The organism is Thalassospira sp. MCCC 1A01428, assembly GCF_002115825.1.
GTDB lineage: Bacteria > Pseudomonadota > Alphaproteobacteria > Rhodospirillales > Thalassospiraceae > Thalassospira.
This window is the reverse complement of the sequence record NZ_JFJZ01000033.1, coordinates 1-53,238: the sequence shown is the minus strand read 5'-3', so window position 1 is coordinate 53,238 and position 53,238 is coordinate 1. Positions and strand designations below refer to the sequence as shown.

Annotated in this window: 38 protein-coding genes; 26 read left to right on the top strand and 12 right to left on the bottom strand. The window is 53.2% G+C overall.

Going from position 1 to position 53,238, the window contains the following annotated elements:
• The first annotated feature begins 272 nt into the window (after nt 1-272).
• The 6 genes from THS27_RS19700 to THS27_RS19675 all read left to right on the top strand — a co-directional run bounded on the left by THS27_RS19700 (nt 273) and on the right by THS27_RS19675 (nt 9,409).
• A complete protein-coding gene (locus THS27_RS19700) occupies nt 273-1,268 on the top strand; it encodes a hypothetical protein (RefSeq protein WP_085593772.1) in 996 nt (331 codons plus the stop codon).
• 177 nt (nt 1,269-1,445) lie between these two features.
• Nucleotides 1,446-3,773, top strand: coding sequence for an FdhF/YdeP family oxidoreductase (locus THS27_RS19695; RefSeq protein WP_085593778.1), 2,328 nt, complete (start codon nt 1,446-1,448; stop codon nt 3,771-3,773).
• 52 nt (nt 3,774-3,825) lie between these two features.
• Nucleotides 3,826-4,806, top strand: coding sequence for an SDR family oxidoreductase (locus THS27_RS19690; protein ID WP_085593771.1), 981 nt, complete (start codon nt 3,826-3,828; stop codon nt 4,804-4,806).
• 107 nt (nt 4,807-4,913) lie between these two features.
• Nucleotides 4,914-5,648, top strand: a complete 735-nt coding sequence (locus THS27_RS19685) for a DUF4396 domain-containing protein (RefSeq protein ID WP_085593770.1) — start codon at nt 4,914-4,916, stop codon at nt 5,646-5,648.
• A gap of 157 nt (nt 5,649-5,805) precedes the next feature.
• Complete coding sequence (locus THS27_RS19680; RefSeq protein ID WP_246833041.1) at nt 5,806-7,362, top strand: sigma-54 dependent transcriptional regulator; 1,557 nt, start codon at nt 5,806-5,808, stop codon at nt 7,360-7,362.
• Entirely contained in the window at nt 7,355-9,409 is a 2,055-nt protein-coding gene (locus tag THS27_RS19675; protein ID WP_085593769.1) for a cache domain-containing protein, read from the top strand. The genes THS27_RS19680 and THS27_RS19675 overlap by 8 nt, the downstream gene beginning before the upstream one ends.
• A 112-nt stretch (nt 9,410-9,521) precedes the next feature.
• Here THS27_RS19675 and THS27_RS19670 read toward each other — a convergent pair whose 3' ends face one another.
• On the bottom strand, nt 9,522-9,860 hold the full coding sequence (locus THS27_RS19670) for a hypothetical protein (protein WP_139835674.1): 339 nt from the start codon (nt 9,858-9,860) through the stop codon (nt 9,522-9,524).
• A gap of 449 nt (nt 9,861-10,309) precedes the next feature.
• Here THS27_RS19670 and THS27_RS19665 point away from each other — a divergent pair, with 449 nt between their 5' ends.
• From THS27_RS19665 to pelG, 15 genes are all read left to right on the top strand, one after another.
• Nucleotides 10,310-12,058, top strand: coding sequence for an OFA family MFS transporter (locus THS27_RS19665; protein ID WP_085593767.1), 1,749 nt, complete (start codon nt 10,310-10,312; stop codon nt 12,056-12,058).
• A 185-nt stretch (nt 12,059-12,243) separates the two neighbouring features.
• On the top strand, nt 12,244-13,143 hold the full coding sequence (locus THS27_RS19660; protein ID WP_085593766.1) for a LysR family transcriptional regulator: 900 nt from the start codon (nt 12,244-12,246) through the stop codon (nt 13,141-13,143).
• Between the two features lie 127 nt (nt 13,144-13,270).
• Nucleotides 13,271-13,723: a formate dehydrogenase subunit gamma gene (locus tag THS27_RS19655; RefSeq protein WP_085593776.1), complete on the top strand. Its 453-nt coding sequence runs from the start codon at nt 13,271-13,273 to the stop codon at nt 13,721-13,723.
• Entirely contained in the window at nt 13,720-15,276 is a 1,557-nt protein-coding gene (locus THS27_RS19650; RefSeq protein ID WP_085593765.1) for an NADH-quinone oxidoreductase subunit NuoF, read from the top strand. The genes THS27_RS19655 and THS27_RS19650 overlap by 4 nt, the downstream gene beginning before the upstream one ends.
• Nucleotides 15,277-15,280: 4 nt before the next feature.
• A complete protein-coding gene (gene fdhF / locus THS27_RS19645) occupies nt 15,281-18,160 on the top strand; it encodes a formate dehydrogenase subunit alpha (protein WP_085593764.1) in 2,880 nt (959 codons plus the stop codon).
• A gap of 212 nt (nt 18,161-18,372) precedes the next feature.
• Entirely contained in the window at nt 18,373-18,597 is a 225-nt protein-coding gene (locus THS27_RS19640) for a formate dehydrogenase subunit delta (RefSeq protein WP_085593763.1), read from the top strand.
• A gap of 207 nt (nt 18,598-18,804) precedes the next feature.
• Nucleotides 18,805-19,614, top strand: coding sequence for a formate dehydrogenase accessory sulfurtransferase FdhD (gene fdhD / locus THS27_RS19635; protein WP_246833040.1), 810 nt, complete (start codon nt 18,805-18,807; stop codon nt 19,612-19,614).
• Between the two features lie 533 nt (nt 19,615-20,147).
• Entirely contained in the window at nt 20,148-22,388 is a 2,241-nt protein-coding gene (locus THS27_RS19630) for a hypothetical protein (RefSeq protein ID WP_139835673.1), read from the top strand.
• Nucleotides 22,389-22,399: 11 nt separating this feature from the next.
• The gene (locus THS27_RS19625; RefSeq protein ID WP_085593760.1) at nt 22,400-26,368 is read left to right on the top strand and encodes a hypothetical protein; all 3,969 of its coding nucleotides are present in this window, start codon (nt 22,400-22,402) and stop codon (nt 26,366-26,368) included.
• A gap of 59 nt (nt 26,369-26,427) precedes the next feature.
• A complete protein-coding gene (locus THS27_RS19620) occupies nt 26,428-28,029 on the top strand; it encodes a tetratricopeptide repeat protein (RefSeq protein WP_085593759.1) in 1,602 nt (533 codons plus the stop codon).
• A gap of 19 nt (nt 28,030-28,048) precedes the next feature.
• Nucleotides 28,049-28,657 (top strand): GNA1162 family protein, encoded by a 609-nt coding sequence (locus tag THS27_RS19615; protein WP_168184952.1) that lies wholly within the window; start codon nt 28,049-28,051, stop codon nt 28,655-28,657.
• Nucleotides 28,658-28,684: 27 nt separating this feature from the next.
• A complete protein-coding gene (locus THS27_RS19610; RefSeq protein WP_085593757.1) occupies nt 28,685-30,106 on the top strand; it encodes a hypothetical protein in 1,422 nt (473 codons plus the stop codon).
• Complete coding sequence (locus tag THS27_RS19605; RefSeq protein WP_085593756.1) at nt 30,103-31,218, top strand: lipopolysaccharide assembly protein LapB; 1,116 nt, start codon at nt 30,103-30,105, stop codon at nt 31,216-31,218. The genes THS27_RS19610 and THS27_RS19605 overlap by 4 nt, the downstream gene beginning before the upstream one ends.
• Entirely contained in the window at nt 31,215-32,738 is a 1,524-nt protein-coding gene (pelF, locus tag THS27_RS19600; protein ID WP_085593755.1) for a GT4 family glycosyltransferase PelF, read from the top strand. The genes THS27_RS19605 and pelF overlap by 4 nt, the downstream gene beginning before the upstream one ends.
• Nucleotides 32,738-34,114 carry an exopolysaccharide Pel transporter PelG gene (pelG, locus tag THS27_RS19595; RefSeq protein WP_085593754.1) on the top strand — a complete coding sequence of 459 codons (1,377 nt, stop codon included), beginning with the start codon at nt 32,738-32,740 and terminating at the stop codon, nt 34,112-34,114. Before pelF ends, pelG begins: the two co-directional genes overlap by 1 nt.
• A 148-nt stretch (nt 34,115-34,262) precedes the next feature.
• On the opposite strand, the gene THS27_RS19590 is transcribed toward pelG, so the two are convergent.
• The 4 genes from THS27_RS19590 to THS27_RS19575 form a co-directional block, all read right to left on the bottom strand.
• The gene (locus THS27_RS19590; protein WP_139835671.1) at nt 34,263-35,270 is read right to left on the bottom strand and encodes an endo alpha-1,4 polygalactosaminidase; all 1,008 of its coding nucleotides are present in this window, start codon (nt 35,268-35,270) and stop codon (nt 34,263-34,265) included.
• A 14-nt stretch (nt 35,271-35,284) separates the two neighbouring features.
• A complete protein-coding gene (locus THS27_RS19585) occupies nt 35,285-35,659 on the bottom strand; it encodes a response regulator (protein WP_085593753.1) in 375 nt (124 codons plus the stop codon).
• Nucleotides 35,660-35,796: 137 nt separating this feature from the next.
• Nucleotides 35,797-36,702 carry a diguanylate cyclase gene (locus THS27_RS19580; RefSeq protein WP_085593752.1) on the bottom strand — a complete coding sequence of 302 codons (906 nt, stop codon included), beginning with the start codon at nt 36,700-36,702 and terminating at the stop codon, nt 35,797-35,799.
• A 9-nt stretch (nt 36,703-36,711) separates the two neighbouring features.
• Nucleotides 36,712-39,972, bottom strand: coding sequence for a response regulator (locus THS27_RS19575; RefSeq protein ID WP_085593751.1), 3,261 nt, complete (start codon nt 39,970-39,972; stop codon nt 36,712-36,714).
• A gap of 257 nt (nt 39,973-40,229) precedes the next feature.
• On the opposite strand from THS27_RS19575, the gene THS27_RS19570 reads away from it, so the two are divergent.
• On the top strand, nt 40,230-41,180 hold the full coding sequence (locus THS27_RS19570; RefSeq protein ID WP_085593750.1) for an NAD-dependent epimerase/dehydratase family protein: 951 nt from the start codon (nt 40,230-40,232) through the stop codon (nt 41,178-41,180).
• Nucleotides 41,181-41,332: 152 nt separating this feature from the next.
• Entirely contained in the window at nt 41,333-42,073 is a 741-nt protein-coding gene (locus THS27_RS19565; RefSeq protein WP_168184951.1) for a molybdenum cofactor guanylyltransferase, read from the top strand.
• Between the two features lie 25 nt (nt 42,074-42,098).
• Here the strand turns inward: THS27_RS19565 and THS27_RS19560 are convergent, their stop codons facing one another.
• From THS27_RS19560 to THS27_RS19540, 5 genes are all read right to left on the bottom strand, one after another.
• Nucleotides 42,099-42,620 carry a DUF2478 domain-containing protein gene (locus THS27_RS19560; RefSeq protein ID WP_085593748.1) on the bottom strand — a complete coding sequence of 174 codons (522 nt, stop codon included), beginning with the start codon at nt 42,618-42,620 and terminating at the stop codon, nt 42,099-42,101.
• A 145-nt stretch (nt 42,621-42,765) separates the two neighbouring features.
• Entirely contained in the window at nt 42,766-43,929 is a 1,164-nt protein-coding gene (locus THS27_RS19555) for an AI-2E family transporter (protein ID WP_085593774.1), read from the bottom strand.
• Between the two features lie 270 nt (nt 43,930-44,199).
• Nucleotides 44,200-44,922, bottom strand: a complete 723-nt coding sequence (gene phbB, locus THS27_RS19550; RefSeq protein WP_085593747.1) for an acetoacetyl-CoA reductase — start codon at nt 44,920-44,922, stop codon at nt 44,200-44,202.
• 227 nt (nt 44,923-45,149) lie between these two features.
• Complete coding sequence (locus THS27_RS19545; protein WP_085593746.1) at nt 45,150-46,322, bottom strand: acetyl-CoA C-acetyltransferase; 1,173 nt, start codon at nt 46,320-46,322, stop codon at nt 45,150-45,152.
• A gap of 186 nt (nt 46,323-46,508) precedes the next feature.
• A complete protein-coding gene (locus tag THS27_RS19540; protein WP_210402951.1) occupies nt 46,509-46,970 on the bottom strand; it encodes an Lrp/AsnC family transcriptional regulator in 462 nt (153 codons plus the stop codon).
• Between the two features lie 165 nt (nt 46,971-47,135).
• Here THS27_RS19540 and THS27_RS19535 point away from each other — a divergent pair, with 165 nt between their 5' ends.
• On the top strand, nt 47,136-48,170 hold the full coding sequence (locus THS27_RS19535) for a nucleoside recognition domain-containing protein (protein ID WP_246833039.1): 1,035 nt from the start codon (nt 47,136-47,138) through the stop codon (nt 48,168-48,170).
• Between the two features lie 107 nt (nt 48,171-48,277).
• Here THS27_RS19535 and THS27_RS19530 read toward each other — a convergent pair whose 3' ends face one another.
• Together THS27_RS19530 and THS27_RS27475 are read right to left on the bottom strand one after the other, a co-directional pair.
• On the bottom strand, nt 48,278-49,441 hold the full coding sequence (locus tag THS27_RS19530; protein ID WP_246833038.1) for an alpha/beta fold hydrolase: 1,164 nt from the start codon (nt 49,439-49,441) through the stop codon (nt 48,278-48,280).
• Nucleotides 49,371-50,450 (bottom strand): hypothetical protein, encoded by a 1,080-nt coding sequence (locus THS27_RS27475; RefSeq protein ID WP_246833037.1) that lies wholly within the window; start codon nt 50,448-50,450, stop codon nt 49,371-49,373. Before THS27_RS27475 ends, THS27_RS19530 begins: the two co-directional genes overlap by 71 nt.
• Nucleotides 50,451-50,764: 314 nt before the next feature.
• Here THS27_RS27475 and phaR point away from each other — a divergent pair, with 314 nt between their 5' ends.
• A complete protein-coding gene (phaR, locus tag THS27_RS19525) occupies nt 50,765-51,394 on the top strand; it encodes a polyhydroxyalkanoate synthesis repressor PhaR (RefSeq protein WP_085593743.1) in 630 nt (209 codons plus the stop codon).
• Nucleotides 51,395-52,350: 956 nt separating this feature from the next.
• Nucleotides 52,351-52,746: a helix-turn-helix domain-containing protein gene (locus THS27_RS19510; protein ID WP_085593740.1), complete on the top strand. Its 396-nt coding sequence runs from the start codon at nt 52,351-52,353 to the stop codon at nt 52,744-52,746.
• Nucleotides 52,747-53,238: the final 492 nt, after the last annotated feature.

Sequence of the window (53,238 nt, the reverse complement as noted above, 5' to 3'; positions counted from 1 at the left end):
AATGACGTTTGTGACGTTTTTATTGAAAATCGTTTTAAAACAAACACTTAAATATTGAGCAATTTTCCCCCGAAAGGTCATGCCCGGCAAAAGGGAGAATGATTGCAGACCTTTGGCAACCATGAGGTTCGGACTCCTGCCTGAAAGTGATTCTTACAGCCTATTGAGATTGACGCCTGTGGGGCTTTGGGCAAAGCTGAGCGGATTATTATCAGCAAAAGCACGTTTCAATGCCGATACCGGCATCGTCAAAAACACCACAGGATTGCCTTATGTCCCAACATTCGTCTCGAGATGCTGCCCGTTTGCGTGAGAGCGTCGCCAAACAGGAAAAATGGCATATTGCCAATGCGTTTACCGATCTGGATGTTTTTGCCACCGGGGCTGCCATACATAATGTGCGCTTTCACCTGGCCGATGGCCAAACAGTAACACCGCTGGCAGAAGCATCATGGCATGAGACGGCGATCGGCGATGTGCCTGCCCATATCCAGAATATCGGAGGGGAGTGGCCCTGTGTACCTTTCGGCAGCACCGCCAATGACAGCCATCATCACGGATATGGCAGCGACAATATATGGCATCTGGAAGAACGCACCGATACCAGCTTGCGGCTTGGCATTGATTACCCGGCGGGGCATGTCGTCAAAAAACTGGTTCGCACCCTCCGCCTGCGACCAGACAGCCCGGCAATCGAATGTGGTCTTACTATATATGTCAATCAAGACTGTACCCTGCCGGTCGGGCTACACCCGATTTTCCGCCTGCCGCAGGAAGAAGATGCCTTTGAAATAACCCCCGGTGACTATGGCCATGCCATGACGGCACCATTGGATATTGCCCCGGTCGCAAGCCAGCTTGGCGCGCATGAGCGCGTTGGCGCAACAGGACAGGTTTTGCGCAAGGATGGACAGCACATCAATATCTGGCAGCAAACGGCACAATTAGGCGAAGAAATTGTCTCGATCTTTGACAGCCGGGGAAATATGGCTCTGACTTACAAACAGGAAGGGTTTCGCGCCTGTTTAAGCTGGAACCCGACTGATTTTCCAAATTGCCTGATCTGGGTCGCGAATCCCGGCCTTGGTGCCATCAGCCCGGCGCCACATTTCCAGGGCATCGGGATTGAACCGGTAAATTCCTATTTCGATCGTAATGATCTGTCCCCGTCCGGAATGCCTAAAAGCGGTGTTGCGTTACAAGCGGCACATCCATGGTCCTGCCATTATCGGTTGTCATGCCAAAGCCTTAATAACGACGGGGCCTAAAACACACACCGACCAAACCCGAGCTTTTAAAACCGTATCGACCCACCACCCGTTGGCAGACACGGCCGGTTTTAGGAACATGAACCGGCTGTGATCGTTAACATCAGGGAATGCGTCCTGCATTCGGCCCTTTGGCGCCTGCCAACCGGCTGTGTTTTACGATGTCGGGTGATGATCATGAAACGTTCCGAACTGGACCCAGAAGATATTGTTATCAAGGAATATGACAGCCCTACAGGGGGCTGGGGTTCCTTGAAATCGCTGATAAAAAAGGCCGAGGAAAACGGACTTTTGGCATCCGACATATGGTCGCTGCTGGGCGAGCAAAACAAACCTGACGGGTTTATGTGTGTTTCGTGTTCATGGGCCAAACCCCGCGAACCCGGTACGTTCGAATTTTGCGAAAACGGGGCCAAGGCAACGATTTGGGAGCATGACCCGCATCGTGCTGATAGCAATTTTTTCGCGCGCCATACCGTCACCGAGCTTTTGGAATGGAACGACCACGACCTGGAAAAAGCAGGGCGGTTAAGCACGCCCCTGAAATACAACGCCGAAAGCGACAAATACGAACCGATAGAATGGAATGTTGCCTTTCGCGAAATCGCCGCCGAACTCAACCAGTTGAACCCGGATGATGTTATTTTTTATGCCTCGGGCCGCGCTTCGCTGGAGGCATCGCATATGTATCAGTTATTTGCTCGTATTTACGGGTCCAATAACCTGCCCGATTCATCCAACATGTGCCATGAATCCACATCCGTAGGCCTGCCCAAATCCATTGGATCGCCTGTGGGGACGGTACAACTGGAAGATTTTGCCAAATGCGACATGATCTTTTTTATTGGTCATAATGTTGGCGTGAACGCCCCACGCATGTTGCACCCGTTGCAAGAAGCGCGAAAACGCGGTGTTCCGCTGGTGACGTTTAACCCGCTGCCCGAACGCGGCCTGGTGCGGTTTAAAAACCCGCAATCCCCCACCGAGATGTTATCGCCCGGTCCGGGCACCGAAATGTCGAGCGACTTTTTACAGGTAAAATCCGGCGGGGATTTGTCTGTTTTAACCGGTATTTGCAAACATTTGCTGGTGCTGGAGGGCGAAGCCAGAAAAACTGGCAAACCTGCGGTGCTGGACCACGATTTTATTACGCAGCATACCAGCGGCTTTGAAGAATTTTGCGCCTTCCTGCGTGCTGCAAACTGGGATGAAATTGTTACACGGTCCGGCATTGAACGGGCCGAAATTGAACGTATTGCCGCCCTTTATGCCAGCAAGGAACGGGTCATTGCCAATTATGGCATGGGATTGACCCAACACCGGGAGGGTGTGGAAAACGTGCAGATGCTGTGCAACATGTTGTTGATGCGCGGCAATATTGGCAAGGAAGGTGCGGGTATTTCGCCGGTACGCGGGCATAGCAACGTACAAGGGCAGCGCACGGTTGGCATTTCGGAGAAACCCGAACTGGTGCCGCTGGACAAGCTGGCCGAATTTTACCGCTTTGAGCCACCGCGCCACAAAGGCAAGGATACCGTTGAAGCCTGCGAAGGGATGTTAAACGGGACGGTTAAGGGGTTTATCGGCCTGGGTGGCAATTTTTCCCGCGCTGTTCCCGACACAGCCCTGGTGGAAAAAGCCTGGCGGCGCATGGATTTGCATGTGCAAATTGCAACCAAACTAAACCGCAATCATTTGCTGACAACACGGGCCACCTATTTACTGCCCTGTCTGGGGCGGAGCGAACGCGACACCCAGGTAACAGGTGACCAGTGGGTATCGATGGAAGATTCGACAGCCAATATTCACGGATCCTTTGGCAACCGCGCCCCGGCAAGTGACAAATTACTATCAGAGCCCGCAATTATTGCCCAATTGGCAATCGCGACCTGCAAAGACAAAGCCGATGTACCCTGGCAGGAGTGGATAGATGATTATGCCAAAATTCGCGATGCAATCGAACGCGCCTATCCCGATGATTTTAAGGATTTCAACCAGCGCTTTACCCATCCGGGCGGGTTTCATCGCAATATTGTCGCCTGCAAACGCGAATGGAAAACGGATAATGGCAAAGCCAATTTCATCACCCCGCAAAACCTTGATACTGACCCGGACATACACGCCAACGGCATTGATGTTCTAACTTTGCTGACAATTCGGTCCAATGATCAGTTCAATACCACCGTTTATGGGTACGATGACCGGTTACGTGGCATTCACGGCACCCGCATGGTGATTTTGCTAAACCCGAAAGACATTGAAAGACTGGCATTAACCGACGGCGAAATGGTTAATCTGACGGGTGCAACATCCGACGGGGTTGAGCGCCGGGTTGATGGCCTGCGCGTTGTACCCTATTCGATCCCGGAGGGAAATTGCGCCGGATATTACCCGGAACTAAACCCGTTAATGCCGTTATTTCACCGGTCACGTACGGCCCATGTTCCAGCAGCAAAATCCATTCCCGTACGCATTGAAAAAACGTTGCAACAGAACCGGCATTAGAAAATTCCCCCTGACTGCCCCCATTTCGCCATAACGTAGGAAGGAGCATACCATGCGCCCCGATGACAAACGCGAAGCCGCAATTACCAACACCGTACAACGACAACAACAGATACAGGATGAAGTGGCAAAGGCCGATGCAGCCGCGCCTGAACGCAACAATAATGCGATGCAGGCCGGGGCACGTGATTATCCCGTACCGCCATTTGAAAAAACCCATCAGAACAAACCCGGCAATGAAGCCAGTTTATCGCCCGAGACAATGTATGATGCGCCATTTTACAAGGGATCAGGTAAGCTGGCGGGTAAAGTTGCCCTTATTACAGGGGGTGATTCCGGCATTGGCCGTTCGGTTGCGATATTAATGGCCCGCGAAGGGGCCGATATTGCAATTTCGTATCTTGATGAAGACCGTGATGCCAGGACCACCCGGGATGCCGTAATTAAAGAAGGGCAAAAATGCCTTTTGCTGCGCGGTGATGTCCGCGAAACCGATTTCTGCAACGAGGCCGTTGAAACAACCGTTTCAGAACTGGGCGGACTTGATGTTCTGGTCAATAACGCCGCTTTTCAGGTTCATACCCGCGAAATTGAGGATTTAAGCGACCTTCATTTTGATGAAACCATCAGAACCAATTTACATGGCTATTTTCAAATGGCGCGTGCCGCGATACCGCACATGAAAAACGGGTCAGCAATCGTCAATACGGGGTCCACGACCGGGATTTCCGGGAATTGGCAATTATTGGACTATTCCATGAGCAAGGGCGGCATTCACGCCTTTACCCGTGCATTGGGGTCTAACCTGATAGATCGGGGTATTCGCGTAAATGCCGTTGCGCCTGGCCCGGTATGGTCGCCCCTTAACCCGTCTGATCGCCCGGCCGGGGAAGTCGAAACATTTGGCGCCAACACGCCGATGAAACGTCCTGCCCAGCCCGAAGAACTGGCACCGGCCTATGTCTTTTTGGCATCCTCGCACTGCTCAAGCTATATCACTGGCGAAATACTGCCCGTTATTGGCGGCTATTAAAGCCCTGCAAGATAACAGGGGCGGGCATTAACAGCCCGCCACGTCACATATACAGCCAACGGCAAGACCCTGACTGACAAAGAACCCGAAAAAACAAGGAGTCCGTTATGATTCCCGACTGGCTGCATGCCATTGCCATCATTTCGCTGTTGATGGGGCTGGTAAGTGCCATTGTCATTATAATCGCCGAAATGCGCGACCCGCAGCACATGTGGATCATGAATGTGGTGTGGCCGCTATTTGCGCTATTTGCATCGGTTGCGGCCTTGTGGCTGTATTTTCATTATGGGGTACTGGCATCGCACGGATCAATGATGCCCGCGATGAAAAACAACAAAACCCCGCCCAATAAACGCTTTACCCCGTTTGGTATTATGGTGGCCAAAGGAACCGCGCATTGTGGCAGTGGTTGTGCCCTGGGCGATATCATTGCCGAATGGCTGGTATTTTTTGTGCCTGCCATCGCCGTGTGGCTGGGATATCCTTCGTTCTTTTCGGAAAAAATGTATGCCACCTGGATACTGGATTTTATTCTGGCGTTCGGTTTTGGTGTGGTTTTTCAGTATTTCACCATCAAACCGATGCGTGATCTTAGCTTTGGGCAGGGCATTTATCAGGCAATCAAGGCCGATACCCTGTCGTTGATATCTTGGCAGGTGGGCATGTATGGCTTTATGGCAATTGCCCATTTCCTGATATTCAAGGACATGCTGGGAGCAGAGCTTGAGGTCGCATCGGTTGAATTCTGGTTCATGATGCAAATCGCCATGTGGTGTGGCTTTGCAACATCCTATCCCGTTAATACCTGGCTGATCAAAAGCGGCGTGAAAGAAAAGATGTAATTGCCGCAGCCACCTGCCCCGGATTTCGGCGCCAAACCCGTCTGACAGGCCCGTTGCCCCAAAGGGCGAAACAGGCCTGTCCTTTTGCCTGTTTTGCTTTTCCCCGCCGACTGATCTAATCTGCAAAAAAACAAGATAAAATCGGCGGAGGAACATTATGAGATCGACCGCACAAAATGCGCCGGGGAAACCCGCGCATGTTTATACACCGCTGCCCCCGGCAAACCGCAATGCGGATGCCGAAAATGCGTCGCGTGCCGATATTTCGCCAATGGATAAAAGTCCCACGCCCGCCCACGCGGCCCCCACGCCTGACACACTGGAAGATACACCGCGCAAGGATACCAGCGAAAACGGGCCGGGGCCGGAATTTGGCCCGTGGCTGGCGCAGGCATCGATCCTGATTGTCGATGACGAACCGGGCATGCGCAATTTTCTTGCCCGCACCCTTGGCCCACGTTGCAAACGGCTGGAGGAAGCCGCCGATAGCAGCGAGGCATCGCGCAAGCTTGATGAACATCATTTTGATGTCGTGATCCTTGATAACATCATGCCGGGTAAAAGCGGTGTCGAATGGCTTATGGAACAACGCGAAATCGGTTTTTTTGCCGACGCCATATTAATGACCGCCTATGCCGACCTTGATACCGCAATCAAGGCATTGCGGGCGGGAGCGGTTGATTTTGTATTAAAGCCCTTTCGATCCAACCAGATATTAAACGCCGTTGCCCGCTGCCTTGACCGGATGCGCCTGCGCCGGGAAAACTATGTGTTGCGCCATGAATTAAGATCGACATCCGACCATGTATTGCTGCGCGACAAGCTGATTGGCTATTCCCCCGAAATTCAGGATATTCGCGATACCATCGCCCGTGTTGCCCCGCTGCCGACATCCATTTTGATTTCGGGTGAAAGCGGAACGGGCAAGGAAGTCACGGCACGATCCATCCACGCCCTGTCAGACCGGGCCGACAAACCGTTTGTGCCGGTGAATTGCGCTGCCATCCCGACCGATATGATCGAGGCGGAACTGTTTGGCCATTTAAAAGGTGCCTTTACCGGTGCCAATCATGCCCGCGACGGCCTGTTTTTACATGCCCAGGGCGGCACCCTGTTTTTGGATGAAATTGGCGAATTACCGCTGGCAACCCAAAGCAAGCTTTTGCGCGCCATTGAAGACCGGCGCATTCGTCCCGTCGGGTCCGAACGCGAGGCGCCGGTTGATTTACGCTTTATCTTCGCCACCAATGCCGATCTGGAGGCCGAGGTTGAAGCCGGGAATTTCCGCGCAGATTTATTCTACCGGATTAACGTGATGCAAATGCACATGCCCCCCTTGCGCGATCGCGGCGATGATGTGCTGGAACTGGCCGGTTTGTTTATGAACAAACTGGGCAAGCAACTGGGTATGCCGCCCGTAACAATGGACGGAGCCGTTCGGGCCGGATTAACCCGCTATAACTGGCCGGGAAATGTGCGTGAATTACGCAATTTAATTGAACGGTCGCTTATTTTGGGGCGTTTCCCCCCTGAATTTCGGAACGATGACGCCCGTTTTTCCGATAGCAGCGAAACCGAAACGCTGGACGAACTTGAACGTCGCCACATTATGACCATGCTGCATAAAACCGGGGGTAATCGCAACGAAGCCGCACGCAGACTGGGCATTTCACGCAAAACCATCGACCGCAAATGTGCGGCATGGAATGACTAGGCCGCCGTCACCGCAAGCAACCATTGAACCGGGCGGGCGATCTGTCCGATTTCGATTGCTGGCCATTGCCTTGTTACCAACACTGGTGATTTTGCCACTGATGCTGGGTTTTATGATGGCCCGGTGGAATGGCAAATTTGATGCCCTGTTGACATCAAAGGTGCATGGCGACCTTACCATCGCCCATCAGTATTTCAGCCATATTCTGGAAAATACCGGCAAACAGATCGAGGCATTGGGCCAATCGGTTTCGTTTCGCGACGCCCTGCGCGACAACAACCTTAACCAGAACCTGGATCAGGACCAGAACCTTGCTGCCCTGCTTGACCGGCAACGTCAGAAAATGGGACTGGATTTTTTATATCTGATCACCAGTCGCGCGCATGTTACCAGTGCATCACCTGCCACGGCCACCGCCAACCCGATAATCAGCCAAAACTGGCCGGTTATTCAGACAGCCCTTCAGGGTGGATCATCCACCGCCGTTGATATTTTTAAAAATAGCGACCTTGCGGCAATTTCACCCGCCATGGCGCGCCGCGCCCGCCTTGACCTGATCGATACGCCAAATGCCATGCCGACCGACCAAAACATTGAAAGCCGGGGCATGGTGGTGCATTCCGCCAGCCATGTGGCACTGCCCGACGGCAGCACAGGGGCATTGGTTGGCGGCATTTTGCTGAACCAGAACCTTGTCTTCATCGATACCATCAATGACCTGGTGTATCGCGCCAGCAGCCTGCCCGAAGGCAGCCAGGGGACAGCCACCCTGTTTTTGGATGATGTGCGCATATCAACCAATGTACGCCTGTTTGAAAACCGCCGTGCCCTGGGCACGCGGGTGTCGGGTGCCGTGCGATCTGCGGTTTTAGGCGATGGCAAGGTGTGGCTGGATCGGGCGTTCGTGGTCAATGACTGGTACATTTCGGCCTATGAACCGATCACGGACAGTTTTGGCAAACGGGTGGGCATGCTTTATGTCGGCTTTTTGGAAAAACCCTTTACCCAAACCAAATATGAAAGCCTGATTTTAATATTTGGTGCCTTTCTGGTGGTTGCCACCATTACCATCCCGGTGTTTTTGCGCTGGGCACGTGGCATTTTTAAGCCACTGGAGCGCATGACCCGTACCATTGCCCGGGTTGAAAATGGCGATTTGGGTGCACGTACCAACCTGCCTGCCGCCCGCGACGAAATATCCCATGTTGCCATGCATCTGGATGATTTACTCGATCAGGTACAGCAACGCGACCGACAACTGCGCCACTGGAATGACGAACTTAACACCCGTGTTGATGAGCGTACGGCAGAACTGCAAAAGGCCAACCAGCAGCTTGAAGCGGCGACCAAACAACTGATCATGTCGGAAAAACTGGCCGCGATTGGCGAAATTACTGCCGGAGTTGCCCATGAAATCAATAACCCGGTCGCGGTGTTGCAGGGAAATTTTGATGTGATGTGCAACCTTTTGGGCGACAACGCCAATATTGCCCGCACCGAAATTCGCCTGATCGACGAACAGGTCAGCCGCATCAACCAGATCATGACCAAACTGCTGCAATTTGCCAAACCCGAGGAATATGCCGGTTTTGTTGAACGCCACGATGCGGGTGAAGTCATCAATGACTGCTTGCCCCTGGTGCAACATCTGTTAAACCGCGCCGCCATCAACGTAACGCTGACCCATACCTCGACCCGTTTCATCGTAATGAACCGCACCGAATTGCAACAGGTGCTGGTCAACCTGATTGTTAATGCCCTGCATGCCATGCCCGATGGCGGCACCTTGACCCTGATGGATCAGGACATGGCCCGCGACGGGGAACCAGGCATTTTAATTACCGTTGCCGACACCGGCATTGGCATGCCCGCCGATGTCCTGACGCGTATTTTTGATCCGTTTTTTACCACCAAACGCCGCGAAGGCACGGGCCTTGGCCTGTCGATCAGCAAAACCCTGATTGACCGGCAAGGCGGCAGCTTTGATGTAAGCAGCGAGCCTGGAGAAGGTACAACCTTCCTGATCTGGCTGCCTGAAGCCAGCTAAACCGTAAACACCAACCACGATGTGTTGACCAAAACCGGCTAACTTGATCGCGCAAACAGCTTCAGCGGAGCTACCGCCATATGCCTAATAGCTGTTTCATGATGGTTTGATATTATTGCTGATCGCACAGGAACGGTAAAAACGACCCTGTTGCCCCTTCATTGATCATTAAAATCGACATGCGATTGGCATAGTCCAGTTCGGCCGGGCTAGTCGGGCAAACATGAATGCGCGCGACACAGCCCGACTGGATAAACCGGTTTTGACGGGTCAAAAAATCCTGTCCCAAACCGGATCCCTCACCCCCATTTTCAATACTGAAATTTGTAAACAGGCGACATTTCTTTTCGGTCCAGCTTGCCGCGGCACTTTGCCCTGCCTGCGCCATTTGCACATAGGAAACCACAAGCACCACACCGGCAAAAACCTGCATAATATTTAAAATACGCATTTTCCAAATCACCTGCTTATCCGTTGGCAAACCATAACTTCGGACAGAAATAAGCCCGTTAACGGTTACATTTTGATCAATAAAAATGGATAAAGACCTGCTTTCGGGCTTCATTATGGCAATTAAGCTAACACAGCCACACACAAAGCTTTAACACCCGGGCAAGCCCGGTATATGCACCCAAAATGCTGCGCAGCATTGGCAACCAATCTCGCCTCGCGTGTTGGACAAAATGTCCCTATCAGCGGTGATATTTCAAAAATAGTTGGACAATTTGTCCGCCTCCCAATCGGTCGATAGATGAAAACAATCAGAAACCTTCCAATAACCCCGCCAAAACCCTGCCATTGAAAGAAATGGCACGGGTTTTGCGGTGATGTTTGCTCCGGTCAACCACGGACGGACCGATCAAGGGTCTGAAAAAACAGAATACCGGGAGGAAAATCTGAATGTTTGATAGCCTGAAAAAGGAACATATCGTCGCGCATGACGATTTCAACCGCTGGAAGGTTCCGCCAGCATCCATCGCCATTCATTTATGCATTGGCTCCGTTTACGCCTGGAGCATTTTTAACCCGCCCCTGATCAAGGAATTTGGCGTGGTTGCGGCCTCGTCGGGGGACTGGGGCCTTAAATCTGTAGTCTGGATTTTCTCTGTCGCCATCGTCTTTTTGGGTCTTGCCGCCGCCTTTGGTGGCAAATGGCTGGAAGAAGTCGGCCCGCGCATGGTGGGTGTGGTTGCCGCATTTTGCTGGGGTGGCGGTTTCATCATTGGTGGTTTCGGCATTATGACCCACCAGTTATGGCTGGTTTATCTAGGCTATGGTGCCATTGGTGGCTGCGGCCTTGGTCTGGGTTATGTATCGCCCGTATCAACCCTGATCCGATGGTTTCCCGACCGGCGCGGCATGGCAACCGGCATGGCCATTATGGGCTTTGGCGGCGGCGCCATGATTGCAACGCCGATCAAGGAATCGTTGCTGGCATTTTTCTATAAGGCCCCGGATTACCTGGGTGCCGAAGGTGCCATCAACATGGTCACCGAAGGCGGCAAACGCATGGCCGAAGTTGGCGGCCAGATGGTGGAAGTGGTTGTTGCCGGTGCGGCACAGGTGGCATCTGCCCCGGTTCCGCTGCAAGAAGGTGTTTATGTGGTTGGCACGGGTAACACCGGTGCGGCTTCCACCTTCTTTACCCTTGGCGTTGCCTATTTCATTGTCATGATCATTGCATCCTTTTCCTATCGCGTACCGCGCGAAGGGTGGCTGCCAGCCGGCTGGACCCCGCCGACCGAAGATGCCGCATCCAAGCGTATGATCACGCATAAAAACGTCCATATTGACCAGGCATTGAAAACCCCGCAGTTTTACCTGCTATGGATCGTTCTGTGCTTTAACGTGACCGCTGGCATCGGGGTGATTGGCGTTGCCAAAACCATGATGTCGGAAATTTTCGGGTCGACCCTGCCTTTGGTCGTCAATTCGGCCTTTGCCGCAACCTATGTGTTTATGATTTCGGTCTTTAACATGTGCGGGCGGTTTTTCTGGGCCTCGATCTCGGATTATATCGGGCGCAAAAACACCTATTTCTGCTTCTTCATCCTTGGCATCATTCTGTATCTGTCGATCCCGTTTGCCGCCGAGCAGGTCAGCGTCAACCCGGCCATTACCTGGCTTGTGATGTTCTATGCCGCAACCATGATTATCTTCACCATGTATGGCGGCGGCTTTGCCACCGTACCGGCATATCTGGCTGATATTTTCGGCACCAAATATGTCGGTGGTATTCATGGCCGGTTGCTTACCGCATGGAGCACGGCTGGCGTCCTTGGCCCGCTTGCCATTACGCAGTTACGTCAGGCATCGGTAACCAATTCCATTACCGATCTGGCCAGCAAAATTGACCCGGCTGCTTTCCAGCAAAAATTCGGGGCCGGCATTGAACAGATCGACCAGCTGGTAGCGGCGAAAACCGTAACCATCGCCCGGTTGATGGAAATTGCCCCTGCCGGCACGATTGACCCGACATCAAGCCTTTATAACACCACCATGTATGCCATGGCGGGCTTGCTGGTCATTGGCCTGATCGCCAATGCGCTGGTCAAACCGATCCATGACAAACATTACATGGAAACAGCAGGCAATAACGATTTTGACGCCGAAGATGCCAGAACGGCAGCCGAAGCCTCGAAAGCCTGAACCATCAGGGATTGTGGTGCCCCAAAAAGGGGTGCCACAGTTCGTTAATGCGGGTATTTTCACAATAATACCCACATAACGAAAAAGGTTTTGTTGCAGGTATCCGCCCCAAATCGGTTAACCTGCCTGCAACAAAACCACCTTAAACGGACCGGGATGCATAGTATGACCGGTACGGGGCAACAATGATCGACAAACTTGAGATGTTTATGGTGCTGGCCCGCGAGCAGCATTTTGGTCATGCCGCCGAAGCCTGTGGCGTAACCCAGCCCACCCTTTCCAGTGCCATCCGGCAACTGGAAGACCAGTTGGGTGTGATGCTGGTACGGCGCGGATCGCGGTTTCAGGGGCTGACCCTGGAAGGCGAACGGGTACTGGACTGGGCCCGGCATATTGTTGGCAGTGCACGTTCCATGCGCGATGAAATGCGTGCCATGCGCTTGGGCCTGACCGGCAAGGTCAAAATTGCCGTCATCCCTACCGCCCTTGCCATGGTGCAGGAACTGACGACACCGTTTCGCGAAAAGCACCCCGATATTACCTTTTCGGTGCTTTCACGCACATCGGGCGAAATCCGCGCTTTGCTGGAAAACCTGGAAGTCGATGCCGGGATTACATACCTGGACAATGAACCGTTGGGCCGGGTGACAAAGGTGCCGCTTTATGACGAACGCTATTTACTGGTGACGTCCATCCATGCGGACCACTGCCAAAATGAAAGCATTACCTGGCACGAAGCCAGCAAACTGCCGCTATGCCTGCTGACGCCGGACATGCAAAATCGCCGTATCATCGATAATCATTTGGCCGAAGCCGGTGTTGACGCCAACCCGACACTGGTATCGGATTCGATGATTGCGCTGTTTTCCCATGTGCAAACCGGGAACTGGGCCAGCATTATGCCTGAAAAAATGATTCAGACCTTTGGCCTGCCCGACCGCATTCGGGCTGTCCCAATCACCAATCCCGATGCCCGCCATCAGGTCGGCCTGATTACCGCAAGTCGCGAACCGCAAACCCCCATTATTGCCGCGCTGTTAAAGGAGGCAACCCGAATTGCCGCAGCGCAGCAATCTGATCGATAAGGTTTTGCTATCGCGTAACGGGAACGCTCTATTGAACGCAGTGACGGTTTTGCCGACACTGATAAAAATAAACAAAGACTGCTTTGTGAGAGAGGCTGCATTGTCTTTATCTGTTACGACCGAGGAAATGTCCGTTCGGGTCGGTGCCATCGTTGATGCGCGTGCCGAGCTGGAAGGCCCGTTATTGCCAATTTTGCATGATGTGCAAAAGGAATTTGGCTTTGTCCCGCAACCCGCCCTGCAAATTATTGCCAGCCGCCTGAATTTAAGCCGTGCCGAAGTCCATGGTGTTGCCAGCTTTTACCATGATTTCCGGGAAGAACATCCGGGTCGCCACGTTCTTAAAATATGCCGGGCAGAAGCCTGCCAGTCGATGGGGGCTGACCGCGTCGCAAACCATGCAAAGCGCACCCTGAATGTGGACTGGCACGAAACCACCGCCGATGACGCCATTACGTTAGAACCGGTTTATTGCCTGGGCCTGTGCGCCTGTGCGCCTGCCGCCCTGATGGATGACAAACTGGTGGGCCGTGTCGACGAAGACCGCCTTGATACCCTGATCGGGGAGGCACGCTCATGACCATTAAAATTTACGTCCCGCTGGATTCCGGGTCCATCGCGCTTGGCGCAGATGACGTTGCCATCGCCGTTTCAAACGAAATTGGTGCGCGCAACCTGGATGCCAAACTGGTTCGCAACGGATCACGCGGCATGTACTGGCTGGAACCGATGGTCGAGGTGGAAACCCCCAACGGGCGCTTTGCCTATGGCCCGGTCACACCCAAAGATGTTGCCAGCCTGTTTGATGCCGATTTCATCGCAGGCAGCGACCATCCGCTTGCCCTTGGCCCGACCGAGGATATTCCGTTCCTGAAAAAACAGACCCGACTGACCTTTGCCCGCTGCGGTATTATCGACCCGCTCTCGATAGAAGATTACCGCGCCTATGAAGGCTTTGCCGGGCTGGACAAGGCCGTCACCATGAAACCGGCCGATATTGTAAAGCAAGTCACCGATAGCGGCCTGCGCGGTCGCGGCGGGGCCGGTTTTCCCACCGGGGTTAAATGGAACACGGTGCTAGGGGCAGAATCCCCGCAAAAATACATCGTTTGTAATGCCGACGAAGGCGACAGCGGCACCTTTGCCGACCGCATGATCATGGAGGGCGAGCCCTTTGTTCTGATCGAAGGCATGGCCATTGCCGGGATCGCCACCGGGGCGACCAAAGGATATTTATATACCCGTTCCGAATATCCCGACGCCATCCGCGTGATGAAAGAAGCCATTGAAGTGGCCCGTGCCGGCGGCATTCTGGGCAAAAACATTCTGGGCTCGGAATATGATTTCGACATGGAAGTACGCACCGGGGCCGGGGCCTATGTTTGCGGCGAAGAAACATCGCTGTTAAACAGCCTTGAAGGCAAACGCGGCGTTGTACGCGCCAAACCACCACTTCCTGCCCTTGAAGGCTTCCTGGGCCGCCCAACGGTTGTGAACAATGTGCTGTCGCTGGCATCCGTTCCGATCATTATGGATAAGGGGGCGGAATTTTATCGTGATTTTGGCATGGGAAGGTCACGTGGTACTATTCCCATCCAGCTTGCCGGTAACATCAAATTTGGCGGCCTGTTTGAAACGGCCTTTGGCCTGACACTGGGCGAACTGGTAGACGACATTGGCGGCGGCACGGCCACCGGTCGCCCGGTGCGCGCCGTGCAGGTAGGCGGACCTTTAGGGGCCTATTTCCCGCGCGATCTGTTTGATACGCCGTTTGATTACGAAGAATTCGCCAAGCGCGACGGCCTGATCGGCCATGCCGGTATTGTTGTGTTTGACGACAGCGTCGATCTGATGAAGCAAGCCCGGTTTGCGATGGAGTTTTGCGCCATCGAAAGCTGTGGCAAATGCACACCGTGCCGTATTGGCGCCGTTCGTGGCGTTGAAACCGTTGATAAAATTGCCAAAGGCGAAGAACCCGAAGCCCAGATCGAGCTGTTGCATGATCTGTGCGACACAATGAAGTTCGGCTCCCTTTGTGCGTTGGGTGGTTTTACCCCCTATCCGGTTTTGAGTGCGCTGACCCACTTCCCCGAAGATTTCAAGCCACGCGCGCTTGATATTGCAGCGGAGTAAGAAAATGTCCCTGGTTACAGAGATTGATTACGGAACGCCTGCCGTCACATCCGAAAAGACCGTCACACTGAATATTGATGGCTTTGACGTCACCGTGCCCGAAGGCACATCTGTCATGCGCGCCTCGATGGAAGCGGGCATTCAAATTCCCAAATTGTGCGCAACCGATATGGTTGATGCCTTTGGGTCATGCCGCCTGTGTCTGGTGGAAATTGAAGGCCGCCGTGGCACCCCGTCATCCTGCACCACGCCCGCCACCGATGGCATGGTGGTGCGCACCCAGAATGACCGGCTTAAAAAGCTGCGTCGCGGGGTAATGGAACTTTATATTTCCGACCATCCGCTGGACTGCCTGACCTGTGCTGCCAATGGCGATTGCGAATTACAGGATATGGCCGGTGCCGTCGGCCTGCGCGATGTGCGCTATGGCTATGAGGGGGAAAACCACGTCAAAACCCGGCAAAATGGCGAGGAAAACCCCCGCTATATGGCCAAGGACGAAAGCAACCCCTATTTCACCTATGACCCCAGCAAATGTATTGTCTGTTCGCGCTGTGTGCGGGCCTGTGAAGAAGTACAGGGCACATTCGCGCTAACGATTGAAGGGCGCGGGTTTGAATCGCGCGTCTCGCCGGGTATGCACGAAGATTTCCTGTCGTCCGAATGTGTATCGTGCGGGGCCTGTGTGCAGGCCTGCCCGACGGCAACCTTGCAGGAAAAATCGGTTATTGAAATCGGCCAGCCGGAACATTCGGTTGTCACCACCTGTGCCTATTGCGGGGTCGGTTGTTCGTTCAAGGCGGAAATGCGCGGCGATGAACTGGTACGTATGGTGCCCTATAAGGATGGCAAGGCCAACCGGGGCCATAGCTGCGTTAAGGGCCGGTTTGCCTATGGCTATGCCAGCCACAAGGACCGCATTTTAAACCCCATGATCCGCGAGAACATCAACGATCCGTGGCGCGAAGTTTCGTGGGAAGAAGCCCTGACCTATACCGCCAACAAGTTCCGCAGCCTTCAGGAACAATATGGCAAGGAATCGATTGGTGGCATTACCTCGTCACGCTGCACCAACGAAGAAACCTTTCTGGTGCAAAAGCTGATCCGGGCCGGATTTGGCAATAACAATGTCGATACCTGTGCCCGTGTTTGCCATTCGCCCACCGGCTATGGGTTGAAAACCACCTTTGGCACCTCGGCTGGCACCCAGGATTTTGACAGCGTTGAACATACCGATGTTGTCATTCTGATTGGGGCGAACCCGACCGACGGACACCCTGTTTTTGCATCGCGCCTGAAAAAACGCCTGCGTGCCGGGGCACAATTGATTGTGATTGACCCGCGCCGGATTGATCTGGTCCGTTCCCCGCATATTAAGGCTGCTGCCCACCTGCCCCTGCGCCCTGGCAGCAACGTCGCGGTGCTCACGGCACTGGCCCATGTCATTGTCACCGAAAGCCTGTTTGACGAAGCCTTCATTCGCGAAAAATGCGACTGGTCTGAATTTGAAGACTGGGCAGCCTTTGTTGCCGATGCCAAAAACAGCCCCGAAGAAATTGAAAAGATTTCGGGTGTTCCGGCCGATGAAATGCGCAAGGCCGCCCGCATTTTTGCCACCGGTGGCAATGGCGCCATTTATTATGGCCTTGGCGTCACCGAACATAGCCAGGGATCAACCACTGTTATGGCGATTGCCAACCTGGCAATGGCAACCGGCAATATTGGCCGTCCCGGCGTGGGTGTGAACCCGCTGCGCGGGCAAAACAATGTGCAGGGATCGTGCGATATGGGGTCTTTCCCGCACGAACTGCCGGGCTATCGCCATATCAGCGATGATGGTGCGCGCGATATTTTTGAAAAACTGTGGTCGGTTAAACTGAACGACGAACCCGGTTTACGCATTCCCAACATGCTTGACGCCGCTGTTGATGGCACATTCCGTGGTATTTACATTCAGGGCGAAGACATTTTGCAGTCCGACCCCGATACCAAACATGTGGCCGCCGGCCTTGCCGCAATGGAATGTGTTGTCGTCCATGACCTGTTTTTGAATGAAACCGCCAATTACGCCCATGTGTTTTTGCCCGGTTCAACGTTCCTGGAAAAAGACGGTACTTTTACCAATGCCGAACGCCGCATTAACCGCGTGCGCAAGGTGATGAAACCCAAAAACGGCTATGCCGACTGGGAAGTTACCCAGAACCTGGCCAAGGCCATGGGGCTGGATTGGAACTATACCCACCCGTCACAGATCATGGACGAAATTGCCGCCACAACCCCCAGCTTTGCCGGGGTGAATTACGACTTGCTGGAACGCGAAGGATCGGTTCAGTGGCCGTGTAATGAAAAAGCCCCGCTGGGCACGCCGGTCATGCATATTGACGGGTTCGTGCGCGGCAAGGGCAAGTTTGTCGTCACCGAATATGTTGCGACCGATGAAAAAACCGGTCCGCGCTTCCCGCTATTGCTCACCACCGGGCGTATCCTCAGCCAATATAACGTTGGTGCGCAAACAAGGCGCACGCAAAACAGCGTCTGGCACGAGGAAGACCTTCTGGAAATTCATCCGCATGACGCCGAACAACGCGGCATTCGCGATGGTGACTGGATCCGTCTGGCATCAAGGTCGGGCGACACCACCCTGCGCACCAAAATCACCGATCGCGTATCGCCCGGTGTGGTTTACACCACCTTCCACCACCCCGGCACCCAAGCCAACGTGATCACCACCGACTTTACCGACTGGGCCACCAACTGCCCCGAATACAAGGTAACAGCAGTGCAGGTTTCGGCCTCGAACGGGCCGACGGAATGGCAGGTCGAATATGACGAACAGGCCAAACAGGCCCGTCGTATTTTGCCGACCATTGACGCAGCTGAATAACCAGCCTTTTGCGGGCACCGCCTCTTTTGTCGGTGCCCACAAATATCCGCTTTCGATTTGCCGACAAACCTGGCCTGAAAAACGATAAAATTGCCCCGCCACATTAACATGTGGAACCGAACGGGCGACCAAACCGTTTCAAGGTGCAGGTTTTTATAAAATTGCATATTTCTGTATGATGCGGCACGGGTTGCTGGCAGGAGAATGAACTTATGACGCCTGAAAAACTTGTTTACATGGCCAACCAGATTGCGACCTTCTTTAAATCGCAACCAGCAGAAACAGCTGTGCCAGGCATTGCCGGGCATATCAGTGATTTTTGGGAACCCCGTATGCGCACCGCCCTGTTTGACCATATCGCCAAAGGCGGCAATGGCCTTGACCCGCTAGTCATCGAAGCTGCCCCCGCCATTCGCAAGGTAAAACAACCCGCCTGACCAACCCGGCAAAGCCGGATCATACGGCCTGTCGCGCAACAGAGGAAACAGGGTTGCTTTAATCTGCGCCCGGCCCTTCCCCGCAAGATGCTGTGCTGACAACTAATAAATCCGGTTTAGTGACTGGCACCGGAAAACAAAGCAGACTTTGAAAAACGGGCTTTGATACAAGACCTTCACTGTTTCAGGATGAAAGCGGTACGACCCTTGACCCATGATGCCGCCGATGAAAACCATATGTTTGATGATCGCTCGCAAGACCGTGCCCTCGCCATCACCCGGGACAATGACAACGAAGACGCGTTGTTGCTGCAACCCGAAGTTCCGGCAGCGTTGGTGTTTAACGGTAAATCACATACCGTCATGATGACATCACCCTATGATCTGGAAGATTTTGTTATCGGCTTTTGCCTGAGCGAAGGCATCATAGAAAATAGTCGGCAGATCGTTATTACCGATGTCAGGTCAACCTTGCGCGGCTACGTCATTGAGGCGGACCTGGACGAAGATTGCATTGACGCCCTGACCAGCCGGCAACGCACCCTTGAGGGGCGATCCGGTTGCGGATTATGTGGTGTACAATCGCTGGAAGCCATCCCGACCGAAGCCACACGCCAGGTCATACCGGGGAACATGCCGCAAAATATTGTGCTTGCGGCCATTGATGCCCTCCCTGAATTCCAAAGCCGTAACAAAACCGGTGGGGGCCTGCTTCATGCCAGCGCCTTCGCCGATGCCAACGGCACAATTTTGCTCGCCCGCGAGGATATAGGCCGCCACAACGCCCTTGATAAAGTCCTCGGCGCCCTTGCCCGGCAAAATATCGATCCCGTCGGGGGCTTCATTTTAATGACCAGCCGGTGTTCCTATGAAATTGTTGCCAAAACCGTGCAATGCGGTATTGGCGGGCTGGTCACACTTTCCGGCCCCACATTGACGGCCGTGAATTTGGCCAGGCAGGCGGGGTTAACCCTGATTTGCCGTGAACGGCGTGGTCTTTTTCGCCGTTTTGCATAGGAAAATGGCCTAACCTGCAAGCCGCAAGATCAATAGGCGCTGATCAAAACCGCTCATCTGGGCCCAATTAAACCGGCCAGTCCCAAAAATCCGGTTTCAAGGCATTTGCGGCATATCAGGGCCCCGCAGCACCGCACAAATTCTCCGAAATAAAGTCTCTGCGCGATGAGGCACCATACCGCCATACGGCAGTTGCCTCATAAGAATGGTGTTTCCATGCGTTCGCCACGCGTTCACCGTAACGGATTTGCATCATTGCAACATCGAAAACGGATGGCATGGCAGTTCCCTTAAAAATTGAACCTTTCACCACTTAAATCCGTACCAAGGATCACCATATTTATTTGCATCAACAAGGTGCGAATTATTGTCATTCACCTATGGATAATAAGAACGTCTATAATACGAACTAAATGTATAAGTTTTACTATAATTTACTATACGTTAAGCGTAAAAGAGCATTCTGGATCGTCAAATATATCCAACTTCAACCCTGCCGGGACCACGCACACCGCAGGCAAATGGGTGACCGCTTGGCCTCTCTATTAAACATTTTCCGGGTACTTTTTCTGTGCATTGCAGTTCTCGCCCCAATATCGATGGCGCAGGCGCGCCCTGTATCGCGTGAAATTGCATCTGTTTATTATTCGCCGGAAGACCCCAAACCCCGTTTTACGCCCGGCCACACACTGGCGGAAACTGTCCTGAATTATCTGGGCCTGACCGTAACCCATTTTGATTTAGGCAAGGGATTGCCGAAATTTAACGATCCACACGAGTTTCGCGGCATTTTGGTATGGATGGAGATTGACCGTCTTCCCGACCCGGAAGGTTTTCTTGAATGGCTTGATGCGCAAATGAATGCCGGCACCAGAGTGGTTATTCTGGGCGACTGGTCTTTTTTGCAAAACCTGGATGGGAAAACGGTGTCACTGGCGCGAGTCAATCGGGTTCTAAGCCGTTTGGGCGGGCGTTATACTGGCGACTGGGAACAGTTTACCTTTGATTTCAGCGTTAGCCATTTTGACCCGGACATGACTGGATATGAATCCGAAATTGTAAAACCACTGCCGCCTTTTTACGCTGTCGAACGCAGTGCAAACGGCTCGGTGCCCTTTGTTTCGGCCAAACCACCGCAAGGCAATAGTGACTATGTTCTGGGGGCGTTTGGCCCGTCGGGCGGGTTTGTACAGGATGGCTATGCCGTGCGCATCGGGCGCAACGAGCATGACCGAAAATGGATTTTAAACCCGTTCAAATTTTTCTCGCGTGCGTTCAATCTTGAAGAATTCCCGAAAATAGATACCACCACGTTGATGGGGCGGCGGATTTACTATTCGCATATTGATGGTGACGGTTGGCGTAATATCAGCGAAATCCGTGGCGACGACGATGAACCCTTGCTGGATTCCGAAGTGGTCTATCGCGATTTTATCGCCCCTTATCCCGACCTGCCGGTTTCGGTAGCCCCCATTGCCGCCGATCTTGACCCGAACTGGGCCGGGACCAAACGAACCGGCGATATTGCGCGCAAAATGTTCGCCGCCCCCCAGGTTGAGGCTGCCTCGCATACCTATACCCACCCGTTCCAGTGGAGCTATTTTGACAAATATTCTGCCAAACGCGAAACACGCGATTTTGGGCAAAATGCCCATGATATGTCCGCCCGGGTTCTGGAATTTCTGGGCGTTGCCGATGATGTCGATGCATCGGATACCGGCCTGAAAAAATCCTATGAATTGCCACGCGCCTATATTCGCCGCCCGTTCGATTTACATCAGGAAATTATCGGTGCCGCCGACTATATCAGCACCTTTGCCCCCAAGGGCAAAAAGGTCGAACTGCTGCAATGGTCGGGCGACACATCCCCGTTTGAAGCCGCCATTGCCATGGCAGATAGCATTGATTTGCCCAACCTTAATGGAGGAGATAGCCGATGGGACCCGGATTATCCCTCGCTGGCATGGGTTGCCCCGGTGGGAAGGCGCGTTGGGAAAACTGTGCAGATTTACGCCTCGAACAGTAACGAAAACACCTATACAAGGCTATGGTCTGACCGCTATTTCGGGTTTCGCTATCTCGCCAGTACCATTGAAAATACCGAAAGTCCGATCCGTCTGCGCCCGTTCAATATTTACTATCACATGTATTCGGGCGAAAAAATTGCCAGCCGCAACGCAGTGATTTCCAATCTGGAACTGGCCCGAAAATCGTCGATTATTCCCATTACGGCCAGCCGCTATGCCCGACTGGGCAAAGGTTTTTTCACCGCCGAAATTGAAAAAACCAGCGATGGCCGCTGGCGCGTGCGCAATCGCGGCAAGGCAGAAACCATCCGTTTTGATAATGGTACATATCTTTCGGTGGATTTTGACAATTCCAGCGGCGTCATTGGGCAAACCCATTATCAGGGCAGCCTGTATATTGCGTTGGACGAAGCCGTCGATACCCCTGTGATTGCGGTAAATGCAGGTAAAACAGCACAACGATACCCGCAGGCAAGCCAACCCTATGTTATTTCAAGCCGCTGGCGGGCATGGGATATTCAAAATGACCACGGCATTCTCCATATGAAAATACAGGGTTTCGGAGCGGGCGAAATGCAATGGCGGACAAAACCATCTGCTGTTTACAAAGCAAGTGTTACAGCCAGCCAGGACCGGCCCGAATGGCGCAAAATCATAACGGCTGATAGCACAGGCATGTTGCATTTCACCATTCCGCTTGATGGCATTGCCGGTGCCGACCTTATCCTTGAACCTGTGACGGAATAGGCAACAACACCGTGCGTTTGGGGACAATAAATTTAACCAGTCTGGGCGTCATCATTGCGATGACGGGCGCGGTGATTATGTCCGGGCTGTTTTTGGTACCCTCCAAACGCGAACTGGCGAACATCTATTTTCGCGACAAGGATTTTGTTAAATCCCGCCAGTTTTACGAAGAAGAATACGCCGCCGGTAACCGCAGCATTGATGTTTATGGTGCCCTGTCGCGTATTTATTTGCAAAATGGTGAAATTGACCACGCCATTGCCCTGTTCGAGGAACTGCACCGCGAAGACCCGACATCGGTCCGAGTCCTGACCGACCTTGGCACCTATTACCAATATGCCCAGCGGCCAGATGACTATACCCGCACCCTGGAGGATTTACGCCAGATCGCGCCAACAGAAGCCCTGTTACGCAGCCTGTCGAACATTTACAATTTCATGGGCCGCTATCAGGACCAGATCGGCGTATTACGCGAACTGGCTGATCGGGGCTGGGCCACAAATAACGACCTGGTATCGATTGTATATCTATATGCCAGCCTGGGACACTCCGAAAAATCAATCGATTTTGTCGATGCGTTGCTATCAAAACCGAATGGTTTTACCCCCACCCTGGCCGAATTAAAGCTGCGCTTGCTGTTTGATACCGGCCACCCCGAACAGGCCGCACAATTTGCCAGCGACTGGATGCGCCAGTTGCCGGTTTATGCCACCGCGCGCGTCATCGCAAATCTGTACCAGACCCGTGGCAAGCCGGGCCAGTTGATTGATATTTTAACCGCACTTCGCACCATCCCGGCCCAAACCGACCCGCAGCTGGAGGTTCTTTATGCATCCGCCCTGCTGGATAATAACCGCATTGCAGATGCACAGGCCGTTCTTGCCCCGCTAATTGCCAGCAACAACCTGACCGAGGATGGCTGGGCCGTTGCGGTGCGAGCCGCTGTTGGTGCCGGAACTCTCGACGATGCCATTGCCTATGTCGGGCAACATCCCTATGCCGCACTGCCCGACATCATGTCTTACGGCCTGGAGATTGCCCTGCAAAAAGGCGACATACAAAGTGCTGCCAGCTTTGCTGAAAACATCCCCGAAGATGTCCGCCTTGGAGCACCGGTTTTATGGGCGCGATACGCCATGCTGCGCAAGGATGATGCCGATACCGGCAAGTGGATCCGCCGTGCCCTTGCCCAACCCGACATGAGTTTTGCCAACCGCTATGAACTGGCGATGCTGCTAAACGATTTGGGCCGCACCAGCGATTTGCTGCCAGTGCTGGACCAGCTTGCAAAAACAACCCCCAAAAATGGCGATATTTTCAGCATTGCCAGCCTGTATGTGGCACTGGGTGAAGCCACCCACGGGTTGCCCCTGTTGGCACCGGCCCTGCAAGATAACCCGGTTTTTCGCAATCAGGCTGCGCTGGCCCTGTTAAATGCGGCCACGGGCCACGGTGACCTGGCACAACAATGGCTTGCCAATACCAACGGCAACCAGCTTGATGCCGATCTTCTTTCAACCCTTTATTCCACCGCATCCCAGGGCAGGGCATATGGCTTTGCCGAACAGCTTGCCCGCGAAATGACCCGGCAGCAGCCCAGCCTGGATAACCGCCTGTTGGTGCTTGAAGCCATATGGCTGCAAAACGACATCGCCCGTCTGAATGATGCGTTTGATCAGTTACCCGACGAAACCCTGACACCTGCCAATGCCACCCGGCTGGCGCAATTCATGATGGATGTTAACCAACCCGCGCGGGCCTATAATCTGACGGAAAAATATAAATCCGATTTTGCCGCCCATATGGACCTGACCGATATCTGGGTATCGGCAGCACTGGCAACCAACCGCCCCAAAGACCTTTACGACACCATCGCCGCCCTTGATGTGCCCGCAAGCCAGCTTTCATCTGCCAGTTTTGCGGCCTATATCGAGGCCGCCATATCGGTGGATAAAACCGCCACCCTGCATGAAGATATCCTGGCACGTTACGGCGAACTGCCCGATTGGTTACGCGCCCTTCTGATCGACCGCGCCCTTGATACCGGCGACATCAAATTTGCCCAGGCTTATTTACAACAGGAAACCACCTTGCACGACGGCGACATGTGGTTTTATCTTGCCTCGGCCCGGGCCGACTTCGCCGACAAGAATTTTGATCAGGCGCGGTTAATGCTGCAAAAGTCACTGCAGCATTTAAACGACAGTTCGCCTGCGGCATTGCTGCAAATGGCGCGCATCTGGCAAATTATTGGCACACAGGCCCCGGCATCGACCACGGCAAATGCAGTTGGAAACGCCAATATATTTGACGCAGCGGCAACATCGGCCCTTAATCAAATCCTTGATGCCTTGCAGCGCGCCAAATCGCTGGATGATGCCAGCCTGCCCGAAGCCGCCCTGCTGTTTCGCAGCCTGAACCGCACCAATGACGGAACCCGCTTTATAAACCGCATCGCATCGCCACAACCGGGTTTTAACACGCAGCTTGCCCTGTCTATTCTGGCAATCGGACCACAAACACCGGCTGATATTCGGGCATGGATTGCCGGTTATAGCTGGAAACCCAATCAAATCGGCGACCTGGCAACCTTGCAAGGGTTGGCCAGCCAATCGGGCGATCTGGCAACCGAAATTATCACCACGCAAAAACAGTTTGATCTGACGCCGAACGATCCGGCATTGCGCTTTGCCCTGGCCGATGCCCAGTTGCGTGCCGGCCATATTGCCAGTGCGCTGGCGCTGGCGCGCGATTTACCGTTCGCCAACGATGACTATCGAAACCTGTATGTCGAAACCCTGCGCCAAAGCGTCAATACCGGGGGGCCGGGCCGTAAGGAACTGGTTACCCTGCTGGGCCAGGACCTGCAAAACAGCACCGAACCGCGCAAAACCCAATTGGTCTATGACCTGATCGGGCTTAACGCCTATGACGCCGTATTGCCCGAACTTGCCAAACGGGCCGACCAGTCCATTGAATGGGGTAACTATTACTTCGATGCCCTGTCGGCACTGGGTCGTCGCAAGGAAGCCTTTGCCTTTTTAACCCGGCAGGCCGGGCAACCGGGCCTTGGCAACCGCGAACGCCAGGAAATTGCCTATCGCTTGCTAACCGCGGGCGAGAAAACAGCGGCGGCCCAAATTTTCCAGACCATGGCAGCCAATACCGGACCTGACAGCGAAGCTGCCAAAACATTGCTGTTTTTGTGGGGACCACGCCTGACCGACCAACAGGCCGACTGGATTACAGACCGTATTAACCAGTCCAGCGGCAAAACCCGGCTGGCATGGCTTGATATTGCCAGCAATGCCTTTGCCCCGGCGCGGGCGGAAAAACTGCTGGCAGAATACGCCAAACAATATGCCGACAACGGCGATTTTATTGACCGTTTGATCGCCACCTATCAAAAATCGGGTAACCGGGCGGCCTTGCTGGGCCTGCTTGATGACCAGCGCAAGCTGGCCGCCAGCGACCCCGCACGCCTGAAAAACCTGATGGCCGCAGCACAAGCCGGCAATTTTGAAGGCCTGGCACAGCAAATGGCCGAACGCCTGACCGTGATAGACAAAAAAGCCCCCGAACCGTTCCGCATCATGGGGCAATTTGCCTTTGGCAAGGAACAGTTTGACAACGCCCGGGCCTATCTTGAACGTTATCTGGCACTTAAACCGGCGGGCGATTATGAAACCTATTATGAACTGGGCGAATCATACGACCGGCTGGGGCGGCAAAAGGCAGCAACACAAAATTACCGTACGTCGCTGGAATTGCTGCAAAAGCAAACCAAACCAACCTTCGATATGCGCCATCTGCAAGGATTACTGTTGCAACGTTTGCAACGCTATGACGATGCGGTTGCCGTTTTCACCGGGCTGTTGCGCGACCGGCCCGGTGATGCCGGGGTTATTGCCGATATTGCCGAAACACGCCTTTTGCAAAAATCGCCGCAGCGCGCCCTGCAACGGGTACGCCGACCATGACCGGTTTAATACACATAAAAACACACAGATTTTTCCAGCGTCAGGGGCATTTCGAGGGAATGAAGGGGAATAATGTGGGCAATGCTGCAACCCTAAGGGGGCTATACACAATCGCGCTTTGCACCGGTATCGCCGGGCTGGCGGCACCGGCCCATGCCGAAATTACCGATGCCCGCATCACCAGTGATGGCACCCGTAATTTCAACATGGTGCTGGACCTCAAAAACTCCCCGGACAACACCGTCATGACCAATGGCCGGGAACTGATTGTGCGCTTTAGCGACCCGATTGGCGAATTTGACATCAACACCCTGATCGGCACTTACCCCGAACAGGTGTTAACCGTTCAAACCAGCTATAACGTATTGCTGATGGAAATGGCATTTGACGGCACATTTGCAATTTCCCAGAATAACGACCAGCTTACGGTCAGCTATAATGCGCCCGAACCAACAACGGATTCGGCAGTTGCCCCGGTGCAGGTTCCCCAAACAAATGCGGCAGCAGAAGCCGCTGAAAGCCGCCGCGAAATTATCGAGGCCCGGGCGCGCATGGAACTGGGCCAATATGGCCATGCCCGTGAAATTCTAGGCCAGATCCTGAAAAACGCCCCCGACAGCATCGAAGCCCGCAATGCCCTTGCCGAAGTTGAATATCGCAGTGGTAACTGGCGTGAAGCCGCCCGCCAGTATGGCCGCGTTATCAGTCATAACCATGACCCGGCAATTGTGCGCGCCCGCCAGGATATTTTAAAACAAAACGGGTCCTTTATTGGCGCAGGCGCACAGTTCCAGGACAATGGCAGCAGCAACACCCAAATTGTTGCGACCATCAACGGACGGGCCTTTATCCGCGACGATTTGTTATTACAAATGGACCTTGAAAACCGCCATATCGATGCGGACCCGTTTGTAAATCGTAACGGTGCAAACAAAGGTTTCACAGGCGAACGGCAAAAACTGGCCTTAAAGCTGGATCAGGAAATTTCCGCCCGCGATATTTTGCAATACCGGGGCTATGCCACCCAAAACGCCCCCGGCATCGGGGCAGAATGGCAACGCAATATTTTGCCCGGTATTGCCGCCATCGGTTTTGATTACCATCAACCCTATTGGGACCAGACAAGCGCTGTTGTGCAATATGGCACGCGCGACAATCTGGCCGTAACCTATGACATTGTCACCAGCGACGACTGGGACATTGGCGTCGGCACATCTGTTAACCGTTACGGGTTAAAGGGTAACGAAGACCTCGCCCGCACCTGGCGGCTGGAAGGGTATATCCGTGATAATTTCGATATTTACACCATTCCGGTTTTTGCCGGGTATCGGCTGGATGCCGAATATCCGCTGTCAGAAACAGACAAAACAGCACAGGACGGTACCGGCTTTCGCCCGCTGGATGTTGCCCGGCGCGAAGTTCACGAATTTTCGATCGGCCATGATATCCGCCTGGCCGACTATCTTACCCTGTCAACCGGCGTTGCCTATAGCTATGACCGGTACGGGGAACAGGGTTTCGGGTTTAACGGCGCCCTGATCGGCAACCTGGCGGATCAATATGAAACAACCCTGTCATTTGGCCATACTGCCAATTCATCAAACAGTGTGGGCAGCAGCGGTTCCACCTTTATCGGCATTTCGATCAAACAATATTTCTAGGACGGGAAAGGACAGCACCATGAAAACACAAACCAACGGGCGATTTCGGATGTGGCGCAACATGCTGGCAACAGGTGCCCTTGGCCTGATGCTGGCCGCCTGTGCCGGGGGCGACCGCCAGATCGTTACCGCCAGTGCCCCGGTTTCGCTTGCACCGGGCAACAGCATTGCCGTGATGCCATTTGATAACCTGACCAACAGCGAGGAAGCAGGCCAGGTTGCGTCTTACCTGGCCGTCAGTGCGCTTCGTGCAACCACCGGCCTTGCAGTACAGCCCGAAAGCAATGTGACGCAAACCTATGATTCACTTGCAAGCGAAAATTCCGCCACCAGCGCCGTCGGCGCGCACAGCACTGTTTCCGCCCGCCAACTGGGCGAAATACTGGGTGTACAATATGTGCTGACGGGTAGTGTTTCGGAATATGGCTATCAATATGGCCTGCGCGAAGAACCGTCTGTCAGCATGAATATGCGCCTGGTTGATATCAGCGATGGCTCAATTGTCTGGACGGCAAGTTCCGGCATTGTCGGCCAGGGCACCTTTGCCCGTGACAGCGTCAGCATCATTGCCCAACGTCTGGTCAACCAGATGGTTGCCAATATGACCCGGACCAAAACTGGTAACTAAAAACACTTTGATCGGTAATGCTTGAAAATGACCCGTCCCGGCATAATTGACGACAATGAACGCATCGAAGTGGAAACAGCCCGGCAAAGCGCAAGCAGTGCCGGGTCGGATCTGCGTTTGTCTGCCATCATTGAACTGGCCGTTTTCATCGGCCTGTTTTTGCTGGCCGATTTTACGATGGGGACGGGCAACCGGTTCTGGATGATTGCCCCCCACCCGCTTTGGGCAGTGGTCATTTTGCTATCTGTGCAATATGGCACCAGCGCCGGGCTGATTGCGGCCATTGCCGCCAGCATTACCTTGCTAAGCGGGCATTTTCCGGCGCAAAATGTCGATCAGGACTATTACGATTACCTGCTTTATATCGGCTGGCGCCCCATCGTCTGGATGCTGACCGGGTTGTTTTTGGGGGAATTACGCCGCCGCCAACTGGTGCAAAACGCCGAATTGCGCGCCGATCTGGCCCAAACCGAACTGCGCGAGGAAACCCTGTCCAATGCCTATGCCTCGACCATGGAACGGGTACATTTTCTCGAACGGCAAATTGCCACCCAGGCCCAAACGGTTTTAACCGTGTTTCGGGCTGCCCAGAATGTTGAACAGCTTGAAATTGGCGATGTGATTACCGGTATCGAAAGCCTGGTAGACGAAATTCTGGCCCCCAACAAATTTTCGGTTTTTGTGCCCAGCCGCAACAATCTTGACGCCCTGGTGTCACATGGGTGGGATACCCCCACCGAATTTTCCCGGCAAATTCACGGCGACAGCCTGCTTTATTCTTCCCTGCTCACCAAACGGCGTATCCTGATGGTGAACCGGGTCGACGATGCCGCCATTTTAGGGAACGACGCCATTATCGCCATTCCGGTGCAAAATAGTGCAACAGGCGAAGTGCTGGCTGTCATCCGGATCGAGGAAATCGATTTTGATAAACTTAACAGTTCGCTTCTGATCAATGCCAATCTGGTGCGTCAATGGCTGAGCAGTGCCTTTGCCAAGGCCGAAACCTATGAAAATTCGGTGTGGATCAGCAATGATGGTGCCCGGCGCGCTGTTGTCTCAAGCCAGCTTTGGCCGTCATTGTCGGAATGGTTAATTCAGGTGTGCCGCCGAAACGGCCTTTCCCTGTGGCAACTGGACGTTCGAAATACCGAAAACAACATTGCCAGCGACGAAGCCCTGCGCCTGACCGATCAGATCGCCCGCGGATTTTCCCGCGAATTACGCAATACCGACCTGGTTTTTCAGCGCGATGGCCGCGATAACGGCACCATCATTTCGATTTTGCTGCTTGGCACAGAGCAGGAAGGGATCGATATTGTTCGTGGCAAGTTAAGCACACTTTTGCATGGCAGCAGCGATGAAACCATTTGCCAGCTAACGCTGGTCACAAAAACACTGGTGAATAAACCTGCACCTGCGCAACACCGGGAACAACCCGCACCATGAGCAAGCATTCGCCCGCATCAACACCGTCAGCCCCACCCAGGGGCGATAATGTGTATGTGGCGCGTCCGCTGTCCTCCTATATCTGGATTTTACTTATCACGATTCTGGCACTGGTGTTATCGGGGCTGGTGGCATTTGCCTTTGCCACCAACGCCTTTGCCTGGCCCCTGCTGGCCGGTTTGCATCTGGTGTCTTCCGCCGTGTTAATTACACTGTGCTACTGGCAGGGGTCTCGCGGCTTTTTTGTGCGCGAATATTACATTCTTGGTTTTGGTTATTTGTTATGCGGGTTTCTCGGGGCTGCGGGCAGCCTGCTTTTGGTGACGGTTTCGTTTTTCACCCGCAGCGACAAATGGCGGTTTCGTGACTGGTACATGGCCTTGTTCCCCGCCGATCACGCCACCACCGCCGAAGAACTTTATGGCCAAATCATTTCCGGCAGCCGGGCCATCGGCCCCGAACACAGCGTTACCGTTTATACCGACCTGATGCAGGAAGCCGAAACCGAAGAAAAACTGGCGATTGTTACCCTGGTATCACGCTATTTCCGGCCCGATTTTGCCAATGTCATTATCATGGCGATGAACGATGCCGACCCGACCGTACGGGTGCTGGCGGCATCGGCCAAGGCAAGGATTGAAAACCGGTTTTTGGCAAATGTTTTAAAAATTCAGGAAACCATCCGCCAACACCCGAATGACTTCGATGCCAAAATGTCTTTGGCTACCCTTTACGACGATTATGCCTTTACCGGCCTTCTTGACCGTGAACGTGAAATTGAAAACCGGAAAATGGCACTGGAAACCTATGAACAATGCCTGAAAGATCGGCCCGATGACGCCACCCCGCCCTACCGCATTGGCCGTATCCTTAATCGGCAACGCGATTATCTGGGCGCGGCCCGTTTGTTTGAAATTGCCCTTGAACGTTCAACCAACAAACAGGCCATCGCCAGCTGGCTGATCGAGGCCACCTATAACGCCAAGGATTACGATCGGGTGCGCGAACTGATAGCCCGCCATTTTCCCGAAACAGGCGCAGGTAAAAATCCGGTGGTCAGCCCGTTCCGGCTTGATAGCATGGCCCTGTGGCAAAAAGGGGCGCCGGAATGAAAAAAACCGCCGCGCAGCAAGCCGACATTTGCCTGCTGCTTGAAGGGACATATCCCTATGTGGCCGGGGGGGTTTCAAGCTGGGTACATGACATTGTATGTGCCATGCCCGACATCACCTTTGAAGTTGTGGCAATTCTGGCGCAAAACACCGGGGAACTGCCCCATAAATATGATGTGCCCAAAAATGTTATCGGCATTCGGCACCTGTATTTGCATGAATTGCCCGAAGGTCGCAAATTTGTCTGGCAGGGCAAAAAACTACGCCAGACAACGAATGCCCTGCTGCAATTTTTAAACCATGGCCGGATCGAGGATTTTTCAACTTTTACCAATGGCGTTAACAGCCTTGATATCGGCAAGGACATTTTATTAAACAGCCATTTTGGCTGGGAATTCCTGAAAACCTTTTATAGCGAAAATTTCTCGTCGACCTCGTTTCTGGACTTTTTCTGGAGCTGGCGCATTCTCGTTGGCGGTATTTTGGCAACCACGCGGTTTTCACTGCCCAAAGCGCGCTGTTATCATGCGGTATCTACCGGCTATGCCGGGTTGCTGGCGGCACGCGCCAAAATCGAATATCAGCGCCCGGTGGTGTTAACCGAACATGGCATTTACACCAATGAACGCCGGATCGAAATTGCCATGGCCGACTGGCTATATCAAAACCCTATCCCCGATTACGATATCAAAAGCCTGGAAAAAGACATTCGCTCGCTTTGGCTAAAGGGTTTTTCCGCCCTTTCAGGGGCATGTTATGGCGCGTGTGATGAAATCATCACGCTGTATGAAGGCAACCAGGTTTTGCAATTGCACGATGGTGCCGCGCCCGAGCGCGTGCGCGTAATTCCCAATGGCATTGATTACGAAAAATATGCCGCCGTTCCCCGCGAAAAACAGGAAAAACCTGTCATTGGCCTGATTGGCCGTGTGGTGCCGATCAAGGATATTAAATCCTTTATCCGGGCCATTCACATGCTGACCCGTGAAACCCGCCATTTCGAAGCCCTGATTTTAGGCCCGACCGACGAAGACCAAACCTATTTTGACGAATGCCTGGAAATGGTTGAACACCTTAAAATCAAGGATGTGGTCACATTTGGCGGTCGGGTGAACATTGCCGATTATCTGGGTAAAATCGATGTCATGGTTCTAAGCAGTGTTAGCGAAGCCCAGCCGCTGGTTATTCTGGAAGGCGGGGCAGCCGGTATTCCCACCGTTGCCACCGATGTGGGGGCATGCCGTGAAATGCTTTATGGCCGATCCGACGAAATTCCCGGCCTGGGCCAGGGCGGCATTGTCGTGCCGGTCGCAAATCCCAGCGAAATGGCAAAGGCGCTGGCACAAATTATCACATCACCTGCCACCCGCGACAAATTTGGTGAAACCATCAAACAGCGGGTGAAAAACCAGTACAACAAGAAAAACGTTCTGGCCCTTTATGGCGAAATTTATCGAACCGGGCGCGACGCCGGGAATGGCTATAACGGCCCCCTGATTAGCAGCAAAGGGAACACTTAATGGCTGGTATTGGCTTTACCCTGCGCAAAATGACCGGCCGGGGTGACCTGTGGGGCATTGTACAGGCTTATTCCTATTCCGCATTGCTCTCATCCGGGCCGTGGTTGTTTACCATTCTGGCACTGGTTGGCATTACATTTCTGACCCGTTATCTGGTGACATGGGACGATCTGCTGATCTTTCGTACCATCATCACCTATAACTTTTCGTTCTCGCTGGTTTTTTGCGGGCCTATTGTCATGGTCGGCACCCGGCTACTGGCTGACCAGATCCACGAAGACCGGCTGGACCGGGCACCCTCGCTGCTCTTTTCCATGATGATGGCCTATATCGTAGTGGTAACCCTGCCAATGGTTTACCTCTATGGCTACGCCGCCGATCTGACCGCCAGCCAGCGCGCTGCCGCCATTGCCGGTGGATATCTGATCGGACTGATCTGGACAGTGGTGGTTTTTGTCAGTGCGTTAAAAAACTACACCTATGTTTCCGGTGTCTTTTTTATCGGGATGTTTATCGCCTTTGTTTCCTGCGGCATCCTGCTGACCAGCTATGGTGCCACCGGGCTGATGTGGGGCTTTAATGCCGGGCTGGCCTTTATCCTGTTTGGCTTGCTGGCCTGGATTTTTGTCGAATACCCTGCCTTGCCACACGAACCGTTTATTTTGTTTCAGCGCGGCGGCACCTATTGGGTACTGGGCATCAGCGGCCTTAGTTACAATATGGCGATCTGGGTTGATAAATGGGTCATGTGGGTGCGCGACAGCAATATTGATGTTGTGGCAGGAATCCTGCGCACCGCCCCCTATTACGATTCAGCGATGTTTCTGTCCTATCTGTTCACCATTCCGATTTTTGCGGTGTTTTTCGTCAATATCGAAACCGCCTTTTTCGAAAAATACAACCGGTTCTATAAATCGTTCCAAAAACACGTCACCTACATGACAATCGAAAGCTATCAGCGCGATATCATCAATTTCACTTTGCTCAGCCTGCGTAACCTTGTGGTTCTGACCGGCCTTCTTGCCATTCTAATTGTGTTATCGGCCGCCTTTATCCTTGAAACCATGAACATCCCGTTCAAGGAAATTGGCGTATTTCGCTTTGGCGCACTGGGTGCGTGTCTGCATGTGCTGGCAATGTTTGCGATGGTGTTTTTATCCTATTTTGATTTTCGCAAACCGGTCATGATCCTGAATACCATTTTCCTGATCGCCAATTTCACCTTCACCTGGTTTGCCGCCGACTACTTCCCGCTTCATGGCATGGGGTATTTTCTGGCTGCAGCCCTGACCTTTATTCTGGCGATGTCGTGCCTGGTCTATAATCTTAAACGCCTGGCTTACGGCGCGTTCATAACCAACAACCCATCGGTTTAACGGCTTATGGATCGGATATGGGTGCAAGATGTCATTGCCCGGCAATGACATTCCGATATAGGCCCAAACAGCATTTATCTATAAGACTGATGCCAGGAAAAGCCGGGCAAGCACCACGGCGATCGGTTCAGATCAATGCCGTTTGCTCTTATTTGCTGCAATAATGGTTTTTGCCATCAAGTTCAGGATTGGCGTTAATCCCCTGAAAACCGAATTTGCGTACTTCCTGGCAAAACCTGTCAATTTTGCTGGCCCCGGTTAAATATTCGATGGCAAAAACCGGTTTGTGTTGCGCAACATAGGGTGTGAAATAATGCCCGTGGTCATACGTAACCGGGCTTTCGGTTATGGCAAAATCCAGCAGCCCCGCCAGGTCCTTTACCATGTCGGGGGCGTTTTTCTGGCCGATTGTCAAACCCCGCTTATGTGCTTCATTGGCCATCCAGCGGACAAAACGCAACGCATCGTCACGGGAAATATTAAACCCCGTATCGGTCAGATAACCGTCGATATTATCGGGGTCAACACCCCTGAAACCCTTTTCCCGGCATAAATCCAGCCGTTCCGTGATAATCGGGGCCAGTTTGGCAATCTGGCGTATATCAAGCCATTTTTCGCCCGGCCATCCTTCATAATCCTTGCCCAGCACCGATTTGGGATACAACGCCGCATCGGCGCGCCAATCCTCGAACGAACCGGCGCTCATATAACAAATCGGATAAATGCCATCCTTGCGCCATTGGGCAACCTGTGCTGCATCCACATCAAACAGGTCTGCGTCCACCACCCGCGTTCCGGCGGGCACCGTAACATCCCCCTGCAATTGCAAAAAAAACCGGGCATCGGGCACGGCTACCGGCTTTGTCGCCGCCGGTGTCGACGCTGCAACCGGCCATAACACGCCCTGTGCAGTGTCCGCGGGATGTAATCCTTGGTTTTTAACGGCCACATTGGCCCCCTGGAAAACGGATTGCGCATGAACAGGGCTGGCACCAACAACAGTGCTTTGCGCAACAATCATTGCACCAGCCAGTAAAAACAGCATGGTTATCGCCTGGCGCAAAGCACGGGCTGGCCGGGGGTATCGCCCCATATGCCGTATCAGGAAATGCTTACCGGTGCGCTTTGCAACCATGCCAACAACCACCTTCGCCACACATTGTATATCCGTCACGCATCCGCCAGCAGCCTTGCAACTGCATCCGAAAGAACGCGCACATCAATTGGTTTGGGTAAATAAAAATCAAACCCGGCCTTGTTGATATCGTCAAGGTTCTGGCTTTGATCGGCAATGCTCAGGGCGATTGCCGGGATGGTTCTGCCGCTTGCGCGAATTTCACGAATAAAATCCGCCCCGGTCTGCGTTCCTTCCAAAAAGAAGTCGGCAATGATCAGGTTAAATGCCCCGCGTTGCCACGTGGCAAGGGCTTCGTCATAACTTGACGTGATGGTCACCTGATACCCAGCCTTGCGCAAAATTGCCTGCAACAAAGTCCGGGTTATGGGTTCATCTTCCAGCACCAGAATTTTGATATTGTCGCTCATCCACCAACCATCCACACAATGCCTGCCCTGGTCCCCGGGGAACAGAACATTGCATTGCAAAATCTTTTCACGACTTTAAAGATGGTCGTTTCAGGTGAAAAAACCAACATGCTTTGTGCGGTTCGAGGCAGAAATATCTAATCCTGATATTTTGCAACCATATTCCGGCGCGCATTTTTTGCCTGATACAGCGCCTGATCGGCATGTTCGACCAACAGCTCGTAATGTTCATCAACAGGAATTTTGGTGGCAACCCCGGCGCTCATGGTGACAACCCCGTAAGGACTTTCACCATGCGGCAATTTCATATCTTTTAGTTCGGCCAGCAGGTTTTCGGCCACCGAACTGGCCCAGGTCAGGGGCGCACCGGGTAACAACAACACAAATTCTTCGCCGCCATACCGCGCAATCAAATCATTGCCACGCTTTGCCGCCGTTGCCAGCAATTTGGCAACGGTTTTCAAATGCTGGTCCCCCATGCGATGGCCTTGGGAATCGTTTAGTTTTTTGAAAAAATCGATGTCAAAAAACACCAGCGAGACCGGACTTTGCAGGCGCCGGGCCGTTTGCCATTCGCGTTTAAGGGCCGTTTCAAATTCCAGCCGGTTGGCAACACCTGTCAAACCATCCACTTGCGACTGGCGACGCAACCTGTCTGTCGCCAGTTTCAACGACAAATGTGTTCGCACCCGTGCCTGCACAATTTCAACACGCACCGGTTTTTTTATAAAATCCACCGCCCCCGCGTTCAGGGCGCGGGTTTCATCATCCACATCGGTACGCCCGGTAATAAAAATAACCCGGGGTTCCGATGCCATATGTTTTCCCTGCAATTTGCGGCACACTTCAAAGCCATCCTGATCGGGCAGGGTCGCATCCAGCAAAACAACATCAAATTCATGTTGCTCAATCATTTTAAGGGCTTCGGTGCCGGTTTTGGCAAACATCAGCACATCATAATAATTCAGGGCCGACGCCAGAATACGAATAATGATCGGATCATCATCAACAATCAGGATCCGGCCGCTTTCAGGGTTGTTCATGTTCAAACTCTATCGGGCCGCATCACGCATCAGGGCGGCCGCCTCATCAAAGTCCAGTTCTTCGATATGAAGACGGATTTTATCATATATCTCGGGGGTAAAAATTTGCAGCAAATCGTCTTTGTGGCTTTCCACCAAACGTAATGCCATCAAATTATTACTTTCAACCGCCTGTTTCAGTTTTTGAAACGCATCATTTAGTTTATCTGCCTCAGGCTCCGTTTGCATGGGTCCCGGCTTTTCTTCCGGCTTTGCCCCCAATTGAACCAATGCCAATTGCAATTCATTTAAAAACCCGGGAAACAGCTTGGCAATTTCATCCCGGTTTTGCTGTTCGGCCAACGCTTCAAGGGTGCCGCTAGCTGCTGCCAGCTGATTGGCACCAACAGCCCCTGCCGCCCCTTTAAGACTATGGGCTTTCAAATTCAGGGCCGCAAAATCCCCGGCCTGATAGCTGGCGATAAAATCGTCTGCGACATTGGCATACAGGTTCACAAATTGCCGTGCCAATGCATGAAACAGGTTTTCATTCCCGCCCAGCATTTCAATAGCCTGATCGCGATCAATAACAGATTGTTTGCCTGCGCCCGTGTCAATTTCAGGAACCGGGCTATCTAAAACAGGTGCCGTTTCTGGCCCGGGAATGGCCGTTTCGGTGTTGTCATCCACGGCTTTCCTGGCATCGGATAGGGCATTTACATCCTTTTGTGCATCCTGATGATATTCGGCCAAATCCCGAATACGGCGAATCATGTTTTCGGCCTTGAACGGTTTGCTGATAAATCCGTTCATCCCTGCGGCAAAACATTTTTCCCGATCAGATTCAAAAACACCCGCCGTCAGGGCCACAATTGGCACCCGATAATTACCCAGTGTCTGACGAATTTCGCGGGTTGCTTCCAGCCCGTCCATATTGGGCATCTGCAAGTCCATCAACACCAGATCATAATCATCACCATGATCGCGCAAAACATCGACGGCTTCCTTGCCGTCGCCCGCCAGGGTTACCGTTGCACCCTCTATTTCCAGAATATGCTTGGCGACTTCCTGATTGATGAAATTGTCGTCCACCACCAAAAGGTTCAACCCTTGCAGGGCGTTTGTGCCCCCCTCCTGGCGTGTGTTTTCCTCAACAACATCAAACTGAACGTGGGGGTGGCCTTTGCGCCGGGCGCGTGTCTTGGCGGTCACCACGGCATTAAACAGGGCTGATTCCGTCACCGGTTTCAAAATAATGCCGTCAACACTGCTGATCGAGGAATGACGCAGAAGTTTGTCTTTTTCACCGGCGGTCACCATCACAATAATCGGCATGGCACTTTCAGGCAGGCGGGCGCGAATTTCCTCGCTGGCATTAACACCATCCAGACCGGGCATTTTCCAGTCCATCAACACCAGGTCAAAATACCGGCCTTCGTGTTGTTTTTCCTCCATCACGGCAATGGCTTCCTCGCCAGACCGCACAACCTGCGTATCCCACCCAAGATTCTGCGTGGTTTTCGCCAGAACCTCGCGGGCCAGCGAATTGTCATCCACCACCAGAACCCGCAATTTTTCCTGGGTTTCGTTAAGCGCGATATCCTGCTTTTTGGGTAACTGGAACGGCAAGACAAAGCGGAAGGTACTGCCCTCGCCGCGTTTGCTTTGCACCGAAATTTCACCATCCATCAATTCTGTCAGACGATAACAAATCGAAAGCCCAAGTCCCGTACCACCATATTTACGGCTGGTGGATGTGTCGGCCTGCTGGAACGGGGTAAAAAGGTTGGCAACCTGTTCTTCATCCATGCCAATGCCTGAATCCCGAACTTCAAATTCCAGTTCGATCCGGTCGCGGTCCTTGCGCAGCAATTCAACCGAAATCAGCACTTCACCACGGTTGGTAAACTTGATCGCATTCCCTGAAAGGTTGATCAGGATTTGCTGCAATCGGAAAGGGTCGCCAATAATATGGCGTGGCACACTTTCGCCAACTGCAATAAGCACCTCGATATCCTTGCCAGCCGAATTGACAGACATGATGGTCGATAACGAATTCATGATTTCCTGCACCGAGAAAATCGTCTGTTCAAGCTTGACCTTGCCTGCCTCGATTTTTGAATAGGTCAGAATATCGTCAATGATCCCCAGCAAAAACTTGCCGGAATCCGAAATTTTGCGCACATATTCGCGCTGATCGGCGGTCAGACTGGTGTAACCCAGCAAATGCAAAAGGCCGATAATCGCGTTCATCGGCGTTCTGATTTCGTGGCTCATATTGGCAAGGAAATTGGTTTTAACCTGGGCCAGTTCCTCAACCTTGTCTGCTTCTTCGCGAATTTTTTTGTTCAGCAATGAAAGCTGATCAAAATTGCGCTGTTGCAACACATCGTAATAGGCAAAAACACCACAGCCTATAACGACCAGCACAAACAGCCCAATCGATGCAATAAGGGATGCCAGTTCAAAAAGCCGCCAGCCCTTCATTGCCTGTGCCAATGGCCGTGTCAGAACAACTCGAACCTTGCCCCCCAACACAGAACGGGCCGACACCAGCAACTGGTTGCCACGCTCATCTGTACGCAGTTCATAGGCTGTCGCACCCGAGGCAGAACTTTTGGCACCCGGCCCGGCAAATCGCGCCTTGTTACCAACGGCTCTGCCATCAAATGGAATGGTGCCAATCAGTTCGCTGCGGTCATTCATCAAAACCAGGGAATCGTCAGGCAACATCACCCGCTGCAAGGGTTCCAATATGGTTTCGGGGTCAATCACCGCGCCAATAACGCCGTTAACCGTCCCGTTGGCATCGTGCACCGGTGCCGACACCAAAACCTGCCAGGTACCGTCAATCCGGCTTTGATAAGGACCGTCAAAATACCACGGGTCCGTGCCACCATTCATGAAATAGGCAATGCTGGCATTATCCCTGACATTGACCTTGGGGGGCTTAATGCTACGGGATGACAAAATAATATTGCCATCCTTGTCGGCAACACCCAAAACACGGATCAGTTCCAGGCTTTCGGCTGCCTGTCGCAGCAAAATATAACCTTCACGCGGCGAAAACTGCTCGTTGCTCAGTTTATCAGCCAGGCCAATCAGAACCGTTCCCGATAACCGGGTGCGTTGTTCAAACTGGTCCGAATAGCTTTTTAGCATGGCGTTAAGGTCGGAAAAGGCCGATTCCACAGCACGGGCATCCAGAATAACCCGTACATAAAAATTAAACCCGACCAGGATAGAGGCAACCAGAACCAGCAAGCCCCCCATCACCAGCCGCTTGTTCATTGCCAAGGTTGCTTTTGCGATGCTACCGTCAACTGATTCTGGTGCAGTATTGTTCACCGTCACGCAACAAACCCTATGGTTTAAAATTTAAATGCAGGCTTGCCTGTTCGGTCCAGGCCCATATGGGAAAGTAAAGTGAACCCGGACAAAGTTCCAACGCTTTGTCTGAAAAACCGCCTTGAAATGCTGAACTTCCATAAAAATATAAGCCGTGGCCTTACCTAAAATATATTTATATTTCACAACGAGTACCAAAAATGGCGAAATATCTTATTACCGGCGGCGCAGGATTTATCGGATCCCACCTGGCAGACAGATTACTTGCCAATGGTGACTATGTGCGTGTACTGGACAATCTATCGACGGGGCATCGCCATAATCTGGCTGGCGAAGCCGAATTAATCATCGGCGATATCTGTGATTCCGATGCGGTCAGGGATGCAATTGAGGGATGCGACGGTGTTTTCCACCTTGCCGCTGTGGCCTCGGTACAAAAAAGCATTGAATGCTGGGGCGAAACGCATGGCGTAAATTCGCTTGGCGCCGTTAATGTCTTTGAAGCCGCCCGCAATGCCGGGAAAATCCCGGTTGTTTTTGCATCTTCGGCGGCAATTTATGGCAACAACACCACCATTCCGGTTTCTGAAACTGAAATTCCCCAACCGATTTCATTTTACGGCGCCGACAAACTGGCAAACGAAATCCATGCCGGGCTGGCAGCCACCGCCTATGACATGCGGTTTGCCGGAATGCGATTTTTTAATGTTTATGGCCCCCGGCAGGACCCGTCTTCGCCCTATAGCGGTGTGATTTCAATTTTCGTCAATCATGTACTGACCGATCGGCAATTACAAATTTTTGGCACCGGGGAACAAACGCGCGATTTTGTCTTTGTCTCTGACGTTGCGGCTTCGTTGCATCAGGCCATGAACACCCTGCACAACACCCAACAAGGCTGTTTCCTTCGCGCCAATGTTTGCCGTGGAAAAGAAGTTTCAATTCTTGACCTGGCCCGCGAAATTACCCAACTGGCCGGAAGAACCGGCGATCCGGTTTTTCGCGATGCCCGACAGGGCGACATTATGCGATCCAAAGGGGATCCAACCCGCCTGAACGCCGATATCGGCCATGTCGCCGATGTTTCATTACAAGACGGGCTTCGTGCCCTGCTTGACTGGGAACAAAACCAGCGCCTTGCCAACAGTTAACGCCGGTTGCCCCATGACATTTGCGGCATCTGCCCCGCCGCCATACATTCTGGCGCAGGGCAAATGACATGATTGCGGATCTGGCAGGGTTTGGCAAAGTCGGCGCCTCATTTGGTTCCACACACAATTCCCCCGAACAAGGCTGTTTGTTAATGGCACAACCAACTTCCAGTTTTGCAGAAAAGAAGCCTTCCCTGCCGCCTGTAACCGGGCTTGTTTTGGCGGGCGGGGCCGGAACGCGCATGGGCGGGGACAAACCTTTTCGCAAATTGCGGGGCCAACACCTGATCGAACATGCCCTTGCCAATGCCCGGCGGGAATGTCGAAGCATCCTGATTGCCAGCAACGAAAACCCGGCAAATTATGCGGCCTATCGTTGCATGGTCATTAACGATGTACCTGCACCGGGTATGGGGCCGATGGCAGGAATTTTGGCCGGGCTTAATCATCTGGAAAATGACAGCGACTGGCTGGCTGTTTTTGCCGTTGACTGCCCGTTTTTGCCCGCCAACCTGGTAAGCAGGCTTTATCAGGCAACCGCAACCTCATCAATGGAGCACGAGGGCCCTGGCAGTGCCGGCACGGCCAATGTGTTTCGCAATAACACCATGAACGTTAAAGGCAATAGTGCGTGCGAAAATTCCGGTGTTTTAGCAGCCTACGCCTGTTATGCCGGGCGCGAGCATTTTCTTGCCTCGCTTTGGCACCGGGCAATGGCACCGGTTATTGCATCGCTGCTTGACCACGACCAGCGCCGTGTGCGCATGGCACTGCAACACGCCAATGCCTGCAAGGTTGATTTTGCCCCACCCGATGAAGCACATGCCGACCTGTTATTTGCCAATATCAATACACAGGAAGACATCACACATTTTGAAACCCGCCAGAGTTAACCCGAATATTTAGGGAAATAGCGGTTTATTGGGCCGGCAAAAGACTGTTATCGCGGCACCATTGATAGATGGCAGCTTCGTTTGCATCCAGTTCAACGGCAGTTCCCCCGGCGAACTCGTCGAATGCCGGGCGGTTCATTGGGTTAACGCCAAGCAATACCGGCACATCGCGCGACAATATCTCGGCGATCAGGTCACGAAAACCACGGCCAAAGGCCTCGTGTTTGCCAAATTTATTAATGATCAGCAAATCAATGTCGGGGTTTTGATCAAGAAATGCCTGCACACTGGCAACCGCCTGTTCAAGCGCACTGACATCCAGCCGACAGCCCCGGGATCCATTGCCAAGTTTCTGCGAAATATCAAACTGCGGCCCTTGGGGCAAAACCTGCACCAGCATATCGCAATGGCGCGCGCCTTCACGTTCGGCATTAATCTGGACAACACCGGCCAGCTTCGCGCCCTCGGCCATCAAACGGACGGCAAGTTCCTCCAGCAAACGGTCAACCTGCCCGCGTTCCTGCACCGGGATAAAAGCAAACTTCATTTTTGTTCCGATATTGCGCCCGGCACTAAAGCGGCATGGGCCTGTATGATACGAAACAAATTTGCATACCCGCTTATCCTGTGTCCAGCCCCGACAAGCAGCATAACAACAAATAACATCACATTTGTTTTATATAATTATCCCCTTAATCGTCGGCAGGCAGATGTTTGTCACGCGCCCCTAAAAATTCGCTAAGCCACCCTAGCCCGTCAATATGATGGGAAAACACCTTGACGATAATTAACATCGGCACGGCAATAAAAATACCGACAGCACCCCATAGCCACCCCCAAAAGGCAATCGCCAGAAACACCGCCACCGAATTTATTTGCAAACGACGCCCCACCAGCGACGGCGTAATTAACTGCCCCTCAATCGCGGTGCAGGCCAGATAAATAGCTGGCGGCACCATGGCAGCCCCCAGTGTCGGCAATGATACCAGCGCCACAATCGCGACAATGGCAATACCAACCAACGCACCAAGATAAGGCACAAAATTAAGCAGTGCCGCAGCCAGCCCCCATAATACCGGGTTCGGCATCGGGGTTAGGGAAAGACCAATGGCAACACAAATACCCAAACATACATTGATGACAAAAACCGTCAGCAAATAGCGCGATATTTCGCGTTCAATGTCTTTGGCAATGCGCAACCCCCGCCGTTTATCCTTGAAGGTTGGCAAGGATTTGATCAGCTTTTCATAAAACATGTCGCCCGATGCCAGCATCAGCAACAAAAGAACAACGGCAAGGGCGATCCCGCCAAAAATTTCCGGCGCGCCTTGTGCTGCCTGGCTTAGCAAATTGGGTTCGCGCACCACCACTTCCTGCACACCGGCCTTGGCGTCGCGTTCGGTGGCTTTTTCAACCTTGCGCTGGGCTTCCTGGATATTTTCGATCGTGCCCGCCATTTCGGCCAGCTTCAATTGCATTTCCTGTTCAATGCGCGGGGCATCTTCAATCCAGTGGGCAATCGGGTCGCTTAACCAGTAACCACCTGCTGCGATACTGGCCACCATTGAAAATACCAGAACAAAGGCCGTAATCGGTTCGGGGATCCCCCGGCGATACAACCAGCGCACCACCGGCGACAATATCAAGGCGAACAAAAACGCCAAAACCACGGGCAATAACAGGCTTTGGGCAAAATACAGAACGCCGCAAACCGACATCAAAAAAATGCCGATAATCGAAATAATCACCATGCGATGCGCACTAAGGGTCGTGGTTGGCAGGTTGGGGTTAGTCGCACTGGTTGCCTGTTTGGGCGAAGGCTCGTCATCCGCCTGCGAAATCGTTTTCTTGTTCATTATCGCCCGCCCAAGATTTGTTCTGGTTTTTATCTGCACACAGAACAAAAGCTGACATGTACTTGTTCCGCCCTGATTGCACATCTGATGCAGGCTATCGCCCAAATCAGGCAAATTTAACGCCAGTCATATTTTGCGCGAAACAAAACACATCCTTCCGGGCGCCAAACACAATTGGTCACCGTTAAAAAAGCAGAACCAAACAACAACACCCCGGCGCAAACCGGGGTGTTGAAAAACCATAATCACGGCCAGAATTTTACGGGCTGATCACCCCATATGCTGCCCACCATTGATGGACAGGCACGACCCGGTGATAAAGCCCGAATTGGGACCGGACAAATACAGCACAGCCTGGGCAATTTCATCGGCCTCACCCAAACGTCCGACAGGAATTTTGGCAATAATGCTTTCCAGAACCTTTTCAGGAACGGCCGCAACCATGTCGGTATTAATATAACCTGGCGCAATCGTATTTACCGTAACGCCCTTGCGCGCCACCTCCTGTGCCAGCGCCTTGGTAAAGCCATGCACCCCGGCCTTTGCCGCCGAATAGTTGGTTTGGCCCATCTGGCCTGCCTGACCATTGATCGACGAAATATTGATCACGCGGCCATATCCGCGGGACCGCATACCTTCCAGCACCGGCTGGGTCATGTAAAACAGCGAACCAAGGTTGGTTTCAATGACGTCCTGCCAGCCTGCAACGGACATTTTGTGCATAAAACCATCCCGGGTAATACCGGCATTGTTAACCAGCACATCAACCGGTCCCAGTTCAGACTCAACCTGTTTAATGCCCTGGGCACAGGCATCGGGGTCGGCCACACTCCATTTAAAGGTGGCAATTCCGGTTTCTTCGCTAAATTTCCGGGCGGCTTCGTCATTTCCGGCATAGTTCGCAGCGACTTTAAAACCCGCATTTTTCAAGGCCAGGCTAATTGCTTTGCCAATACCGCGCGTACCACCGGTAACCAGTGCAATTTGGGTCATTGCAGACCTCCCTAGAAACAGTTTTTAACAACAGCCCTGATTAGCCAGAACCGCATCTTCACTTGCCCTTCACGCCAGACCAAGGATGACGACAGGGTAAACGCAAAGCCATCCGGGCGCCATGATCCATATCAGAAGTTGAATAATATTAAACCAAAGCGCCCTGTGGCACAGCACCCGACATCGCCAGAAACACACCGCCTGGCGATATCAGGGCCGATCAAAGACTAGCGTTCAACGCACAGGGCAATGCCCATGCCGCCGCCAATGCACAAGGTTGCCAGGCCTTTTTTGGCATCGCGTTTTTGCATTTCATGCAGCAAGGTCACAAAAACGCGTGCGCCCGATGCACCAATCGGATGGCCCATGGCAATGGCACCACCATTGACATTCACCTTTTCCGTATCCCAGCCCATATCGCGATTAACCGCAATGGCCTGGGCGGCAAAGGCTTCGTTGGCTTCGATCAGGTCAAGGTCATCCACGCTCCAGCCTGCCTTTTCCAGTGCCTTGCGCGATGCCGGAATTGGCCCGCTTCCCATGATCGACGGATCAACACCGGCAGTAGCCCAGCTTTTGATTTTGGCAAGCGGGGTTAAACCGCGGCGGCTGGCTTCTTCAGCCGACATCAGAACAAGGGCCGCTGCCCCATCATTAATGCCCGATGCATTACCTGCCGTTACGGTGCCGTCTTTGGAAAAAGCAGGGCGCAATTTCGCCATGCCTTCAACCGATGCGCCATGACGCGGGTATTCGTCGGTATCAAAAATGGTCTCGCCCTTGCGATGCTGAATGGCAACCGGGGCAATTTCGTCATTAAACCGGCCCGATTTCTGTGCGGCTTCGGCCTTGTTTTGGGATGCCACAGCAAAGGCGTCCTGTTCTTCGCGGCTGATATCCCATTTCGTCGCAATATTTTCAGCGGTATTCCCCATGTGATAACCGTTAAAGGCGCACCACAGGCCATCCTTGATCATGGTGTCGATAAATTTCACATCGCCCATTTTATGGCCATCACGCAAATGTGCCACATGGCCCGACAGGCTCATGTTTTCCTGCCCGCCAGCAACAACGATGGTCGCATCCCCGGCCATAATCTGCTGGGCGGCCAGTGCCACCGTGCGCAGGCCCGACCCGCAAACCTGGTTGATCAGAAATGCCGTCGCACCCTCGGAAACACCGGCACCCAGCGCTGCCTGACGGGCCGGGTTCTGGCCTTCGCCTGCGGTCAGAACCTGACCTAAAATAACTTCGTCCACCGCATCGGCTTCAACACCGGCGCGCTCCAGGGCCGCCTTGATCGCGATGGTTCCCAGCGCATGGGCCGGTGTGCCAGACAGCGTGCCATTAAACGCACCGATTGGTGTCCGTGCGGCACCAACAATTACGACCTCGGTCATGAAACCCTCCGAAACTTTTGTTTTGCGTTTACTCCCGGCCCGTTCGCTCAATCGACCGAACCAGATTTGATCTTATCGCGCTGCAACGAAAAGCCAAGCATTGATCGATGACTCTTTCGTACAGGTTGCAACGCTTTTGCACTGTTTTTCAACACAGGCAGCCTCAATGACGTAAGCACCAAATGCTCAAAGCGCCACACCTGGATCGTCCTTTACCGTTTGAACAGAAATATAGGTCCGAAACCATTCGACATTCGGATCAGAATTAAACAACTCGTCGGTCAGGGCCAGGTATTCGTCCATATCGCGCATATGCAATGTCAGCACACAAGACACCTCACCGGTTACCATAAAACACTGTCGCACCGCCGAGAGCTTGCGCACCTTGTCAATAAAATCCTGCCGGTGGCGCGTACCGTGCAAGGCAAATTCCAGCGTAATCACCGCCGTTAACGGCCGCCCGACAAGGGCAGGGTCCAGCACCGCGACCGTGCGCGCAATAACACCCTCGCGACGCAGCTTTGTTACCCGGCGCAAACAGGCCGATGGCGATAGCCCCACCATATCGGCCAGTCGATTGGTGGCAATATCGGCATCCATCTGCAATTGCCGCAAAATACGGGTATCGATCTGGTCCAGCTCCACCACCCCTCACTTTCACCATCACGATGACAGATACACAATTAATCAGCGCAACATTACGTAAATACGCTTTAATAGCGCGCGCATTCGCCCAAAAACGCCGACCAGCATTGCCGTTTCCCGGTAAAGTGGCAACCGAAACAATCATTCAGTGTCGTTTAGGCATCCCGAATGGGCATCCAATCGACATTTAAAAATCACATTAACTGGCAAGGTCGGTTTATGCAGCCCTATCTGGTTTCGCTATTTGTGCGCAGTCGTCGTCTTTTCATCACCCTGGCCAAGGTGATGTTGCCCATCATGCTGCTCGTGCGCATTGCCGACCAGATTGGTGTGGTCGATATGGCATCAACGGTTTTAACGCCGGTCATGTCGCTGATCGGAATGCCCCCCGAAGCCGGTCTGATCTGGGCCAGTTGCCTGTTAATCAATATTTACGGGGCAGTTGCGGTGATTGCCGGACTGGCGCTGCATCTTGACATGACAGCGGCCCAGCTTAGTGCGCTGTGCGCCATGATGCTGTTTGCCCACGGCATTCCGGTCGAACAGGCGATTGTTAAAAAAGCCGGGGCAAGTTTCTGGGCGACTGCGGCCTTGCGCATTTTTACAGCCCTTTTTTATGCTGCCTTCATCACGTGGATCAGCCGCCACACCGGGTATCTTTCCGAACCTGTTGATTTGTCATGGATGGCGGGGCAGGCCGCGCACACCGTTGCGCAAACCGGTTGGGCTGGCTGGCTGACCTGGGCGCAAAACACGCTTTATTCCCTGATCGCCAGCTTTGCCATTATTACCGGTTTGCTGGTGTTGCTTGATGTCTTGCAAAAAACCGGCATTACCGACCATTTTACCAAAGCCCTACTGCCTGTTTTGCGGGTTTCGGGCCTGTCCCGCGACGCGGCCCCGGTTACGACTATTGGCATTTTGCTGGGCCTAACCTATGGCGGGGCATTGATTATTGACGAGGCCAAATCAAAAAACTTCGCCCCGCGCACCCTGTTTCTGTCGCTGTCGTGGCTGTCCCTGTCCCATTCCCTGATCGAGGATACCGTCATCATGCTTGCCCTTGGTGCCGACATCTGGGTGGTGCTGGCTGGCCGGGTGATACTGACCCTGATCATTATGATGCTGCTGGCATGGCTGACCCGGCGCTGGCAAACAGTCCCGGCACCTCCGGCCAGACCACAAACACAAGGCGGGCAATAACCACCATCGGATAAAAGCCGGATCAGCCCTTAGCCGCCCCGGGGGCCGCCTGATTTTAATGTTGCACGGCCTCCTCTTTTGGGGCGGATTAAATTAAACCAATCAGCTCAACCCTGCCCTGTCATTTCCAGCCAGTCCAGGGCTGGCTGCCAGGTAGAGCTTTGCGCCCGTGACCCGACCATCATGCCAATATGCCCGGCTGATGGCCGATGTGCCGTGCGAAGGGACGGGGCAAGCCCGTCGAATAATGCAAGAGCACTTTCGGGGGGAACAATCCGGTCATTTTCGGGGATCACAACCAGGGTTGGGCAGGCAATGCCGGCCGGGTCAATTTTAACACCGTCAATTGCCCACTGGCCGCACGCCGGACGGTTTTCAACATACCAGCCAATCAGGCAATCAATTGCCACTGTCCGGGTCAGGGGAACCCCGTCATTTAACCAGTCTTCCAGTGCAACAAAATCTTCGGCACGACTGGATGACGGGTCCATCGCAGCAAACCGGCGAAATTTTTCACCAATCATAAACGGGTCGAGACTGGAAAACAGGGTTTGCAGCACATCGACCGGCAATTCATCATGAACCGACAACATATGCGGCAAGGTCGGTGCAAAGGCCGCAGCAATACGTGCCTGTGTCGGGCCTGCCGCCATAAAATCCCACGGGGTTGCCAGCAAAATCAACCGCGATACCAGGGCTGGTTCCAAAAGGCACGCCGCCATCGCCAAAACCCCGCCCATGCAATATCCGACCACAGGCAAAGGGCCACCGGTTTGTTCGGCCATATCCTGCAACGCCATCACCAGCCGCCCGGCAATAAAATCATCCAGACCAAAATCACGTTCTGCCGGTCCCGGATATCCCCAATCCAGCAACAGCGGACGATAGCCCTGATGGGCTAAAAACCTTGCAAAACTGCGTTTTTTATTCAAATCAAGAATATATCCCCGGTTCACCAGCGATGGCACCAGCAAAACAGCCCCTTTATCAGCGCGGGGTTGCCCCTGACCCTGCTTTGTCCCCTCCCCGTCTGGTGCAGTAATCGTCCCGTAATCAAGGATACGTGTCGCCCCTTCCTGCCAAATCACAGGTACATCATCCGCCCCGCGTTGATAAGGGTGGGCCTGGTAGCGGCGAATACCATCATGCAGGGCCGAATGTTGGGCAAAGGCCGCGCGGTCAATCGCCTGGCCCATCACATCATTGCTGTGGTGGGCCATCTCCTGACGCAGGCTCTCGGCTGCCATCATCAAGTCCGGCTTCCAGGGCATTAATTGTTTCCGAAAGAGCGGCAAGGCGGCGCGCGAGCTCAGCCAGCTCGTCATCTCGACTGCCAGATGCATCGCCAGTGGCCGTGGCCCGGCCCGACGCGGATTGTCCGGTTGCCGGTTTTGGTTGTCCTTGCCCATTTTCTTCCCCGTCCTGTGTCACATTTGCCGTTTTCCCGACTGTCTGTGACGTCGCAGTTTCTGTTTTTCCGGTCGTGTTGTACTGTGTTGCATCATCTGGTGCCCTGCCACCATCCGGCCCGGTAGGTGGATGCAATGTCTCGTTCTGCGGCTTTGCCCCCGGCGTGCTACCGGGGGCCCTGGCCATGCCCGGATTAAAGGGTGCTGTAAAATTTCTCATCGCTGTAACCGGGTCAAACAGGGCTGTTAGGCCCGCCATATCCGGCGGTGCCGCCTGCCAAATATTTGCCCCGGATGATCCGCCGGGCGGGGCCATACCGCCCCCCTGTGCCGTATTTGGCCCAGTGCCTTTCATCCCCCCGGCGGCATTAGCCGCCCCGGCAGAAAAAGGATTTTGGACCGGGGGCTGGCCGGTGGCCAATTGTCCAATCAGACGCCCCCATGCTTCAAATCCGTCGGCCAATCGGGATGTATCGGCCCCCAACCCGGCATATAAACGCCCAATCGCACTGGCCGCATCGCTGCCACCGGCTGTGGCGGCAACCTGCGCCCGCCAAAGCTCTAAAAACCGAATGGCAAGAACATCCGGGTCGGCAACATCATCGGAATCTGACTGCCGCCCGCGACCATCGGCCCCAATACCATTCGCACCATCGCCATCTGATCCGGTGTTATCTGGCGTAACATCCGTTTCCGTCTGGTGACTGTTTTGCGCTGCTCCGGCAACTGACGGGTTGCTTGAAACCTCGGCTTTGGCTTTTCGGGCTTTTGTTGCTTTTGCCGCCCTGGCAGCCTTGCCACCCTTCTTTTGGGGCGCAGCTTTTTTACCACGCCGGGACGAACTCGCATTTTTTCCTGTCTGTTCCGTCATGGTTGTATCCGTGCCCCCAAATTTGTACGGCTGGCATTCATCATCATACCCACCCTTACTATAGGCTGAACCCGATTTTGGTAAAACCAAATCCCTTATTGCGCGGCAACAATGTAAAAACACATACTATTTCGCGCCGCACGCGGCGTTGAATGCTGGACACATTTGCAATTAAGCGGCACTCTTGTCGCTGGCATTAGCAATTGCAGCAGGCCATAATGCTGCGCCACAAGGAATATTTGTGCGCACGCACATAACCACACGACAAAAAGTTGGTTTACAAACCGCACGTCGGGGAAGCAGGGAACAACGCCATGACCAGCAAAAACACCAATGATCCGGATCGCGTCGTTATCAAGAAATACGCCAATCGGCGCCTGTATAACACCGCAACCAGTTCCTATGTCACGCTTGACCACCTTTCACAGATGGTCAAGGAAAACACCGATTTTGTCGTTTACGATGCCAAAACCGGCGATGACATTACCCGCCCCGTCCTGACCCAGATTATTGTCGAGGAAGAAAACAAAGGCCAGAACCTGCTGCCCATCAGCTTCCTGCGTCAGTTGATCGGTTTTTATGGCGATAGCCTGCAGGGGCTTATTCCCAGTTACCTCGAACAATCGATGCGGTCTTTTGCCCATAATCAGGAACAAATGCGCGATTATATGCAGGGCACCATGCATGGCATGTTTCCGTTCGGCCAGTTCGAAGAAATGAACAAACAAAACATGGCCCTGTTTGAACAGACGATGAAAATGTTTTCACCGTTTCTGGCCAAGGAACAGGAACGCGCCCAGAATAACGGCACCGCGCCCAGCAACACCCCCCGGCCCACACCGGCCCCAGCCGCAAGGGATGCCTCGCTTGACGATCTGAAATCCCAGCTAGAGGCCATGCAGGCGCAGCTTAACAATCTGGTTGAAAACAAAACCAAAAAATAACCCTGCCTGCGGCTTTGGCCGCGCGGTGGCAATTGCCGCACCCTCGTGTCGTTGATCCATTTGGCTAAATAACGATCACGCGGCATGTTGCCGGGTTATCGGCCAGCATCGAACAGACAATCCAGATCAACGGGGCCACTGTGCCCCGTTTTTTTATTGTCGTCATTTTACAACCACGGCGATTGGTTTCGGCATCATTCCTGCATCGATTTTTGATCGTTGGCCGAATTGCCCCAAAGCGGCGATTCGACCGGCAAATTTTACCGTGTGTGATTAAAAAAGGCCTTCGAAAACCCGACAAACCGGAGAATTTTACCCGCGTCGCACCGCAATATCGCGAAAGACTCCGTCTGCAATACCGCCGACAGGCAGCAACCCAACCCAAAGGCTTCAAAAAATTGTGATCTGAACCCGCAGGATATACTGGCTAAATGACCGTTCTTGCCCCACTAGCAACTGCCATTCGCCCCCCGGTAACCAGCAATACCGGCGCAAGCAGTACGCGTGGGATACGGGTTGAATATGCTGCACCGCCACATGCAAATCTGGCGATAAATCAGGGCGGAGGCCCTTGGTTAGACTACCATTTTCCGGGGGGCAGCACGGCTTTTCTGGCACAACTTCTGGGGCAATTACTACCCGCCGAAAACCCTGTGCAACCTGCGATCATTCAAAAGATGCATGTCAGCTATGCAGCATTTTTCACACCCTATGGGTCAGAAGCCTCTGTCTTTTTTTCGCCCTGCGCACTAGACAAAGACCGACCAATTGACCTATATACCTAGCTTCCTTCGGTTCGTTGAGAACGATATCTGACTCCCAGTCAGATGCCAGCCACATCTTATCCCTCTATAAATCACGACCAACAGATATGGCTGGACGGTGCATTTACGACGCCAAACGACGACCGGGGTGGGAACCCTTATAACTGGCGGTTGATAACGGATAACAATGCAATGAATGCAATTTCCCCCAACGAAGAACCCAAACGTGCCAATCGTGCAACCGACACAGATCGCTATGTCGGCCAGCGCATTCGCGAACGCCGTATCATGCTGGGCTTTAGCCAGCAGCAGATGGCAGACCTGATTGGTGTTACCTACCAGCAGGCTCATAAATACGAACGCGGCATTAACCGCATTTCTGCTGGTCGTCTTTATGAAATCTCCCAGGTTCTTGGTGTTCCTGTCAGCTACTTCTACGAAGGGCTGAACGGCAACCAGGAAACCGAGCTTAATGCGCGTCAGCGCATGTGCCTTGAACTGGCGCGTAACTTTGCCAGCATCAAACATGAAAAACATCAGGAAGCGTTAAGCCAAATGGCCCGCGCCCTTGCCGACCAGGCGGCCTGATCTTTTCGTCAAAGTGCTACCTTAAAAAAGGCTGCCCCCACGGCAGCCTTTTTTGATGCTCAGTTAACCGATAACCTTGCCAGCAGCCCAAGACAAGGCAACACCTCAAAGGCCTCTCCTCACCCTTACAGCGCCCTTCTACCGTCTTTACGCAACAATGAAAAAAACAGCCCGATTGCCGTTAACCCAAACGATTTCCCGACAATGGCCGAACAGATTTGGCAAAGAAAAAGCATCACGGCATAATGACCATGATGCTCTGGTGACAAATCCCGTTATATTGGCAATCTTCCTGAACGTGTATCAGATATCAACCTCGTGGTTGTAGACAAAATCGGCAGGAATGTCCGGTCCCCGCAGATAAAGTGAATCCTCTGGCGGGTAATCCCCCCTTGCCAGTCATGGTTTACCGAAATGTAGTCGGTATCGGCTGAATACTCGCTGTAACTGCCGCAGGGATCGCGACATAGTGAAAATAGTTTGATCCCAGGA

Excerpts from the sequence above, each read along its gene's own strand:
- phaR (WP_085593743.1), top strand. The coding sequence starts at position 50,765 with ATGACCAGCAAAAACACCAATGATCCGGATCGCGTCGTTATCAAGAAA.
- THS27_RS19660 (WP_085593766.1), top strand. The coding sequence starts at position 12,244 with ATGATCGACAAACTTGAGATGTTTATGGTGCTGGCCCGCGAGCAGCAT.
- THS27_RS19570 (WP_085593750.1), top strand. The coding sequence starts at position 40,230 with ATGGCGAAATATCTTATTACCGGCGGCGCAGGATTTATCGGATCCCAC.
- THS27_RS19700 (WP_085593772.1), top strand. The coding sequence starts at position 273 with ATGTCCCAACATTCGTCTCGAGATGCTGCCCGTTTGCGTGAGAGCGTC.
- THS27_RS19640 (WP_085593763.1), top strand. The coding sequence starts at position 18,373 with ATGACGCCTGAAAAACTTGTTTACATGGCCAACCAGATTGCGACCTTC.
- THS27_RS19615 (WP_168184952.1), top strand. The coding sequence starts at position 28,049 with ATGAAAACACAAACCAACGGGCGATTTCGGATGTGGCGCAACATGCTG.
- THS27_RS27475 (WP_246833037.1), bottom strand. The coding sequence starts at position 50,450 with ATGACGGAACAGACAGGAAAAAATGCGAGTTCGTCCCGGCGTGGTAAA.
- THS27_RS19565 (WP_168184951.1), top strand. The coding sequence starts at position 41,333 with ATGGCACAACCAACTTCCAGTTTTGCAGAAAAGAAGCCTTCCCTGCCG.
- THS27_RS19580 (WP_085593752.1), bottom strand. The coding sequence starts at position 36,702 with ATGAACAACCCTGAAAGCGGCCGGATCCTGATTGTTGATGATGATCCG.
- THS27_RS19620 (WP_085593759.1), top strand. The coding sequence starts at position 26,428 with ATGAAGGGGAATAATGTGGGCAATGCTGCAACCCTAAGGGGGCTATAC.
- THS27_RS19695 (WP_085593778.1), top strand. The coding sequence starts at position 1,446 with ATGAAACGTTCCGAACTGGACCCAGAAGATATTGTTATCAAGGAATAT.
- THS27_RS19535 (WP_246833039.1), top strand. The coding sequence starts at position 47,136 with ATGGGCATCCAATCGACATTTAAAAATCACATTAACTGGCAAGGTCGG.
- THS27_RS19650 (WP_085593765.1), top strand. The coding sequence starts at position 13,720 with ATGACCATTAAAATTTACGTCCCGCTGGATTCCGGGTCCATCGCGCTT.
- THS27_RS19530 (WP_246833038.1), bottom strand. The coding sequence starts at position 49,441 with ATGCCCTGGAAGCCGGACTTGATGATGGCAGCCGAGAGCCTGCGTCAG.
- THS27_RS19610 (WP_085593757.1), top strand. The coding sequence starts at position 28,685 with ATGACCCGTCCCGGCATAATTGACGACAATGAACGCATCGAAGTGGAA.
- pelG (WP_085593754.1), top strand. The coding sequence starts at position 32,738 with ATGGCTGGTATTGGCTTTACCCTGCGCAAAATGACCGGCCGGGGTGAC.
- THS27_RS19665 (WP_085593767.1), top strand. The coding sequence starts at position 10,310 with ATGTTTGATAGCCTGAAAAAGGAACATATCGTCGCGCATGACGATTTC.
- phbB (WP_085593747.1), bottom strand. The coding sequence starts at position 44,922 with ATGACCCAAATTGCACTGGTTACCGGTGGTACGCGCGGTATTGGCAAA.
- THS27_RS19670 (WP_139835674.1), bottom strand. The coding sequence starts at position 9,860 with ATGCGTATTTTAAATATTATGCAGGTTTTTGCCGGTGTGGTGCTTGTG.
- THS27_RS19675 (WP_085593769.1), top strand. The coding sequence starts at position 7,355 with ATGACTAGGCCGCCGTCACCGCAAGCAACCATTGAACCGGGCGGGCGA.
- THS27_RS19560 (WP_085593748.1), bottom strand. The coding sequence starts at position 42,620 with ATGAAGTTTGCTTTTATCCCGGTGCAGGAACGCGGGCAGGTTGACCGT.
- THS27_RS19690 (WP_085593771.1), top strand. The coding sequence starts at position 3,826 with ATGCGCCCCGATGACAAACGCGAAGCCGCAATTACCAACACCGTACAA.
- THS27_RS19545 (WP_085593746.1), bottom strand. The coding sequence starts at position 46,322 with ATGACCGAGGTCGTAATTGTTGGTGCCGCACGGACACCAATCGGTGCG.
- THS27_RS19655 (WP_085593776.1), top strand. The coding sequence starts at position 13,271 with ATGTCCGTTCGGGTCGGTGCCATCGTTGATGCGCGTGCCGAGCTGGAA.
- THS27_RS19555 (WP_085593774.1), bottom strand. The coding sequence starts at position 43,929 with ATGAACAAGAAAACGATTTCGCAGGCGGATGACGAGCCTTCGCCCAAA.
- THS27_RS19680 (WP_246833041.1), top strand. The coding sequence starts at position 5,806 with ATGAGATCGACCGCACAAAATGCGCCGGGGAAACCCGCGCATGTTTAT.
- THS27_RS19585 (WP_085593753.1), bottom strand. The coding sequence starts at position 35,659 with ATGAGCGACAATATCAAAATTCTGGTGCTGGAAGATGAACCCATAACC.
- fdhF (WP_085593764.1), top strand. The coding sequence starts at position 15,281 with ATGTCCCTGGTTACAGAGATTGATTACGGAACGCCTGCCGTCACATCC.
- THS27_RS19605 (WP_085593756.1), top strand. The coding sequence starts at position 30,103 with ATGAGCAAGCATTCGCCCGCATCAACACCGTCAGCCCCACCCAGGGGC.
- pelF (WP_085593755.1), top strand. The coding sequence starts at position 31,215 with ATGAAAAAAACCGCCGCGCAGCAAGCCGACATTTGCCTGCTGCTTGAA.
- THS27_RS19510 (WP_085593740.1), top strand. The coding sequence starts at position 52,351 with ATGAATGCAATTTCCCCCAACGAAGAACCCAAACGTGCCAATCGTGCA.
- THS27_RS19685 (WP_085593770.1), top strand. The coding sequence starts at position 4,914 with ATGATTCCCGACTGGCTGCATGCCATTGCCATCATTTCGCTGTTGATG.
- THS27_RS19575 (WP_085593751.1), bottom strand. The coding sequence starts at position 39,972 with ATGAACAAGCGGCTGGTGATGGGGGGCTTGCTGGTTCTGGTTGCCTCT.